We start from the raw sequence: 54,095 nt of genomic DNA on the forward strand, positions 1-54,095 counted from the left end.
CGCTGCTGGACCACGTCGAACAGGCAGCGGAGCGGTTTCAGCGGATCCGCGCGTCCGGGTCGGAGTTCGAGGGCGAGCTGCCGTTCGCGGCCCAGGCGGTCGCACCGCTCCTCAGACGCCGACTTAAAGGCGATCCCGCCCGCGACGACGAAGTCGGCGCCAAAAAACACAGCTGGTGAGCTAGTCACCCAACTCACCCCAGCGTAGCCACGAACCGACTAACAGCCTCCATAGGAAACCTCTGCAAATACTTCCCCCCAGGCGCAGCAGAAGCCAACCGATACAACGGCCTCTCCGCCACCGCGTCCCCCCGAGCCTCAGCCCGCAACTCCGCGACCAACAACTCCGAAAACACCAACCCATTAGCCTCAGTATTGTTCAACAACGCATCAGCCAACCGCCGCAACTGAAGCGCCCCCAACTCGCGCCCCCCAGTCCCGGAAAAAACGGCCAAATCAAGCTTCACAGCCCGCCGCCGCTGCCCAGCATTCACCAGCAACGCAACAGTCCGACTCCCCCGGACATCACTGATCACCACGTCCAACCGAGGCGCCTCAAGCAAATCCACCCGCCGCACCCCCCAGGTCCGGACAACGAGCGAAGTCCCCTCCAGCCAAACCCGCCGCCGAGCCGCATACAACACCACGTAAACCAACGGCAACGCCACCACAGCCGCCACGATCAGCCCGGCAACCTGCCCGCCGATCAACCCCGCGATCCCGCCGAACGCAGCAGCGAGCACCACCACGCCGAAAATCCCGGACCAAGCCCGCCGCCGCCGCAGCTTCGGCTCGTCAGCGAACAGCGGCAACCGCTCCACCGGCTTCTCAGTCACCGCGCACCTCCCGGCACGAACGGATTCCCGGCGCGCTCGCGCCCGATAGTCGTGGCCGGCCCATGCCCAGGCAACACGACGGTCTCATCAGCGAGCGTAAGCAATGTGCGCAACGAACTCTCCAGATCGGCACCGGACCCGCCGGTACGCCCGACCGACCCGGCGAAAAGCGTGTCCCCCGTGAACACCAGCCTGCCACCCTCACCCGTCTCGACCGCGAACGCCACGGACCCCGGCGTGTGCCCAGGCAACGGAATGACCCCCACAGCCAGCCCGGCCGCCTCAAGGTTCCCGGTGAGCGGTTCAAACGCCCCGTCGTACCACTCAGCGTCCCCCGGATGCATCCACAACGGCACCCCGTGCACCCGCGACACCTCAGCAGCAGCACCCACATGATCCGGATGCCCATGCGTAGCCAGCAACGCGACCGGCACCAGCCCGTGCTCCGCCAACGCCTCGGCCAGCGGTTCGGCAGCCCCCTCGCCCGGGTCGACGACGACGCACGGACCCCCGGCGGCGGGGGCCAGCAGATAGCAATTGGAGCGCAGCGGCCCCGCGGCGAACCCGGCGACGAGCACCGAACCCTCCTCCCAGGAAGCGGCCTTGATCACGACCCGGTGAAGACTAGCCGCCCCTGTACGGAGTCCTCACAGGCTGTGCCCATACACTGCCGCTACCTCAGACGTGTGACTTCGAGCGGAAACTGGAGGGCGGGTGGCGACCAACCAGCAGCGCCGAGAAGCCGCTAAGCGCAAACTCGAGCGGCAGCTCGTGCGCCGGGCGGAACAGGCGAAGCGACGCAAGATCGTGGGCGCTGGAGTGGTCGGCGGTGTGGTCCTCATCGTCGCCGGTCTGGTGGTGTGGATCGTGAACAGCGGGGGCAGCGGCGACCAGCAGGCCGCCACGCCGCCGCCGTCGAGCTCCGCGCCGCCGGTCCCGAGCGTCACGAACATCCCCACTGAGCGCACCGCGCTCCCCAAGCGCCCGAAGGCGCTGCCGAACCCGACGACGTGCTCGTACCCGGCCGACGCGAGCGGCAAGCCGCCGTCGTCGAAGAAGCCGACCGTGCCGGACGGCAAGAACGTCTCGTCGAGCGGGACCGTGAACATCACGATGAAGTCCACCCAGGGCGACATCCCGATGACGCTGGACCGGGCGCTCGCGCCGTGCACCGTGCAGGCGTTCGAGAGCCTCGCGAAGCAGGGCTTCTTCACCGACACGATCTGCCACCGCCTCGGCGTCACCGACCTGCAGATGCTGCAGTGCGGCGACCCGGACGCGAAGGGCGACGTGCTGAAGGACGGCCGCGGCGGCCCGGGCTTCACCGTGCCGGACGAGTTCATCGACACCGCGAAGTACGGCCGCGGCGTCCTCGCGATGGCCAACACCGGCCAGCCGAACAGCGGCGGCAGCCAGTTCTTCATGGTCTACGGCAACGCGCCGCTGCAGCCGCAGTACACGATCTTCGGCAGCATCTCCGACGAGGGCCTGAAGGTGCTCGACAAGATCGCCAAGAACGGCATCGGCGCGATCGGCCAGGACGGTTCGACCGGCGAGCCCAAGCAGCCGGTGAAGTTCACCGCGGTCACGGTTTCCTGAGTTGACGATGCGAATCGAGATCGGCGGCGCCACTCCCAGCGCCGCCGATCTCGCCGCTGCGGCGACCAGCTACGGCCACTTCACCGCGATGCAGGTTCGCGACGGGCGCGTGCGCGGCCTCCGCTACCACCTCGACCGGCTCGCGGCGAGCACCCGTGAGCTGTTCGGCAGCGAACTGGACACCGACCTGGTCCGCACCTACGTCCGGCGGCTCGTCGCCGGCCAGGGCGCGTTGTCGGTGCGAGTGATCATTTTCTCGCGCTCGTCGCCGCACGACGCCGCGATGACGCCCGAGATCCTCGTGCGCACCGCCCCGCCCCGCTCCCACGTCGCCACGCCGATGCGGCTGCGATCCGTTGCCTACCAACGGGATCTGCCGCACGTGAAGCACCTCGGCGGCTTCGGCCTCACGCAGCATTCCCGCGCCGCAGCTCTCGCCGGGTACGACGACGCTGTGTTCCTCGCCGCCGACGGCCGGATCAGCGAGGCGACGATCTGGAACGTCGGCTTCCTGCGCGACGGGACGATCGTGTGGCCGGAAGCGCCCGTGCTGCCGGGAATCACGTACCTGGTGCTCGAAGAACAGCTCCGCGCGGCCGGAGTGCCGCAGGAGACACGGCCGGTGTACCCGGCGGAGCTTCCGGAGTTCGACGCGATGTTCGTGACCAACTCCGCCACCATCGGCCGCCCCGTCGCCTCCGTGGACGACATGCCGCTGCGCACCTCCCCCATCGCGACGGAACTGCTGACGACGGCTTACGAAGCCGCGCCCTGGGACGAGATCTAGCAGCGCTCAGGGCCTCCGATGCTCCATCCAGACATTCGGCTCGACATACACGGCAGAATCCTGCGCCAAAGACACCAGCACCGGACTCAGCGCGCCTTCGACAACCACCGGCCCGTCGGTGTCGAACGGCAGCCCGGTCCATTCCCGCCACTGCGCGAGCGGTCCGGGGATCGTCATCGACACTGGGCAGATCTTCACGATCCGTCCACCGGCGCGCACGTGGACCCGCAGCCAAGCGTCGTAGGGCAGGCCGTCGTCGCGCACCCGGAAGGCGTACTCGCTCATCGGAGTCTCGGGTTCGTCCGCCTTCTGCGACGGCCGCACCGGCGCGTAGAGCACGTCATGCCCGAGCCGGAAAGCGTTGTCCCGCAGGGCATTCACCAGCACCGAAGCAAGCCCGGTCCCCTGCCGTTCCTTCCGGACGACGATTTCCAGCGCGGTCGCCGCGTTGCGTTCGCGGCCAGCGAGCCGGTCGCTGTGCTGCCACCGGATCACCTCGTCCCACCCGCCGTCAGGCAGTTCTTCGCGGCCGGGGCCGCCGAAGGCGAACGGCGTCGAGTAGGCCTTGGCGACCGGCTCGTCTCCGTCGGTCGCGAGCAGCACGTAGTCGGCGACGGTGTCGAGTTCGCCGTAGTACAGGTGCCCGGTCGGGTTGTGCTGCATGAAAACCGGCCACGACCGGTCGAAATCGGCGTGGTCGACCGTCCGGAAAAGCTCCGGGTCCTGGCTGCGGTGGTGAATTGTCAGAGCCACAGGCCCAGTCTCACCGGGCCGTCAATTGCTTTACCGTGCCGGTCAGCGGTAGGTGAACTTCGGCGCGCGCCGGTTCAGGAACGCGTCCACGCCCTCCGCGTAGTCCTCCCCGTGCAGCGCGGCGAGCCGGATCTCCTCGACCTCGTCGTCGGTCTTCTCCTGGCCCGCCACGATTTTCTCGATGATCCGGTTCATCCCGCGGATCGACGCTTGCGAACGCCCGCACAGCGTCTCGGTGAACCGCGCTGTCGCGGATTCCAGGTCCGCGGCCGGGAACACGTCGTTGACCAGCCCGATCTCGCGGGCCCGGGTCGCGTCGACGAGTTCGCCGGACAGCAGGAAGTACTTGGCGTTCGCCGGGCCGACCAGCGATACCAGCTGCCGCGTCGAGGCGAAGTGGTAGACGATGCCGAGTTTGGCCGGGGTGATGCCGAAGCGCGCGTCGTCCGCGGCGAAGCGGAAGTCGCAGGCGACCGAGATCTGGCAACCGCCGCCGATGCAGTTGCCCTGGACCATCGCGACCGTCGGCTTGCGCATCGCGGTCAGCGCCGCCACCGCGCTGTCCACGGCCTCGTCGTACTTCGCGGCGGCGTCCGCGGTCGAACGCAGCTCGCGGAACTCGCCGATGTCCGCGCCCGCGGAGAAATGCCGTCCGGCCCCGGTCAGCACGAGCACCTTCAGCTCGGGATCGGCCTCGACCTCGGCCGCCACGCCCGGGATCGCCGCCCACATGCCGTGGGTGATCGCGTTCATCTTCTCCGGGCGGGAGAACGTCAGCCGGGCCACGGCGCCTTCGCGGGTGAACTCGAGTCCGTCCGTCATGCCAGCACCCTAATGCGCCCCTGCGACAATCCCGCTGTGGGACAGATCACCGGCCTAACCGGACAGCCGCGCCGTCAGCTCGCCCCGGCTGCGCACGCCGACCTTGCCGAACACCGACTTCAGGTGGTCCTGCACGGTGTTCGCAGAGATCCCCAGCCGCGCCGCGATGTCCGAAGTGGACAGTCCGGACAGGACTTCCCGGCACACGTCGCGTTCGCGCGCGGTCAGCCGGTAGGCCGCGAGCAGCACGTCCAGCAGCTCCCCGCCGGAGGCTCGGCGGATCGTCACGACGATGTCGCGCGCGTCGTCGCCGGTGACCAATCTGCTGGCCTGCAACACAATCCAGCCGCCGCGTGCGTCGCGAACCCTGGCGCGGAACGTGCCGCTCGCCGCGGTCTGAGCGCCGACCGCGACCGCGCGCAGCAGCATCGCGAACCGGCCGTCGGCGATCGCGTCCAATTCGGACTCCCACGCGCCGACGCCTTCGGTCGCCCCGCGCCGGCGGCCGTCCGGTCCGACCACGACAATCGCCGGTTCCGCCGCCGAAGCCGCGCCTCGCGCCAGCGCCGCCACTCGCGTGGCGGCGGCCAGCGTCGGCCCGATCGAGGTCAGGAACTCGACCTCGCGGTCGCTGAACTCGCCCCGTCGCACCAGCCCGGCGGCGGCCCAGCAGACGCCGTCCGCGCGAAACCCGACGCGCAGCTCGCTCTCCAGCCCGAGCGGCCGCCACACCCGCGCCCACCGGCCGCTGCGCTCGCGTTCCCGGCGCGGCAGACCGGAAAGCCGCGCCACCGGGACCGGCCGCCGGGCGAGCTGCGCGAAAGCATGCGGCTCCGCGCCGTCGTACTCATACGTCGCCAGCAGCGGCTCGTACTCCCCCGGGATGCGCGCGCGGCCGCTGGTCATCGAACTGATCACGGCGGTGTCCGGATCCAGCGACGCCCAGCAGGTCAACTCCGTCGGCACGACCCGGTCGACCAGTTCGATGGCCGCCGCGTGCAGCTCGGCGACACCGCAGCCGGCCGTGGCGAGAGCCGCCAGCTCCCGCCGCACGCCCCGCGCCCGGCTTTCCCACACCCGAGGAAGTATGCGCGCGCCCTTCCCCAGCCGGTATCCCTGATTTCCGGGATGGTCGCGCCGCCTCGGCGTTTCTACCTTCGGTGGCATGACCATTCACCTCAGCACCTCGGGCGAAGGCCCTGAACTGGACACGAAAGACGCCATCGTGACGGTGAAAGCGTCCGCCGCGGACACCGGCGGCTACGAATTGTTCGAGGTCGACGCCTCGCGCGGCCCCGCCGTCCCGCCGCACGCCGACCCGTGGGCGAAAGGCTTCTACGTCCTGTGCGGCCGCATCACCGTCCGCCTCGACGGCGAACTCCACGAACTCGGCCCCGGTTCCTTCGTGCACATCCCGGCGGGCGTCCCCAACACGTTCACCGTGCGCACGCCGCACGCGAAGTTCCTCGTGCTGACCCCGGACGACGCGATGGGCGAGTTCTTCCGCGAGATCGACCGCACCGTCCCGGCCAACGCCCTGTGGCCGGCCGCCGTGCCGCTGCTCGGCGACATCGCGGCCCGGCACGGGGTCACGTTCGGGGAGCCAGTGGCGTGAACATCGTGGCGCAGGTTCTCGCCGGGATCGCCGTTCTGGTGCACCTGGCGGCCTTCGCGTGGGAAGTGCTGCTGTTCGAACGGCCGGGCGTGCACGCGGGCATCTTCCGGATCCCCGCCGAGAATCTGCCCGCCACGCGGCTCTGGTCGTTCAACGTCGGCTGGTACAACCTGTTCCTCGCCGGCGGACCGGTGACCGGCCTGGTGCTGCTGCACACCGGCGAGGCCGCGGCCGGACGCGTGCTCGTGCTCTACAGCTGCGCGTTCATGACGCTCGCCGGGATCGCGCTGGGCGTGTCCGACCTGCTCGCACTGAGCCGACCGCGCGGCGCGGGACGTGCCGGGGCGCTCGCCCAAGCACTCCCGCCGCTGGCCGCGCTGGTCGCGACGGCGTTCTGAACTACGAAGCCGAGGTCACCCGGTACACGTCGTACACGCCCTCGACGCCGCGAACGACCTTGAGCACGTGCCCGAGGTGTTTCGGGTCGCCCATCTCGAACGAGAACCGGCTCACCGCCACCCGGTCCCGCGACGTCGTCACCGAGGCCGACAGGATGTTCACCTTCTCGTCGGCCAGCACCTTCGTGACGTCCGACAGCAGCCGGTGCCGGTCGAGCGCCTCGACCTGGATCGCCACCAGGAACACCGAGGAGGACGACGGCGCCCACTCGACCTCGACCAGCCGCTCCGGCTGGGTCCGCAGGTCGTCGGCGTTCGTGCAGTCCGTCCGGTGCACGCTCACGCCGCCGCCGCGCGTCACGAAGCCGAGGATCTCGTCGCCTGGCACCGGCGTGCAGCAGCGCGCCAGCTTCGCCCAGACGTCGCTCGCGCCCTTCACGATGACGCCGACGTCGTTCGAGCCGCGGCGGCGCGTGACCGTGGACGGCGTGGCCCGTTCGGCCAGCTCCTCCTCGGCCTCCTCGACCCCGCCGATGAGCGCGACCAGCCGCTGCACCACGTGCTTCGCGCTGGTGTGGCCCTCGCCGACCGCCGCGTACAGCGACGAAATGTCGCCATGCCGCAGCTCGGTCGCTACCGAGCCCATCGACTCCGCCGAGACGAGCCGCTGGATCGGCAGCCCGACCTTGCGGATCTCCTTGGTGATCGCTTCCTTGCCCGCGTCGATCGCCTCGTCGCGGCGCTCCTTCGCGAACCACTGCCGGATCTTCGCGCGCGCCTTCGGCGAACCGGCGAACTGCAGCCAGTCGCGGCTCGGCCCGGCGCTTTCCGCCTTGGACGTGAAGATCTCGACGACCTCGCCGTTCTCGAGCTTCCGCTCGAGCGCGACCAGCCGCCCGTTCACGCGCGCGCCGATACAGCGGTGGCCGACCTCGGTGTGCACCGCGTACGCGAAGTCCACCGGCGTCGAATCCGCGGGCAGCGTGATCACGTCGCCCTTCGGCGTGAACACGAAGATCTCGCGCGCGGCCAGTTCGTAGCGCAGCGATTCGAGGAAGTCGCCCGGGTCCGCGGCCTCGCGCTGCCAGTCGAGCAGCTGCCGCATCCACGCGATCTCGTCCAGCTCCATGCCGTTGTTGCTGGCGTGCGTGCCCTTGGTTTCCTTGTACCGCCAGTGCGCGGCGATGCCGTACTCGGCGGTGCGGTGCATGTCGTAGGTGCGGATCTGCACCTCGAGCGGTTTGCCGTCCGGCCCGATCACGGTGGTGTGCAGCGACTGGTACACGCCGAACCGCGGCTGCGCGATGTAGTCCTTGAACCGCCCGGGCACCGGCTGCCACAGCGCGTGGACGACGCCCATCGCGGCGTAGCAGTCGCGCACGTCCTCGACCAGGATCCGCACGCCGACCAGGTCGTGGATGTCGTCCAGGTCCCGGCCGCGGACGATCATCTTCTGGTGGATCGAGTAGTAGTGCTTCGGCCGCCCCTCGACCTTCGCGGTGATCCGCGACGACACCAGGTTGTTCGTCAGGTCCGCGATCACCTTGCGCAGGTAGGTGTCGCGCGAGGGCGCGCGGTCGGCGACCAGCCGGACGATCTCGTCGTACTTCTTCGGCTGCAGGATCGCGAACGCGAGGTCTTCCAGCTCCCACTTCACCGTGGCCATGCCGAGCCGGTGCGCCAGCGGGGCGAGCACCTCGAGCGTCTCGCGCGCCTTGCGGGCCTGCTTCTCCGGCGGCAGGAAGCGCATCGTGCGCATGTTGTGCAGCCGGTCGGCGAGCTTGATGACCAGGACGCGCGGGTCCTTCGCCATCGCGATCACCATTTTGCGGATGGTCTCCGCCTCGGCCGAGGTGCCGAGCTTGACCTTGTCCAGCTTTGTTACGCCGTCGACTAGTTCGCCGACCTTGTCGCCGAAATCGGCCTTGAGTTGTTCCAGGGAGTAGCCGGTGTCTTCCACCGTGTCGTGCAGCAGGGCTGCTACGAGGGTGGTGGTGTCCATGCCCAGTTCGGCGAGGATGGTGGCGACCGCGAGGGGGTGGGTGATGTACGGGTCGCCGGATTTGCGGCGTTGTTCTCGGTGGAGTTCTTCGGCTACGTCGTAGGCGCGTTGGAGTTGGCCCAGGTCGGAGTTCGGGTGCAGTTCGCGGTGGATGACCGCCAGGGGTTCGAGGACCTGTTTGACCGGGGCGGCGCGTTGGGCGGTGATCCGGCGGGCCAGGCGGGCGCGGACGCGGCGGGTCGCGGACGGGTTGGGTGCGGCTCCGTTCGGCCGCCCGGGGTCTGCGGCGGTGGCGCCGGTTTTGGCACCGGTTTTGGCGGGGGTGCCGCCTTTGGAGGGGGTGGCACCGCCCTTGGCGGGGACGTTGGCGTCGAGCTCTTGGCTCACCCGCACCTCCAGCTGCTTCGTGCGGCCTCGAACCTTCAGGGTAACCGGTTGGTCTTTTGGTCGAGTTGGTGACGTGCCGTTGCGCTCTGTTGCTGTCGGCTCGTCGCCTGGCGGCGACCTTGCCGCTTTGGTTGCGTGGGGCACCCCGAAGCTTGATTGTGATGACGGTCTGTGGGTGCTTGTCAAGGCTGGAAAGATGCCTTGACAAGCACCCACAGACCGCATTTTGGCTTCGTATCGGGGTGCGGGGGTGGTGTGGGTGCAACGCCGGTTGGGTGCATCGGCTGTGGTTGTGTGGTGGGCTTGGGCTAGCGCCCCAATGTGGCGTTGGGTGCGTCTGACGCGCCGAATGCCACATCGGGTGCGTGCGACGCACCCAATGCCACGTTGGGGCACGTCCTCGCGGCAGCGAGCGGCAGGGCGGGGCGGTCCGTGAAGGGCTCCTTGAGGGAGGCTAAGTCCGTGAAGGGGCCTCTTACGGCGTGCGAAAAGTCGTGAGGGGAACCCTGAGGGAATCTGATTCCCTCAGGGTTCCCCTCACGTACAGCCTGCGCGGAGTGTCAGACGGTGCGGAGTGTGTGTACCGCGCGGCCGCCCAGGGCGGAGCGGCCCTGCAGGGCGGCCAGCTCCAGCACGACCGATACGCCGGTGACTGTCGCGCCCGCGTCTTCCAGGAGTTTCGCTGTCGCTGCCACGGTGCCGCCGGTGGCCAGGACGTCGTCCATGATCGCGATGCGCTGGCCTGGCTTCACTACGTTTGCGGGCAGTTCGACGCTCGCGGTGCCGTATTCCAGGGAGTAGTCGACCCGGCCTGCGACCGACGGGAGTTTGCCTGGTTTTCGGACCAGGACCACGCCCATGCCGCGGGAGTAGCCGACCGCGGCGGCCAGGAGGAAGCCGCGGGCCTCGACGCCGGCCACCAGATCGGCGGCCGGGTCGAGGGTGTGCGCCAAGCCGTCGGCGACCGCGGCGAAGCCTGGGCCGTCGGCGAACAGCGGGCTGAGATCGCGGAACAGGACGCCTGGTTCCGGGAAGTCCGGGACTTCGGCGATCAGGTCCAGTGCCTCGTCGAGCTTCATGGGCTCAGCGCTTCTTCTTCCCCGACGGACGCTGCTTCGGGTGCCGCGCGGGGACGCCGGCCGCTGCGGCCATTGCCTTTTCCTTGCGGAGTTCGGCGGCCAGCTGCTCTTCGTCGCCTGTGTCGAAGTCGTCGTCCGCTGCCTCGCGCTTCGCGGCCTTCGCCCGGCGGGCCGCCACCCGGTCGGCCTGCTGGCGATATTGCGGGTCGCGCATCTTGAAGTCGACCAGCAGCGGCGTCGCCAGTGCGACCGACGACAGGACGCCGACCAAGGTACCGGTCAGCTGCACCAGCGCCAGGTCCTGCAGCGTGCCCGAGCCGAGCAGGATGTAGCCGACGATGAGCAGGCCCAGGATCGGCAGCAGGGCGATGAACGCCGTGTTGAACGATCGCATCAGGGTCTGGTTCAGCGCCAGGTTCGCGGCTTCGGCGTACGTGCGCCGCGACAGGCCGAGCAGGCCCCGGGTGTTTTCCCGGACCTTGTCGAACACCACCACGGTGTCGTACAGCGAGAAGCCGAGAATCGTCAGCAGACCGATCACGGTCGCGGGCGTGACCTCGAAGCCCACGAGCGAGTACACGCCCGCGGTGACCACGATGTCGTGCAGCAGAGAGATGAGCGCCGCGAACGCCATCCTGGTGTCGAAGTAGATCGCCAGGAAGATCACGACCGCGACCAGGAACACGGCGAGCGCGATCAGGGCCTGGCGCGAGATCTCGTTGCCCCACGACGCGCTCACCGCGCTGTCGCTGATCGCCTGCTCGCTCGACTTGCCGTTGGTGCCGATCGGGCCCAGATCCTCGAAGATCTGCTTCTTGACCTTCGCCACCTGGTCGGCGGTGAGGGTCTCGGAGCGGGTCTGGATGGTCGCCGCGTTGCCGGTGCCGACGGTCTGGGTCTCCGCCGGGGCCTCGCCCAGCGCGGTGTTGAACGACTTGATCACCTGGTCCTGGGTGATCTGGCCGTGCGAACCGTGCGCGGGCAGCTGGATCTGCGTGCCGCCTTCGAACTCGATGCCCACGTTGAAGCCGCGGAAGATCATCGAGCCGATGCACACCAGGAGAAGCAGCGCGAAGAAGATGTACCAGCGCTTGCGCGAGCCGACGATGTCGACCGCGCCGGTGCCGACGTGGAGCCGGTGGAAGAAGCTTTCCTTCTTGCCCGCCTTGGCGGCGGCGGTGGCCCCGCTGTCCGGGCCGTCCGGGTTTTCCGAGGTGACGCCTGCGGTTTCGTCGCTCACGTCAGGCCTCCTTCACGTTCGCGCGGCGGCCGGGAGCGGGGCGCGTGGACTTGCGCTGCGCGCCGAGCTTCTGGACGGCGCCGAGGCCGAGATTCCGGGGGTTGGACAGGAACTTCGACTTCGAGGTCGACACCATCGCCACGAGCGGATGCGTGACCAGGTAGACGACCACCAGGTCGAGCACCGTCGACATGCCGAGGGTGAACGCGAAGCCCTGCACGTCGCCGACGGCGATGATGTACAGGATCGCGGCGGCGAGGAAGCTGACCGCGTCCGAGGCCAGGATCGTGCGCCGCGCCCGGGCCCAGCCGCGCGGCACCGCGGACCGGAAGGTCCGGCCCTCCCGGATCTCGTCTTTCAGCCGTTCGAAGTAAATGACGAACGAGTCCGCCGTGATGCCGATCGCGATGATCAGGCCGGCGACGCCCGCGAGGTCGAGCGTGTACCCGATCCACCGCCCGAGCAGCACCAGCACCGCGTACACGAGCAGGCCGGACAGCACCAGCGACCAGATCGTGAGGATGCCGAGCAGCCGGTAGTAGAACAGGCAGTAGACGAACACGACGGCGAGGCCGATCGCGCCGGCGATCAGGCCGGCCTGCAGCGAGGCGTAGCCCAGCGTCGCGGACACCGTGGTGGCGTCGGACGAGTCGAACGACAGCGGGAGCGAACCGTACTTGAGGATGTCCGCCAGGTTCTTCGCGTCGGTCTGGGTGAACTTGCCGGTGATCTGCGTGTTGCCGCCGAGGATGGCGTTCTGCACGGTCGGCGCGGAGACCACGTCCGTGTCGAGCACGAACGCCGCCTGCTTGCCGATGTTGGCCGACGTGAAGTCGCCCCAGGTCTTGCCGCCCGCGCTCTTGAAGCTCAGGTCGACGATCCACTGGCCGCGCTGCTGGTCGTAGCCGGAGTTCGCATTGGAGATCTCGGTGCCGGGGATGATCTCCGGGCCGAGCACGTACTTGGTGGCGTCCTTGTCGCCGCAGGTGACCAGCGGCTGGTTCGGCAGGTCGTTGCCCTCCAGCGGGTCCGCGGCGTTGGGCGCGCAGGTGAGGGCGGCGAGCGCCTTCTGCTGTGCGGCCTGCGCGGCGGCGGCCTCCTGCTGGTTCTTCGGGTCCTTCGGCATCAGCGCGGGAGCCTGGCGCACCGCGCGGGCCTGCTCGATCGGGTTCTTGCCCGCGTCCTGGCCGCCTGCTCCCGAGGCCGGGGCCGACGGGGTCGTGCTCGGCGGCTGCTGCGCCGGGGCGCCTTCCGCTCCCCCGCCGCCGGCCGGCTTGCTCGGCGCGGTCGCCGGGGCGCTCGGGGCGCCGGAGGCGGGAGCCGAGGGCGGCGCGGCCGGGGTGTTCGGGACCGAGGTGATCACCTCGCGGATCCCGAGCTTGGCGGTCCGGCCCAGGTTCTTCGCCTCGTCGCCCTGCTCGCCCGGCACGGTGATCACGATGTTGTTGCCGTCGAGCACCACCTCGGTGCCGCCGACGCCGATCCCGTTCACGCGGGTCTCGATGATCTGGCGCGCCTGGTTCAGCGAATCGCGGGTGGGCTGGCCGCCGTCGGGCGTGCGCGCGGTGAGCGTGACCCGGGTGCCGCCCTGGAGGTCGATGCCGAGTTTCGGCGTCGCTTTGCCGCTGCCGGTGAAGAACACCAAGGCGTACAGCACGACCACGATCAGGGCGAAGAAGGCGAGATAGCGTCCCGGGCGGAGATGCCCGGCCGATGGTGCCACTGTGCTTCGGTCTCCTCGAACTGGCACGGACTGGATGGACCCCAAGTGCTTCGGGTGCGCGAGCCGGAAGGGGGTCCTCCGGACGCGGCTGGGCGTGAACTATGACGGCGGACACGCACGCAGCACCGAGACAGTACTCGGTGCTGCGTGAGCCCGGCGTTCGCCCGTACCGACTTTCGTAGGCTGTGGGCGGATCACTGCCCGGTGAAGCGCGGAGGCTACTTCTTCCCGTGCTCCAGCGGGGGCGCCACCTGCGCACCGGAGGTCTTGCTCTCCTCGGCGGAGATCGACTCCTGGGCCGGGGCCTCCGAAGACGTCGACGACTCGATGCCCGCGACCTCGGTCTCGGCCGAGTCCTCGTTCTCCTCGGCCTCGGTGACGGGCTCGACCTTCTCGCGCACCGCGAGCCGCAGCCAGGTGGTGACGACGCCCGGCGCGATCTCGATGTCGATCGTGGTGTCGCTGCTGGTGTCGGCGACCGTGCCGTACATGCCCGACGTGGTCATCACGCGGTCGCCGGGGGCGATGCTGTTCTGCATCTCCTGCTGAGCCGCCTGCTGCTTCTTCTGCTTGCGGGTGCCCATGACGAGCGGCACGGCCACCACGAGCAGCAGCAGCAACGGCAGCAGTAACTGGTTCATGACTCTCCTCGACGGACGCCTTTCTCGGCTGCCCGCGTCCGGTTTCGACGGATGTGCTGTGTTCGAGTGTGCCAGGTACCGGCGGAAACGCCACCACCCGGGCCGCTGTCCGCCCTTGTCAGGCCTGGTCGAACAGCGTCGGACCACCCTGGTCTGGCCGTCCGGCGTCGGCGGGCGGAACCAGTCCGAGGTGCAGCCACGCGGCCGCGGTCGCGACCCGGCCGCGCGGAGTGCGGGCGAGCATACCGGCCCGGACCAGGTAGGGCTCGCACACCTCCTCGACCGTAGTGGCCTCCTCGCCGACGGCGACCGCGAGCGTCGAAATGCCCACCGGTCCCCCGCCGAACGAACGGGTCAAAGCGCCGAGGACGGCCCGGTCCAGCCGGTCCAGGCCCAGCTCGTCGACGTCGTAGACCTTCAGCGCGGCCTGCGCGACCTCCAGGGTCACCTTGCCGTCGGCGCGCACCTCGGCGTAGTCGCGGACCCGGCGCAGCAGCCGGTTGGCGATCCGGGGCGTGCCGCGCGAACGGCCGGCGATTTCGGCGCAGCCGTCGCTGTCGATCTCGATGCCGAGGATCTTCGCGGCACGGCGGACGACCAGCTCCAGCTCGGCCGCCGAGTAGAACTCCATCTGGCCGGTGAAGCCGAACCGGTCGCGCAGCGGGCCGGTCAGCGATCCGGACCGGGTGGTGGCCCCGACCAGCGTGAACGGCGCGATTTCCAGCGGGATGCTGGTCGCGCCGGGCCCCTTGCCGACGACGACGTCGACCCGGAAGTCCTCCATCGCGAGGTACAGCATTTCCTCGGCGGGCCGGGCGATGCGGTGGATCTCGTCGATGAACAGGACGTCGCCGGGCGCGAGGTTGGACAGCATCGCGGCCAGGTCGCCCGCGCGTTCCAGCGCCGGCCCGGAGGTGATCCGGATGGCCGCGCCCAGTTCGGCGGCGACGATCATCGCCATGCTCGTCTTGCCGAGGCCGGGCGGGCCGGACAGCAGCACGTGGTCCGGCGGCACGTCGCGCCGCCGGGCGCTCTCCAGCACCAGTTCCAGCTGCTCGCGGACGCGTTCCTGGCCGACGAACTCGTCCAGTTTGCGCGGCCGGAGCGAGGTCTCCAGGTCGCGTTCGCCGGTCTGCGCGAGCGCGGACAGGGTTTCGTCGTCCGCCTCGTATCCGCCGGTGTCGAACTCGGTCACTTCGTGGTTCATCGGCGGCTACCGCTTGCGGCCCAGCGCGGCCAGCGCCGCGCGCAGCACCGAGGACGTGGTGTGCCCGTCGCCCTCGGAGAGCACGCGGTCCACCGCCTGCTCGGCTTGTTTGGCCGGGAAACCCAGTCCGGCCAGCGCTTCCACCACCTCGCCGCGCAGCGCGCCGGGCGCGGTGACGACCGGGGCGTCGGCGGCGCCGCCGAGCGCGGTGACCTTGTCCCGCAGTTCGAGGCTGAGCCGCTCGGCCCCCTTGCGGCCGATGCCGGGCACCTGCGTGAGCACAGTGATGTTGCCTTCGACGAGCGCCGCGCGCAGCTTGTCCGGCTCCAGCACGGCCAGCGTCGCCAGTGCGAGCCGCGGCCCGATCCCGGACACTGTCTGAAGCAGGCCGAACAGCTCGCGCGCGTCCTCCTCGGCGAACCCGAAGAGGGTCAGCGAATCCTCGCGCACGACCAGCGCGGTGTGCAGCCGCGTCTGCTCGCCGCGGCGCAGCGTGGCCAGCGTCGCCGGGGTGGCCTGCACGGCGAGGCCGACGCCGCCGACCTCGACCACCACGTGGTCGAGCCCGACGGACAGCACTTCGCCGCGTACCGAGGAGATCATCGTCGTGCTCCTGTTTCGTTCTGCTTCGTGGTGGTTCCGGCCGCTTTGGCCGCGGCCGCCAGCCGGGCCTTGTGCGCGCGGACCAGTTCGGCCGCGCGGGCCTCGGCCTCGGCGAGCCGGACCCGCATCGGCTCGCGCCAGAGGTGGCAGATGGCGAGCGCGAGCGCGTCGGCCGCGTCCGCCGGATGCGGTTTGACCTCGAGCCCGAGCAGCCGCATCACCATAGTGGTGACCTGCGCTTTGTCCGCGCGCCCGGACCCGGTGACGGCGGCCTTGACCTCGCTGGGCGTGTGAAAAACGACCGGCAGCCCGCGCCGCGCCGCCGACAGCGCGACGACCCCGCCCGCCTGCGCGGTGCCCATCGCGGTGCGGACGTTGTGCTGCGCGAACACCCGCTCGACGGCAACGGCTTCGGGCCGGTACTTGTCGAGCCAGCGCTCCACCTCGTCGGCGACGCCGAGCAACCGCTGCGCGAGATCCTGGTCGGCGGGCGTGCGCACGACCCCGACCGCGACCGGGCGCACCGACCGGCCCTTGCCGCCGTCGACCACGCCGAGGCCGCACCTGGTCAGACCGGGGTCGACCCCGAGCACCCGCACCGTTTCTCCTTCGCCCGCGCGAACATCCGTTCGAGATGCAGGCTAACGGTCGCCGAGCGCGGCCCGGCGGACGGACACGCGAAAACGGCGGCCGAGGTGGACGCCTGATCGCCCCCGCGAGCACGATGGAGGCATGCCGGGACCGGAGGACTACGTCGCGCACCTGGGTCTGGAGCCGCTTCCGGTGGAGGGCGGCCGGTTCGCGCAGAGCTGGCGCGCGGACGAGGGTTCGGCGATTTATTACCTGCTCACCGCGCCCGAAATCTCCGCGCCGCACCGTCTCGACCGCGTCGAGGTGTTCGTGCACCACGCTGGCTCGCCTGCCCGGATGCTCTTGCTGCATCCCGGCGGCGAGGTGACGCGTCCGGTGCTGGGCAGCGATGTCGCCGCCGGAGAACGTCCGCAGGTGGTCGTGCCTGCCGGGACCTGGCAGGCGACGGTGCCGCTGGGCGCCTGGAGCCTGCTCGGCACCGTGGTGATGCCGCCTTATACCGACGACTGCGTGGAGTTCGCGGACCCGGCGACGCTGGCCGCGCGATTTCCCGACGCCGCCGACGACCTGGCCGCGCTGGGCTAGCCGCTGTGCCGGAGACTCGGTCTTCAGGTACGTGAGGGGAACCCTGAGGGAATCAGAGTCAATGAGGGTGGCCCTCACGTACCGCGAAACCGGGCCGCGGCGAGCCGGGTCAGGGACCGTCGACGCCGGGAGTCCAGCTCTCCGGGTCCCCGCTCTCGGTGAGCACCGGCTGCCATTCGGCGAAGCCCTCGGGCGCGTCGGCGTGCCACGGGAAGTAGCCCTCCGGCGTCGCGACGATCATCTGCAGCGCCGGGAAGTCGCCGTCCGGGTAGACGAGGAACGCGGACCCGAAGTACTCCGGGTAGTGGCCTTTCGCGACGCGTTCGAAGATCACCGGCGCGCCGTCGAAGAAATCGTCGTAGCGTTTGCCGACCTCGAAGATCTCGCCGTTGGCGGACCGGTCGACGTATGCGTCGAGCAGCACCGGGGCCATGTGGTCGGGCAGTCCGATCACGACGGCCTCGGGCACGTTGTGCAACGCCCACGCGCACGCGGTGAAGCAGTAGCCCGCGCCCTGCTCGTCGGCGGGCACGGCGATGACCGCGTTCCCTCGTTCCCTCGCCTGGGTTTCGATCCAGGCGATGAGGCTCTGCTCTTGCTCGGTGAGGGCGGAGGTCGTCACGGCGGACATTCTGCCCCACCCGCGCGCCCGAGCCCAGTCCCCGCGCCGGTCATTTTCCCGCCGTCCCAAGGATTTTCGCGGTTTCCCTTGCGCGCCAACGGAAATTTATCCGAAAACGGCCGCGCCCCCGGAGTGCCGGGGGCGCGGCCGTGTCGCGGGCGATTGGATCAGTCCACCGCGGCCATGACCTCATCGGACACGTCGAAGTTGGCGTACACGTTCTGCACGTCGTCGCAGTCCTCGAGCGCGTCGATCAGCTTGAAGACCTTCTTCGCGCCGTCGACGTCGAGCGGGACGCTCACCGACGGCAGGAAGGTCAGCTCGGCCGATTCGTACTCGAACCCGGCCTCCTGCAGCGCCTTGCGCACCGGCACCAGGTCGCCGCCCTCGGAGACGATCTCGAAGCTCTCGTCGAGGTCGTTGACCTCCTCGGCGCCCGCGTCGAGGACCGCCATGAGGACGTCGTCCTCGGTCGCGTCCGCCTTGGGCATGATCACGACGCCCTTGCGGTTGAACATGTAGGCGACCGAGCCCGGGTCGGCGAGCGAGCCGTTGTTGCGCGTGAGCGCGGTCCGGACCTCCATCGCGGCGCGGTTCTTGTTGTCGGTGAGGCACTCGATCAGCACCGCCACGCCGTTCGGGCCGTAGCCCTCGTACGTGATGTTCTGCCAGTCGGCGCCGCCCGCTTCCTCGCCGGCGCCGCGCTTGCGCGCGCGCTCGATGTTGTCCTGCGGGACGGAGTTCTTCTTCGCCTTCTGGATCGCGTCGTACAGCGTCGGGTTGCCGTCCGGGTCCCCTCCCCCGGTCCCGGTGCGGGCGGCGACCTCGATGTTCTTGATCAGCCGCGCGAAGAGCTTGCCCCGCTTGGCGTCGAGGTTCGCCTTCTTGTGCTTCGTCGTGGCCCACTTGGAGTGGCCGCTCATCTTTCCTCCATCTGTTCCCGCGGCCGCGTGCCTCCCGGCGCGGCCGCCGCAATCCTTTGCTCAGGCTTTCCGCACGAGCTCGACGAACAGCCGGTGCACGCGCTCGTCCCGGGTGATCTCCGGGTGGAACGCCGTGGCCACCACCGCCCCCTGCCGGACGGCGACGATCCTATCCGCCCTCGGCCCGTCCGGCGGGTCCTCCGGGTCGGGCACGGTGGCCAGCACCTCGACGCCGTCTCCCGCCTTCTCGACCCACGGGGCCCGGATGAACACCGCGTGCAGCGGCCCGCCGGGAACGCCGGCGAACGGGAGATCGGCCTCGAAGGAGTCGACCTGCCTGCCGAACGCGTTGCGCCGCACGACCACGTCGAGGCCGCCGAGCTGCTGCTGGTCCGGGCGCCCGTCGAGCACCTGGCGGGCCAGCAGGATCATCCCGGCGCACGAGCCGAAGGCGGGCAGGCCGCCCGCGATCGCCTCGCGCAGCGGTTCGAGCAGCTCGAAGGTCTCGAGCAGCCGCGACATCGTGGTGGACTCCCCGCCGGGCAGCACCAGGCCGTCTATCTCGGACAGCTCAGTGGGGCGGCGCACCGGAACCGCGCGGGCGCCCGCGCTTTCCAGCATCGCGACGTGCTCGCGCACGGCGCCTTGCAAGGCGAGCACGCCGACCGCCGGCCGTGCTCCCGTAGCTGTCGCCACCCGACCTCCCGTGAGACGTTCGCACCAGCTTAGGGGGACCGTCCGGAACGCAACCGGGCAGGTCAGGCGGGCAGCACCAGGGCCGCCGCCCACTCGCGGAGCGCGCCGTCGGCCGGTACTGAGCCGATGTGAAGTGGACTGCTGAAATCTGTCGCCAGTGGCCACCTCGAAGGTGGTCTCCACCGGCACCGGTCCATTCTGCCGTTCCCGGCCTGGACCTGTCTCCCATGGTAGGCCGATCCGGAAGGCCCAGGTCAACGCATCCTGCCGGAAACGTGACCGAGCCCAAGTGGATCTTCCGCCGAGGGAAGTGGCCTTCCGAGATACCCGTGCAATGGCCTGCCTCAGCGGTCCACCGGCGACCTACGCTGGAGGAGAAGAAAGCTTCCGCTCCCCCCGAGAAAGGCCCGAAGGTGTCACAGCAGCAGAACGCCGAACCCCAGACCGTCACCGGCACCGCGAAGGTGAAGCGCGGCATGGCGGAGATGCTCAAGGGCGGCGTGATCATGGACGTCGTGACCGCCGACCAGGCCAAGATCGCCGAGGACGCGGGCGCGGTCGCCGTCATGGCGCTGGAGCGCGTCCCCGCGGACATCCGCGCGCAGGGCGGCGTCGCCCGGATGAGCGACCCGGACCTGATCGACGGCATCATCGAGGCGGTGTCGATCCCGGTGATGGCGAAGGCCCGGATCGGCCACTTCGTCGAGGCACAGGTGCTGCAGTCGCTCGGCGTCGACTACATCGACGAGTCCGAGGTGCTCACCCCCGCCGACTACGCGAACCACATCGACAAGTGGGCGTTCACCGTGCCGTTCGTGTGCGGCGCGACCAACCTGGGCGAGGCGCTGCGCCGCATCACCGAGGGCGCGGCGATGATCCGCTCGAAGGGCGAGGCCGGCACCGGCGACGTCTCCAACGCGACCACGCACATGCGCAAGATCCGCGGCGAGATCCGCCGCCTGCAGAACCTGCCGGAGGACGAGCTGTTCGTCGCGGCCAAGGAGCTGCAGGCGCCGTACGAGCTGGTTCGCGAAGTGGCCGAGGCGGGCAAGCTGCCGGTGGTGCTGTTCACCGCGGGCGGCATCGCGACCCCGGCCGACGCGGCGATGATGATGCAACTGGGCGCGGAGGGCGTGTTCGTCGGCTCGGGCATCTTCAAGTCCGGCAACCCGGCGCAGCGCGCCGAGGCGATCGTGAAGGCTACGACGTTCTACGACGACCCTGATGTGCTGGCGAAGGTGTCGCGCGGGTTGGGCGAGGCGATGGTGGGGATCAACGTCGAGGACGTGCCGGAGCCGCACCGGCTCGCTGAGCGCGGCTGGTGATCGTTCTGCTCTGATTCAGCTTTCAAGGCGAACGGCGAGGGCACTGTGCCCTCGCCGTTCGTTCATTGCGAAAGAGCGCGCTCGACTCGATCCCGCAGATCCGTGTCCGCGATCTCCGAGCTTGCCATCCGGCCGAGCAGCTCCGAGACGAATTCGCGGTCGAAATTCGGCAGTCGCGCCATCTCGACGGCCCAGGGAACGGCCAGCCGCATCCAGTAGGGACGTCCGGAGTTCCAGGCCGACTCGACGGTAAGCTCGATCAGCATCTCCGGGGTGGACACGCCTCCCCCGTCGAGAGATTCCCACGCGCGGGAAAACTCGCCGAGGCAGGCGGACAGGTCACGCTCCAGGAAGGGCCACATCGGCACGAACCCGGATGCTTCAAGGGTCGCCCGGCCCTCCAGTTCAACGCCTGCGCCGATCAGGCCGCCGGGCATGATGCCGATCCATGCCCCGTCTCCGCGGTACACCGCTGGAGTCCACCCGGTCACGGGAACGATTTTACCCTCGCACGCGGCTGGTCGAGCCGTCCGCCATCAACCCCGAGCGCTCAGTCGCTGTGCCGCCCCCGGGCATAGCTGTACGACTCCAGCACCACCCGCCACACGATCTCTGTCTCTTCCCGGTCCCGAGGCCCATACACGAGCTGCGTGTTCTGGATCGGGTGCGGCACGCCCCACCCCGCCTCGGTGACCAGTTTCTTCGCGATCGGCGGGAGCGTCATGTGCAGGCTCCCGTCCTGTTGCGGGTGCAGGTGGGCGAATTCGCGGCTGTGCTTGATGAACGCGTCATCGGGACCGGTGCCGAACTCCGGGGCCAGGTGGATCGCCCTTGCTTCCGGGTAGGGCACGTGCGTCGGCGCGAGGTAGACGCCTGCCAGGGAGCGCATCCGTTGCCACAGTTCTTCCTGCAGCGTCGTCGGGGCGATCTGGTTGAGCTGGCCGTGCGGGATCGGGCCGCGGGTGCGCGGGGCCGGGCCGGCGCGGTCGGGGATGTCGAACATGAGTCCTCCAAAGTGGGTCAGACCGGTCGGGTGCGTTGGTAGCGCCTGCCGTGGTAGACGAGGGGGTCGCCGGGGCGGGTGGTGGCTGCGCGGACCTCGCCTAGCAGGAGGCCGTGGTCTCCGGCGTCTACGGTTTCCCGGCGGTGGCATTCGATGGCAGCCAGTGCGTCCGGGTGCAGGAGGGTGCCCTGCTCGCCCGGTTGGAAGCCGGTGTTGCCGAAGCGGTCGGCGCCGGGCGTTGCGAACAGTGCGGCCAGTTCGGTTTGTTCCGCGGCCAGGACGTTGACGCCGAAGCGTGAACAGCGGGAGAAAACGTCGTAGGAGCTGGACGTTTTCGCCTGGCAGACGAGCAGCAGCGGCGGGTGCATCGACACCGACGTCACTGAGGTCGCGGCGTATCCGCGCGGGGTGCCGTCGTCGTCGAGGGCGGTCACCACGCAGACGCCGCCGGCCAGTGCGGACATGGCGTCCTTGAATTCGTCCAGTAGTGCGGCGGTCATCGGGCATCACCCGCCGGAGCGGGAACGTCAGCAGGCTTGAGCCATTCGCCGTCGGGGGTGCCGAAGCCGTGTTCCCGGCGGAAAACCGTGCGGCCCCTGCGGATGGTGCGGGCGACTCGGCCGGTGAACATCCAGCCCGCGTACGCGGTCCAGCCGCATTTCGCCTGGACGTCGCCGGGGCCGAAGGACCAGTTTTCCGCTGGGTCGAACAGCACCAGGTCGGCGTCCAGGCCGGGGGCGATCGCGCCCTTGCGGTCGGCGATGCCGAACAGCCGGGCGGGTTCTGCGGCCAGAACACGGGTGACGATGGGCAGCAGGTCGTCCGGCGTGGCGTCGGGAGCCCGGCGGCACAGGCCGGTGTACAGGGCGGGGAAAAGTTCCTGCACTCCTGGCAGCCCGGGCGGGGCGTCGGGAGCGGAGACGGTCTTGTCCGCGAACGCGTGCGGCGCGTGGTCACTGCCCACAGTGGACACTTCGCCGCGGAAGACCGCGTCCCACAAGCGGTCCTGGTCGGCCTGTTCCCGGATGGCGGGGCTGAGCCGGATCCGCGAACCGAAGCGGGCGGTGTCGGCCGCTGTGAAGGACAGGTGGTGCCCGGTCGCCTCCCAGGTGACCGGCAGTCCGGCCGCGCCCGCCGCGGTGAGCAGGTCGGCCTCCTCCCGGCTCGACACGTGCAGCACGTGCGCCGCGGTGCCGTGCTGCCGCGCCAGTTCGATCAGCTTGGCCACGGCGACGATTCCGCCGGAACGCGGCCGGAACCGTTCGTAGTCGCGGTAGGTCGCCGGGGCGCCCTGCCACTGGTCGAGCAGCGCGAAGACGTCGTCGTCCTCGGCGTGGAAAAGCAGTCGCAGGCCTTGGCGTTTCGCGACGGCGAACAGTTCGTCGAGCCGACCGGGGTCCCGGAGCACGTGTGGTGCGGTGTGGTGCCCGGTGAGGAACGCCTTCGCGGTCATCGCCTCGGCGGGTTCGAACGTTTCCAACGATTCCACGGCCTCTGGGTTGACGCCCGCGTGGAAGCGGTAGTCGACCAGGCTGGTGCCGCGGATTTCCGCGTCCTTGGCGCGGGCGTCGGCAGGAGTGAAGGTCGCCGGGCGGGTGTTGGGCATGTCGAACACAGTGGTGACGCCGCCCGCCACGGCGGCGCGCGACGCGTGCGCCCAGTCTTCCTTTTCGGTCAGGCCCGGCGTGCGGAAGTGCACGTGGGAATCGATCAGGCCGGGCAGGACGTGCCGCCCGGCGGCGTCGATCTCCTCGGTGCCGGACACCGTGCTCCCGGCGGGGAGCACGTCGGCGATCTTCCCGTCCGTGACAGCCACATCGGCGAGGCGGACGCCGCCGGGGCCGGTCACCCGGCCGCCCCGGACGACGAGGTCGTAGGTCTTCACGCGGCCCATGGCAGGCTCACCAGCTCTCGGCTCAGGTCGTTGGTCGGGCCCATCAGCGCGACGGCGCGGGCGTCGCGGGCCATCCGGTTGATCGGGTTCGTCACCACGTATCCGGCGCTGCCGAGCAGCCGCGCGATCGCGGCGACGACTTCCTCGGCCGTCTGCGAGGCGTGGATTTTGCTGTGCAGCGTCACCTCGCCCGGGTCGGCCCCGTCACGGCGGCCAGCCCGTTCGACCAGCGCGCGAGCGGACTCCACCTGCCCGCGCAGGTCCACCAGCCGGTGCCGGACGGCCTGCAGGTCGAGCAGCGATTTCCGTTGCGCGGCTTGGAAACCGAGGTCCCACGCGGCTTCGGCGATTCCGGCCGACACCGCGCCGAGGGTGGCCCCGGACTGGCGGACGCCCGCGATGATCGTGCTCGCGGTGTCGCGCGGCCCGAGCAGCGCTTCCGGCCCGAGACAGCAGTCCTTGAGCTCCACGAACCCGGTCGCCGACGCGCGCATGCCGACCAGGTCCAGGCTCAGATCCGGCTCGATGCCCGGATTGGTCGCGGGCACGAGGAAGAAGCTCTGTCCACCGGATCCGTACGCGGCATCGTCGGACTCCCCCACCGGCGTGCTCTGCGCGAGCACCAGGTAGACGTCGGCAACCCCGGCACCGGTGGTGAAAGCCTTGCCGCCGCTGACTGTCCAGCCGCCGTCGGGCAGTTCGTCGGCGACGGTCGAGAGGTTCTTCTTCGCCGCGCCAGCACCGGATTCGCTCCACGCGGACGCGGCCAGCCACTCGCCGGACGCGAGTTTCGGCAGCAGTTCTTCGCGCTGGGCGTCGCTGCCCCATTCGGCGATCCGGCTGCACACTGCCATGTGCTGGAAGGCGATGATCGCGGTGGACGGATCCTGCCGCGCGATCCGCGCGATCATCCGGTTCCCCTCCAGGGCGTCCGCCCCGGCTCCGCCGTACCGGCGCGGGACGACGAGGCCGGGCAACGGCGAGTTCCGCAGCGCGGCCAGCACCTCGGGAGCCGGGCGGCCCGCTTCGTCGGCCGCCGCGGCGTGCTCGGCGAGAACGTCGACCAGCTCGTCGACGCCGAGGCGCACGGGCGTGGTCAGGTCGACAGCAGACACGAATCCTCCTTCAGGGCATGGGGATCGAACGAATCGATGGTCACCGCGCCGGTGAACGACACCGCCTTCTCCGGGACGCTGACCCAGGACAGTTCGCTGTCCTGTTCGTGGCCGGACACCGCGGCGTCCGAAATGGTGCAGCCGCCCGCGGTGCGGATGCGCAGCGACGCGGTGCGCCGGGTTTCGCCGCCGGCCAGCTGGAACGGAATGGTGCCGCGGATCCGGCGGGCCGCGCCGAGGCAAACAGCGCCGGTGAGCGCGAGCGTCGGATGCCACGACGGCACGGAGACCGCGCGCGCGGCCAGGCCGTTCTCGCCGTCCGGCAGGACCGCGGCCACCTTCGGGAACGCGCCGTCGACGGGATAGCCGTACTGCCGCGCGGCCGAGCGGCGGATCGCGCTCATCGTGCGGAAAAGCGGCTGCCCGGCGGCGAAAAGCTCCTCCGGGGTGTCGACGCCGAGGTCGTGTCCGGACAGGAACAGGTACGGGTTCCCGACCGAGACCGCGGAGACCCGGATCGCGCCGTCGTCGAAGGGCAGGTCCGTGGTGGTCTCGCCGAACGGCAGCAGTTCGCCGAGCGGCACCGCGGGGTGGTTGAGGAAGTGCGCGGTGAACGTCGTCCGGTCGCGGACGCATTCGTCGACCTCGCACACCACGTGGTCGTTGTTGTTGAGCACGCGCACCCGGACGCGGTGTTCGGGCGCGAGCCGGCCGATCCAGCCGAGCCTGCTCGCCACGACCACCGACGAGAGCACCGAATGCCCGCAGCTGCCGCGGAAGTCGAACCGCGCCGGGTCGCCGGGAATGACCTGCACGAACCGGTAGTCGAGGTCGAACAGCGGATGCTCGGAGACCGACACGAGCGCGATCTTCGTGACCGCGGCGAGGCCGTGCTCGGCAAGCCAGGCAACGCCGTCGGACAGCGCTTCGGTGAGCGCTTCCTCGGAAGCCGGCAGCCGTTCGGCGGGCAGCACCAGCGTGGAACTCGGGCTGCCGTGGGCATGCGCTATGTGAGCGAGCATCAGGCCGCGCTCCTTTCCCCGGCGCCGCCGCTCACGAGCTGCTCGCTCCAGATCCGGTGGATGAGCAGCGACCAGATGGCCAGCGCCGATTCGTCGTTCGGCCGGGCGGCCTGCGCGTCGAACAACCCGGCCACGGCCTTCGGATCGAGCTGCCCGCGGTCGGCGAGCGACGGTCCGGAAAGCAGGTCGCGGGCGTAGCTGTGCAACGGCTGCCCGGCCGCGAGCATCGAGGTGATCGGCAGCGTGAACGGCTGTTTCGGCCGCTCCAGCACCGAATCCGGCACGAGACCACGGGCGGCCGAGTAGAGCGCGCGTTTCACCTCACCGCCGCGTACGCGGTGTTCGGCGGGCAGCCGCCGCGCCAACCGGGTAACAGAGCGCTGGCAGAACGGCAGCCGCACCTCGACCGAATGCGCCATGCTCAGGTGATCGACGCGGCGCAAATGATAGGCAGGCAGCCGTTCGTCCACTTCGAACTCGGTGATCGCGGACAGCCGGTCCGGCCCGGCTCCGCGCAGCCGCCGCGTGATCCGGTCGGCCTCGGTTCCGTTGCGCCGCAACAGGTCCCGGTATTCGTCGGTGTACAGCTGGTCCCGCAGCGCGGCGGGCACGGCCGCGAGGGCTTCGACGTATCCGTTCGGCCAGTCCTCGGCGCCGCCGACCGCGTCGCTGATCCGGCGGTAGCCGCCGAAGATCTCGTCCGCGGCGTCGCCGGAAAGCGTCACCTTGAACCCGGCGTCGTGCACGCCCTGGAACAGCAGGTACGTGCTCAGCGTGATCGGGTCGGCGTTGGGCTGGCCTAGGTGCCACACGACTTCGCCGAGCAGGTCCGGGAACGTCGCCGGGTCCGCTTCGATCTGGTGATAGGTCGCGCCGCTGCGGGCGGCGACCTCGCGGGCGTAGGCCTTCTCGTCGAACGGCCAGTCCCCGGTGTAGGCGATGTTGAACGCGTGCACGTGCGGGACCTTCTCCGCCAGCAACGCCGTCACCAGGCTGGAATCCAGCCCGCCGCTGGTGATGGTCGAGATCGGGACGTCGGCCAGCGCGAGCCTGCGGGTTTCGGCGCGCAGCGTGTCGCGCACGCGGACGCCCGCCTCGGCGAGGTCGCCGCCCTCGACCGGGAACGCGCCTTCCGCGCGCCGCGAGATCTTCAGCCCGCCCGAGCGCGTGTAGACGGCGGTGGCCGCCCGCGGCAGCACCCGGACGCGGTCGAACATCGTCCGCTCCCCGAAGGGCGTTTTGGTGGTGAGGTAGCTGTCGAGCCCCTCGTCCCGCTGCTCCCAGTCCACGCCCGGAATGCTCAGCAGCGCCGGCAGCTCCGAGGAGAAGTACAGCTCCCGGCGTTCCGGGTTTTCGTGGTGGTACAGCGGTTTCATGCCCGCGTCGTCGGTGACGAGCACGAGCTTCGGCTCCGCCCGCAGGTCCAGCACCGCGATGGCGTACATCCCGTCGAGGTGGTCGACGAAGTCCAGGCCGTACTTGTGGTACAGAGCCGGAAGCACGTTGCCGTCGCAGTGGTCGTGGAAGACGTAGCCCGCCGCGTGCAGATCGCGGCGCAGCACGTCGTGGTTGTAGATCTCGCCGTTGAAGACGACCTGGATCTCGCGGCCGAGCCGGTACGGCTGCTCGCCGCCGTCGAGGTCCACAATGGCCAGCCGGTTGTTGCCCAGCGCCCAGCCGTCGCCCGCCGCGCTGAACCGGGCATCCGGGCCGCCGTGCCGCTGCAGCGCCGAAACCGCGCGCAGATGGTGGTGCGCGAGGCTCCCGCCCAAGTGTCCGTAAATCCGGCACATGACTACTACTTCACCTCCGCGGATACGCCCGCACGGGCGTAGAGGACAGGGTCGAACGGCGTCGGGCCGCCGCACGTGGCGAACCGCCCCGCGGCCGATTCCGGATTGCGCGTGCCGTGCGGCACGCCGGGGGCGGCGAACAGCACGTCGCCGGGAGAGACGTCGTGCCAGCGGTCGATCAGGTACATCTGGCCGTCGCCCTCGAAAGCGATGAACGCCTCTTCGCTCTCCGGGTGCTGGTGGACGTTGAAAGTCTGGCCGGGGTCTTGGATCCCGCAGTGCAGGCACAGCCGCGCGCTGCCGGTTCCGGGCCAGAAAAGGAAATTCATGACGGCGGTCTTCTCGTCGGCGGCGATCTCGCCGGTGCCGCTGAAGCCGTGCAACTGCGTTTCGGTGTTCCACAGGTCGTTCTCGAGCCGCGGCGCGGAACCGGTGGGTTCGTTGCCCGCCAAGCGGGTTCGCCACACGTACGCGGTCAAACCGTCGTCGCCTGCTTCTAGTTCCAACGTCCGCCCGGTCGGCGAGTGCAGAGCGGAGCCGCGGGCGACCTCCGTGCGGTGGCCGGTGACGTCGCCGTGGCCGGAGCCCGCGAAGACCACCGCGACGTTCTCCTCCTCCAGCGCCCAGCCGAGGCGCCACGCCTTCCCCGGCGCGACCTCCACGACGAGCAGGGTCACCTGGTGCGCCCCCATGGCCGGGCCGACCGGCTCGGCGACGCGTCCCCAGTCGAACGGCGAGAAGACGAAGTCCGCGGCGCGGACGATCGTTCCCTGAATCTGGTCGACAAGCATCCCATGTCCCATCAGGTTGCCGATAATTGCCCAGTGCCGGAAGCGGAATTGATCAACGGGATTCGATTCCTCGTTTCGCTTCCGGTGGCGACCGTACTAGCCGACCGCAGTGCACTGCAAAGCAGTCAGCGGGCCGGTCGAATCGGTGCAAATTACGCGGCGGTCATTGACTGTATCGATCCAGTAAATTTCCCGCTACGCCGAATGCCGGAACCGGGGCGTCCACCAGTGCCCAGCGGGCACCCGAAACCGCAGCACAGAAATTTCCTGTGAGCGTGGCCACAGTTTGAAGCGGCGAAACAATGACACTGCAGGAAACGGTTCGCGAAATCCGTTGCAACACAAGCAAGGCAGATACCCCGGGACCACATTAGACAGTCCGGGCGGACCCTGAAACCGGCGTGCCAGCGAGCCCGGAGCCAGAACTTTCCGACATGCCCGCGCATGATCGACAAAAGAACTGGCAGCGTGCCAACGATCTTCTTTCCGGCACGAAAAAGAGACGACCATCTTTCCGATGATCGTCTCCCGGTGCGGAATTGGAGTTATTCCGGAATAGCGTTCAGCGCGGTGTCGACGACTTGGCCCAGCAATGTCTTGTCCCGGCAGACCGCGCTCATCACCCGCAGCCCTTGAATCATCGTCACCAGGAAATTCGACAACGCCGGGATATCCGCCCCGGGCGGCAGTTCGCCCATGCTGCGGGCCAGGTGCAGCGTTCCGTAGAAGGAATCCTGCAGCGCGGCGATCGCGTCGCACACGATCCGGTTGGCCGCCTCGTCGTGCGGCACCCGCTCGGTGATCGCCATGACGAGCAGGCAGCCCGGCCGGCCCGGCTCCTCCAGCGCGTCGTCGATCCGGCCGAGCAGCAGGTCGCGCATCACCTGGCGGATCGGCACCCGCTGCATCAGCGATTCGCGGGTGGCGTCGGTGGTCTGCCGGACGTACCGCTGCAGCGCGCGCTCGTAAAGGCCGTGCTTGCTGTCGAACGCGGCATACAGCGAGCCGCGGCCGAGCCCGGTCGCCTCGGCGAGGTCCTGGATCGAGGTGGCTTCGTAGCCCTTGCGCCAGAAGACCTCCATGGCCTTCTGGATCACCTCGTCGGTGTCGAACTCGCGAACTCGGGGCATGCCGCCAGCGTAAGGAAGCTGGAACGACAGGTCAACAATAGAGCGCTTCATCTGGACCGAACGTTCAACAATAAGAATCGATGATTCTCGTATTTTGTTTCTATACAAGGGCTTTGCCAACACAGGCTTGCTTCGCTACCCGTAGATAGTTTGCCGACCGTTCCAGATTTGGTACCGTCGGAAGCGACCGCCGGATGCGGTCCGTGTGCGACCGGTCCCGGTGCGCACCCTCCTGGGACCGGCGGCGCCGAAGCGAAAACCGCACTCGCCAGACAAGGAGAGATCTCATGCCTCACGTGCAGCGCCGGTCGTCCGTCAGCGACGAACTGGCCTGGCAGATCGTCCGCGCCGCCGACGAGGCCGCGAAGGCGACCGACAAGCGGTTCGCCCTCGCGGTGGTGGACGAAGGCGGCAACCTGAAGGCGTTCCTGCGCCAGGACGGCGCGAAGCTCAACGCGGTGCAGGTCGCGCAGGACAAGGCTTACACGGCGGCGTCCTCGGCGATGCCGACGGAGAAGTGGTCCGAGGTGCTCGACGCCGACCCGGTGCTGCGCACGGCCGCGCCCACCGCGATCGACCGCCTGGTCGGCATGGGCGGCGGCCTGCCGATCGTGGTCGACGGCGAACTGGCCGGCGCGATCGGCGTCTCCGGCGCGCATTGGACCGACGACGTCAAGATCGCCGAGGCCGGACTGGCGGCGCTCGAGTCCTGACCATCGCCCGAACCCTCCGGGAGTCACGATGCCCATCGCCCTGTTCGTGCTCGGGCTGACGGTGTTCAGCCTGGGCACGACCGAGTTCATGATCGCCGGCCTGCTGCCGGAACTGTCCGGCGCGTTCGGCGTTTCCCTGCCGCAGGCCGGGCTGCTCATCTCGCTCTTCGCGGTCGGCGTCGTCATCGGCGCGCCGCTGATCACCGCCGCGACCACCAAGGTGCCGCGCAAGACGGCGCTGGTCGCGCTGCTCGTCGTGTTCATCGCCGGCGAGGTGCTCGCCGCCGCCGCGCCGTCGTTCGGCGTGCTGATGGCCGCCCGCGTGGTCACCGCCGTCGCGCACGGTTCGTTCTTCGGCATCGGTGCGGTGGTGGCGTCGAACCTGGTCGAACCGGGCAAGCGCGCCCGGGCCATCGCGATCATGTTCGGCGGACTGACCATCGCCACCATCGCCGGGGTTCCGCTCGGCACGTTCGTCGGCCAGCATTTCGGCTGGCGCGCGACGTTCCTCGCGGTCGCGATCCTCGGCGTGATCGACCTGATCGGCGTGCTGGCGCTGGTGCCGCACCAGCCGCGGGCGGGCCACCTCGGCCTGCGCCACGAGCTGGCCGCGTTCCGCAACCCCAAGGTGTGGCTGGCACTGGGCACGACCACGCTCAGCCAGGCCGCGCTCTACACCGCCTACACCTACATCGCGCCGTTGCTGACCGACTTCACCGGGTTCTCCGCCGGGATGGTGCCTCCGCTGCTGGCGCTGTTCGGCTTCGGCACGTTCCTCGGCAGCGTGCTCGGCGGCAAGCTCGCCGACCGTTCGCTGATGGGCACGCTGTGCGCGGGACTGCTGCTGCTCGCGGTGATGCTCGGTGCGTTTTCCCTTGCCGCGCATAACAAACCGGCCATGATCGGGACGCTGTTCCTGTTCGGGATCGGCAGCTTCCTGATCAACCCGGCGCTGCAGACGCGCGTGATGAACGAGACCGAGGGCGCGCCGACGCTGGCGAGCACGAGCAACATCTCGGCGTTCAACGTCGGCAACGCGCTCGGCCCGTGGCTCGGCGGCGTCGGCCTCAGTGCCGGGGCCGGGCTGCTTTCGCCGAGCTGGATCGGAGCCGGGCTGGCCGTCGCCTCGCTGCTCGTCGCGCTCGGTGCGGTGGGGCTGGACCGCCGGACGGGAAAGGAGGTGAACAGCGATGCCGGTCGTGCACGTGAACTGGTGGAAGGGAGCCGGTGAGGCCGAACGCCGTCAGCTCGTCGAGGAAGTGACGGGCACCGTTTCGCGGCTCGCGAAGTGCCCCGAAACCGCGGTCACGGTCATCGTCACCGACGTCGAAAAGGACCACTGGGGCCTCGGCGGGAAGCTCGCCGGAGACCTCTGAGCGGAGGCCGGGGCGGGCTGCCCGTCCCGGCCTCCCCTTCCGGGAGGAGCCATGAGCGGACGCGTGATCCGGCCGGAAGACCCGCGCTACGCGGACTTCACGACCGGGGTCAACCAGCGCTACCTCGCTAAGCCGGCGTCAGTGCACCTGCCGCGGACCACCGGCGAGGTCGCTTCGGCGGTCTCCTCCGCGAGCGGGCGGCTCGCGATCCGCAGCGGCGGCCACTGCTTCGAGGATTTCGTCCACCACGAGGGGGTCGACGAAATCCTCGACCTCAGCGGACTGTCCGAAGTGGACTACGCGGACGGCCGCTACTCCGTCGGAGCCGGGGCGCGGCTGCAGGACGTCTACGAACGGCTGTACCGCGGCTGGGGCGTGACGATCCCGGGCGGGATCTGCTACTCCGTGGGCGCGGGAGGACACCTCACCGGCGGCGGCTACGGCCTGCTGTCGCGGCGGGACGGCCTCACCGTCGACCACCTGCACGGCGTCGAGGTCGTGCTGGCCGACGGCCGGACGATCGTGGCCACCAGCGATTCGACTGGTCCGGAGGCCGATCTTTTCTGGGCGCACACTGGGGGTGGCGGCGGCTCGTTCGGCGTGGTGACGCGGTTCCTGTTCCGCGCGCCGCTCGTCCGACCGCCGTCCGAAGTGCTCGTCGCGGCCATGTCGGTGCCGTGGGCCGACCTCGACGAGCGGCGGTTCGCCCGGCTGCTCGGCGGCTACGCACGCTGGCACCACGAGCACCGCGCGCCGGACTCGCCGGGCGCGGCGCTGTCGAGCCTGCTGATGCTGAACCACCGCTGCAACGGAACGGTCGGCTTGGTGGCACAGATCGACGCCGCTGCGCCGGATGCGGACCGGGTGCTGAACGAGTTTCTTTCGCACGTCCTAGGCGATCTCGCGACGACCGGGTTCGCCCGGGCGGGCGAGTTCGGCCCGATGCCCGGGCTCGCCCCTCCGCGGCGGCTCCCCTGGCTGCAGGCGACGCGGCTCCTCGGCACGAACACACCGGTGCTCACCGATCCGACGCTGCGCGCCGAGCACAAGTCGGCTTATGTCCGGAGCACTCTGCCGGAGTCGCACCTGCGCACCGCCTACGAGTACCTGACCCGGGCAGACGTGACGAACCCGGACACGATGCTGGTCGCTTTTTCTTACGGCGGCGCGATTTCCGCGGTTGATCCGGCCGCTACCGCGGTGGCTCAGCGGGACAGCACGTTCAAGCTGCTGTATCAGGCGTTTTGGTCCACAGTGGACGCGGACGCGGCGAATATCGGGTGGGTGCGGGATTTCTACCGCGCGACGTACGCGGAGACCGGCGGGGTGCCGGTGCCCGGCGAGGTGACTGACGGGTGCTACGTCAATTATCCGGACGCTGATCTGTCCGATCCGGAGTGGAACGCCTCCGGAGTTCCTTGGCACGACTTGTATTTCAAGGGCAACTACGCGCGGTTGCAGCGGGCGAAGACGCAGTGGGACCCGGAAGATGTGTTCCGGCACCGCCAGTCGGTCCGGCCTGCCTAGCGCGGGCCGAACCACCCGGCGAGGGCTGCGGCGAGGCCTGAGTCCCGTCCAGCCCACGCGACATACCCGTCCGGGCGCAGGAGGATCGCCGGTTCGCCGAGGTCCTCGCCGTGGGCTACCACGTCGACGCCGTCTTTCCATTTCGCCGCCGTGTCCGCGGCCCCGGCGGCATCCGGGCCGAGCAGCAGCACCGGGCGTCCCGGATGCAGCAACTCGGCGATCGTCCCCTCGCCGAGCGGGAAGTTCGGCAGGAACTCCCCCGCCATGCCGCGGCCGTCGCCGTAGCGCACGCCCTGTGCGCTGATCCGGTCGCTCAACAGCCGGTTGCCGTCCGAAGTGGACAGCAGGTCGGCGACCAGTGCGCGCAGCGGTTCGAACTCCGGCCCTGGCCGCATCAGCGCGGCTTGCGCGCGGGTGTTCTCGATGACGGCTTCGGCGACCGGATGCCGCTCCGCGTGGTAGGTGTCGAGCAGCGCGTCCGGTGCCGTGCCCGCGACGACCATCGCGAGCTTCCAGCCGAGGTTGAACGCGTCTTGCAGGCCGAGGTTGAGCCCCTGCCCGCCGAGCGGGGCGTGCACGTGGGCGGCGTCGCCTGCGAGCAGAAGACGACCGCGGCGGTAAGAGTCGGCGAGCCGCGTGAAATCGCTGAAGCGGCCGACGAACGTCGCGTCGGACATCGGCACGTCGTGGCCGAGGATGCGCGAAGCCGCGGCCTGCAGATCCTCGAGACCGGCCGGGGCACCGCGTTCCGGGAGCGGCTCGGTGAACTCGTGGGTGAGGATCCGGCTGTGCCCGGCCGGGTTGACGTTGATCAGCGTCCAGCCGGTCGGACCCTGCGTCCAGCCGCCGGGCACTCGCGCGGGGTCGCCCAGCCTGGCCAGGCCGAGAAGTCCGGCGAACGTAGCCGGGTTTGTGGTCCCGGTGAACCGTGCTGCTTCGCGGACGATGCTGCGGGCGCCGTCGCAGCCCACGACGTAGTCGGCGGCGAGTTCGCCGTGGTCGGTGGAGACGTGCACCTGCTCCCCGTCGTCCCGGACCCCGGTCACGCGGTGGCCGCGCAGGATGGTGACGCCGAGCGAACGGGCCTGCGCCTCGAAAAAGCGCTCGATGTCGGACTGCGCCTGCCCGACCATCGGCGCGCCTTCGAGAGCGGGCGATTCCAGCGTCAGCACCGGACGTCCGCCGAAGTGGAACGGGGTCTCGACGACGGCGCGCGGGTCCCGCGGCGGCGGAACGGGCAGATAACCGCGCCGCAGCAACGATTGTGCGGTACGCGCGTGCAGCGTCCCCGCGCATGGTTCGTCGTGCGTGGCAGTGAGTTTCTCGACAACTGTGACGGGTACGCCGTGCCTGCCGAGTTCGGTGGCCAGCAGCATGCCGACCGGCCCGCCGCCGACGACGATCGCTCCGGGCATCTTCCCTCTCCTTCGCTGCGGAGCCGAAAGGTACGAGGTCGTAATATCCGTCATTGTATAGTACGAGGATGGAGCGTGACTTCGTCGACGACGTCCTGGACCAATGGCGCACGCAGCGCCCGGACCTCGACCCGGCCCCGTTGTCGGTGCTGGCCCGCATGACGCGGATCGCGCGCCGGGTGACCCGCCGCCTCGACGAAGCCCTGAAGGACTACGGCGTTCTCCACGCGGACCTGGACATCCTCGCCACCCTGCGGCGCGCGGGAGCGCCGTACGAGCTGACCCTGTCCGAGATCGCGCGCTGGATGCTCGCCGGCAACAGCACCATGACCAGCAGGCTGGACCGGCTGGTCGCTGCGGGCCTCGTCGACCGGAAGCAGAACCCGGCGAACCGCCGCACCGCGCTGATCCGCCTCACCCCGGCCGGGCTGGCCCTCGTCGACGAGGCGGTCGCTGTGGAACTGGCCGAGCAGGAGAAGCTGGTGAGCGGGTTGAGCGGCGAGGACCAGCGCGAGTTGGCCGATTTGCTGCGCCGGTTGTGCCGTTCGATGGGCGAGATTCCGGACTGAGCGCTCAGGACTGTCGCTGGGCGAGGTTGACCATCCACGTGATCCCGAACTTGTCGACGAGCGAACCGGCCTCGTCGCCCCAGGACTGCTTCTCCAACGGCAACGTCACAGTGCCGCCAGCGGAGAGCTTCTCGAAGCAGTCCCGGAGTTTGCCGTCGTCACCCCCGAGGAAGAGCGCGACGTTGTTGCCCCGCTGGAAAGACACCCGCTCCGGGACGTCCCACGCCATCACCGTGTAGCCGTCCGGCGTGCTGAGCACCGAGTGCATGATCTGGTCCGGATCGGCGCCGGGAGCCTCCGGCGAGCCGAAATCGCCGTACGTGCCCAGATTCAGCTCGCCGCCGAGTACTTCGCGGTAGAACTCCATCGCCTGGCGGGCGTTCCCGGTGAAGGCGAGGCACGGGTTGAGCTGGGATCCCATCTGACACTCCTTTTGTGCGAACGGAAGCCGAGCCTCTCAGGCGAATCACGACACCTTGTGTCGCGTATCCCGGAAAGTCCACTGTGGACCGAGGGCAACCCCTATCGCGCCCCCTGAACCCCGGGAACCACCGGTGTCCTTTCGGTTACCAGCAGTAACGTCGGCCGCATGAAAATAGGACTCAACATCGGTTATTGGGGCGCGGGAAACGATTCGACCAATCTCCAGCTCGCCCAGGAGGCCGACCGGCTCGGGTTTTCCGTCGTGTGGGTGGCCGAGGCCTACGGTTCGGACGCCGCGACCGTGCTGGGCTGGCTCGCCGCGCGCACCGAACGCGTCGACCTCGGCAGCGCCGTCCTGCAGATCCCGGCCCGCCGCCCGACCATGACCGCGATGACCGCCGCGACCCTGGACAACCTCTCCGGCGGCAGATTCCGGCTCGGGCTCGGCGTTTCCGGCCCGCAGGTGTCCGAGGGCTGGTACGGCGTCCCGTTCGGGAAACCGGTCGAGCGGACCCGCGAATACGTCGACATCGTCGGGAAAGCCCTGCGCTACGAACGAGTCCGGCACAACGGCACGCACTTCCGGCTCCCCTTGCCCGGCGGGCCCGGCAAAGCGCTGCCGCTGGCCGTGCCGCCCGCCCGCGAGCACATCCCCCTCTATCTCGCCGCCCTCGGCCCGCGGAATCTCGAACTCACCGGCGAAATCGCCGACGGCTGGCTCGGTCTGTTCTTCTCCCTCGAACACGGCCGGGAATCCCTGGACCGGATCCGCGCCGGACGCGAGAAAACCGGCGCTACGCTCGACGGATTCGACGTCGCGGCCACCGCCCCGCTCGCCGTCGGCGACGATTGGCGCCACGCCGCCGACCACGCCCGCCCCTACGTCGCCGGATTCGTCGGCGGCGCGGGCAGCCGCGAGAACAACTTCTACCGCGACCTCATGGCCCGGATGGGCTACGAGGCCGCCGCCGACGAGATCCGCGACCGGTACCTGACCATGGACTACGCCGGAGCCATGGCCGCCATCCCGGCGGAATTCCTCGACGAGACCTCGCTCCTCGGCCCGAAGGAACGCATCGCCGACCGGATGAAGGCTCTCGCCGAGAGCGGCGTCACCACGCTCGCGCTCTCCCCCACGCATCCCGATCCGGAGGCCAGCAAGAACGCGCTGCGCGTCGCCGCAGAAGCTCTCGACGCGTCCGGTGTCGGCGATTGATCCACAGTGGACACAACGCTGGGTGCGGGCCGGGCCGGGGAAGCCGTTGACCGCAGTGCTGTGGCGCGGCTGAACCGTCCCGCTGCGGACCTCAAACGCCCTTCAGCGCCCGGTCCAGCGCCGCCCGGCCAGCGGGCCCCCAGTGCGGTTTGCCGCCGGGAAGGCCGCGATCGCCGTTCTGTCCCATGAGGATCAGGAAAAGGCTCTTCATCGCGGCCAGCCCGCGCGCACGCCGGATCGCCGACTCGTCCGCCTGTGCGTAACTGTCGAAGAACCGCGAAGCCGTGCCCTCAGGCAGCAGCACCCAGGCAGCGGCGAGATCCCACGCCGGATCGCCCGCGAACAGGTCGCCGAAATCGACGATGCCCGAGAGCGTTCCGTCCGAGACCACGACATTCGCGGGATGGAGATCGCCGTGCACCCACACCGGCGGGCCCTCCCACGCACCTGCCGCCGCGGCGTCCTCCCAGACAGCCCGGACGTCGGCAGCCAGGTCGTCCAGGGCAACGGCCTGGAGGAACTTTTCGAAACCAGCCGTGCAGTCCCGGGGATGGCCACCGCGATCCGTGGCGACCGGGGCCGCGGCGGGCGCGGGCGCATGGAGCGCCCGGAGGAAATCCGCCAGCGTGTCGGCCGCGTGGGTGCCGCGGGTGATCGCGCCGTGGTCGAGCGGTTCGCCGGGAACCCACGTCATCACGGTCCAGTGCTTGGGGAACCGCGCGGACGGTTCGCCGGACCGCACCGGCGCCGGCACCGGGAGCGGCAGCCGCGGGGCCAGCACGGGCAGCCACCGCCGCTCCTTCAGCTGGAATTCCGGGGTGGGGTCCATGCGCTGCATCCGCACGGCCAAATCGTCCCCGAGCCGCCACATCTGGTTGCCCCAGCCGCCCGGCGCCTCGCGGATCGCCAGCCCGGCGAGGTCGGGATGCTGGTCTCGCAGCAGGTCGCGGACCAGGTCGGCGGTGATCGCGATCTCGGAGCCGGTCATGCGAACGACAGTACCGAGGCGACAGCGTCCGCCTCCGCTTTTTCGAGGAATCCCCGCCGTCGTCAGCGCTCGCCGAGCCGGGCGCGGAGGCCGGTGATGATGTCGTGGGCGTCGGCGAGTTCGTCTTGCAGGCCGATGATCCGCGCGGCCGAGGCGAGGGAATGTCCCTCGTCCACTTGTTCGCGCAGCCGCACCACCAGGGTCAGCTGACGGCGGGAGTAACGGCGGTGCCCGCCGCCGGAGCGTTCGGGCCGCACCACGGCCGCGGTGTCCAGGCTGCGCAGGAAGGCCTGCTGCACGCCCAGCATTTCGGCGGCCTGCCCGGTCGTGTACGCCGGATAGTCCTGATCGTCGAGCCGGTCGAGTCCGGGCACGCGCACCTCCTCTCCGGGATCGGCCCTCCGCGTCCAGCTCAAGATTATCTCGATTCACTGCTTGACACAATCTACAGTCCGCGCTATAGAAATTGTGAGACGCGAGAGCTGACCTGGGTGCTGGGACGACGTAACCGGGGAGTGATCGACGATGCCGGACACCATCAGCCGCCGGGACGCGGCCGCCAGCGAATTCGCCGAGCTGATCTGCGCCGATCCGGCCTGGCTGCGCGCCGAGTTCGAGGCGATCGTGGCCACCTGCTTCGACGACGCCCCGCTGCACGGCGATGCCCCCGGTCCGCGGAGCACCGGACGCGAGCAGCGGCGGATCGCGACGAGCGTGTGGCGAGCCTGGCCCCCGGAGCGCCGGGAGCGATCCCCTCCGGCGCGAAGCGGGAGCACGGCAACGGCGGCATCTCGCGGGAGGTGATAGCGCACGCACAGATCATCGAGGTTGCTTTCACTCGAACTGGTTCCGGTCCCGCCGCTCTGTCCGGCGGCGGGACCGGCTCTCCGCGGCGGCCGCCGGTCCGAGGTCAAGAACATCCGCGGGCATGGGAACAAGAAACCGAGCAAACACGCGACCGCCCGTCTCCGGCCGAGCGCGCCGGGCGGCGGGCAGCAGGGAAGGAGAATGGAGGCGCATGGTCATGTTGATGCGAACTGACCCGTTCCGGGAGCTCGATCGGCTGACCCAGCAGTTCTTCGGCGGCAACGGCACCACGACCCGCCCGGCGGTGATGCCGATGGACGCCTACCGGTCCGGCAACGACTACGTGGTGCAGTTCGACCTGCCGGGCGTCGCACCGGAGTCGATCGATCTGGACGTCGAGCGCAACGTGCTGACCGTGAAGGCCGAACGCAGGCCCGAGTACGGCGAGGACGCGGAGGTCCAGGTCTCCGAACGGCCGCGCGGGGTGTTCTCCCGGCAGCTGTTCCTGGGCGACACGCTGGACGCGGACCGCATCAAGGCCGACTACGACGCGGGCGTGCTCACCCTGCGGGTGCCGATCGCCGAGCAGGCCAAGCCCCGCAAGATCGCCATCGGCGGCGACGGCGGAACCAAGCAGATCAACGCCTGACCGTCCTGAGACCGGCCCCGCTCGCGGCGGGCGGGGCCACGGCGACCCGGCGCGCCGTTCGTTTCCGGAGGGTTTCGCGGGCTTGGCTCAGCGCGGGCCGCCGCCGCGAACTCCGCGCGCCCGGTCGGCGGGAAGCCGGGCCGCCCGCTCTTTCCGCACCATCCGTTCACCACGCCGATATCCGGTCCGTGCCGGGGCGAGGCCGGGCCGGTCCCGAAGGCTTCGGGACCGGCCCGCGGGGATGTTCCCAGGCGGTCAGCAGGAGATCGCTGCCGCCGCCCAGTCGGCGTGGTCGCTGTCAACTCCGTCGCCGCCGTCGGTGACTCGCAAATCCAGCACCGAGACGCCGGAGACGTCGACGTTCACCGGCGCCGCCGCGTCGCCATGGCGCAGCACATTGGTGGCCTCGAGCCGCTTGCCGTCGCCCCAGACCTCGAACGCGATTTGTTGGATTCTGTTCGATGCCGTCGACCTGCGGGCTCCAGTGCTCCCGTGCCCTCGCCGCGGCGGGGATCGTTCTCCGGCGTCCGGAAATCGCCTCTCCCCGTTGAGGTTTCCGGTTTTCGTCTGCCGTGGCCGTTTTCCGGCCCGAGAGGTCTGGACAATCTCCTCAAGGCGAACGCAGTGGGCCTGGCAGCCGGAACCGCGGTTGTCCCTTCGGCGGTAGCGCCCCGGGCCGATCTCCGCCACCCTGAGTCGGTCGACGACAGGGAGGTTCGCGGTGAAGGTCGTGATCGTCGGAGCGGGGATCGGCGGGTTGACCGCGGCCTTGCGGCTGCACCGCGAAGGCGTCGAATGCGCGGTCTACGAACAAAGCGCCCGCATCGGCGAACTCGGCGTCGGCATCAACGCCCTGCCCCACGCGGTCAAGGAACTGGCCGCGCTCGGGCTGCTCGACCAACTGGACGAGATCGGGATCCGCACCCGCGAGCTGTCCTACACCCACCGCCTCGGCCAAGTGATCCTTCGCAAACCCTGCGGTCTCGACGCCGGGTTCACCCTCCCCCAGTACTGCCTGCACCGAGGCAGGCTGCGCGACCTGCTGCTGCGCGCGGTCCAAACGCGGCTCGGTCCCGACGCGGTGCGGACCGGCTGCCGCCTGACCGGGTTCGATCAGGACGCGCAAGGCGTCCGGGCGCACTTCGCCGAGCGGGACAGCGGCACCCCGGTCACCGTGACCGGCGACGTCCTCGTCGCGGCTGACGGGATCCACTCGGCCGCGCGGTCCCTGTTGTTCCCCGAGGAAGGACCGCCCCGGTGGAACGGCGTCCTGATGTGGCGCGGGGCCGCCGACTGGCCGGAATTCGGCGGCGGCGCTTCGATGATCGTCTCCGGCGGCACCGCGGCCAAACTGGTGATCTACCCGATCGGGCCGGGCAAGTCCGCGGGCAGCAGGCTCACGAACTGGGCCGTCTGCATCCGCACCGGACAACCCGGCTCCCCGCCTCCGGACCGACAGGACTGGGCCAAACCCGGCGACCGGGCGGAGCTGGCCCGGCACCTCGGGTGGTTCCACTGCCCGGCGGTCGACCACGCGGCGCTGGCCGAGGCCACCGAGGAGATCTTCGAATTCCCGATGTGCGACCGGGATCCGCTGCCCGCGTGGTCGCATGGCCGCGTGACGCTCCTGGGCGACGCCGCCCATCCGATGTACCCGATGGGTTCCAACGGCGCCGGCCAGGCGATCCTCGACGCGTCCAGCCTCGCCTGGCACCTCACGCGACGCTCCGACCCCGTCGAGGCGCTTCGCGCATACGAAGCCGACCGCCTTCCGGCCACCAGCGACATCGTGCTGCGCAACCGCCGGGGCGGGCCGGAGAACGTCATCGACGAGGTCGAACGCCGTGCCCCGGAAGGCTTTACCCGCCTCGAAGACGTGATCGACACGGCCACGCTCGAGGCCATCGTCTCCGGTTACGCGCAGGCTTCCGGGGCATCCCAGCAGCAGGTGAACCGCGCCTGAGCCGTCGTCAGGCGCCCTCCACCGAACCGGGCGGCAGGAAATCGACGTCGTGCAGCGCCGACACCCGGACCACCTCTTCCGGGTCCGTCAGGTTGTGCAGCTTGTCGAACAGCGTCGCGAGCTTCCCGGCCGGGCTCACCCAGAACAGCCCGCGGGTCATGCCCTCGCTGCGGTTGTAGTACGCGTGCGGAAGCCCCTTCGGCATCCGCACGGTGTCGCCGGGGCCCGCGGTTTCCCACTTGCCGTCGAGGTAAAGCGTGAACACGCCTTCCAGGATGTAGATGTGCTCGTCCTGGGTCGGATGAACGTGCGGCGGCACGCCGGTGCCGGGCGGATCGAGGGTCTCGAACGCGAAGCTCGACTCGCTGGCCGCCTTCATCGAGTAGGTGTGGCCGAGCACGTTCCACACCTTGTTCCGCATGCCCTCGCGGGCGGGCGTGATCCCCTTGGGCAGGGGACCGAGCACGATTTCCTCGCCGGTCATCACACCTCCTGGCCGATGTTCGTCCGGTAGGGACTCTGCGCTATCCGGTCGCGTGTGTACAGCCGCCAGTCCGACGCGTTTTTCCGATGGCTGGGTCGATGGCCTGAATGGCAACGGCAAGAGGCTGGTGTTTCCACCCGCCCACATTGCTGGCCAGGCAAGACCGCTGCCCATCCGTGCGCGTGACTTGGTCAAAGCCGGACGCGATGCTCTGGCGCGGACCTGCTCGCCAAGCACGGCTGACGCCGACCAGACGCCCGGTTCTCAATCGGGTCCTGGTGAAGCTCGAGCCAAGCCTGCTCAGTTGTACTCGGAAATCTCCACCCCGAACGTCCCGGGCTCCAGCGCCTCGAAGATGTGCGGCACATCCCCGGGATAGCAGATGTAGTCCCCCGGCAGCATCTCCACCGGATCGTCCATGATCCCGATGCGCGCCCGCCCCGCGCACAGCACCGTGTGCTCGACTACGCCGCTCATGTGCGGATCCGACCGCCGCGGGATGCCCGGCTCCGCGCTCACCAAGTAGATGTCCCGCCTCGCCGCGGACGGACACGCGGACAGCAGAGTGCACGCGTAGTCGGCGTGTTCGGCGAACACTGTCGGTCCCTTGCCCGCCCGGATCACCTTCACCTCCTGCCGCTCCGGCTCGACCAGTCGCGAGAACGGCACGTCCAGCGCGACGCCGAGTGCCCACAGCGTCTCCACGCTCGGGTTGCCCGATCCCGATTCCAGCTGGGACAACGTGGATTTCGCCAGGCCGGCCCGGCGCGCGACCTCGGTCAGCGAGAGGCCGGCGCGGGCCCGCTCGCGGCGCAGGGACGCCGCGATGATGTCCAGCGGCGCGCCCGTGCTCTCGTTCGGCATGTGTGTTCGCTCCATCAGTCTTCTCGTTCGCCTTGACGAACAGGCCCCGACGTGTTCAGCATAGGACACTATGCGTTCGATTTGGCGAACACTCGATCGCGGCCTCGCCCGCGACATCGGTCTCGTGTGCCTGGCCGACACCCTCGTCGGCGTCTCCTACGGCGCCATCGCGGTGGGCTCCGGCTTCCCGCTGTGGGCGCCGATGCTGCTGTCCCTGCTGGTCTTCGCCGGTGCCTCGCAGTTCATGTTCGTCGGCATCGTCGCCTCGGGCGGCAATCCGCTCGCCGCGGTCGCCGCCGGGCTGCTGGTGAACACGCGGCACGTGCCGTTCGGGTTCGCGGTCGGCGACGCGCTCGGCCGCGGCCTGCTCGGGCGGCTGGCCGGGAGCCACTTGATGATCGACGAATCGGTGGCGTTCGCGCTGGCCCAGCGCGAGGCGGACCGGCGACGGGCGGCGTACTGGGCGTGCGGCATCGGGCTGTTCGTGTGCTGGAACCTCGGGGTCGTGGTCGGCGCGTTCGCGGGGTCCGCGATCAGCGACACCGACGCGTTCGGTCTGGACGCCGCCTTCCCGGCGGTGCTGCTGGCGCTGGTGCTGCCGTCGCTGAAGGACCGGGCCGCGCGGCTTCCGGTGCTGATCGGCGTGGTGGTCGCGCTCGTGGCCACTCCCCTGCTCCCGGCGGGTCTGCCGGTGCTGCTGGCGCTGGTCGGGGTGGTCGCCGGAGCCGCGGCGAAGGAGCCGAAGCCGCTGGAAGGAGCGCACTGATGGACGGCGCGGAACTGATCGTCGCGACGCTCGTGCTGGCGGCGGGAACGTTCGCGTTCCGCCTCGCCGGGCCGCTGCTGCGCACCAAAGTGCGGTTGTCGCCGCGGGCCGAGCGGCTGATGACGCTGTCGGCGGTCGTGCTGCTCGCCGCGCTGGTCGCGACCAGCGCGTTGACCCAGGGACACGAATTCGCCGGGATCGCGCGACCGGCCGGGGTGCTGGTGGGCGGGGTGCTCGCGTGGCGGAAGGCGCCGTTCGTGCTCGTGGTGATCGCCGCCGCGGCGACCGCCGCCTTGCTCAGGCTCGCCGGAGTGCCGTGACCGTTCCACGGGAAAATTGCGCGACGCCTTTCGAGGCAGAATTCCCGGCTGGCGAACAAATGAATTTCCGCCCGGCGGGCAATAACGATCGGGAGGGGGAGACGAGTGCTCGTCTCCCCCTCCCGCCGGCGGGGAAATCAGTTTCGGTTCATCGAGCGGCAATCGCCCGCGAACCGGTCGCGCCGACTGCGCCGCACGACGGTTCGTCCGGCTGCGCGGACACGCTCACCGCGTCCCAAGCAGCCTTCACCGAGTTGAATTCGGTGCAGCCGTTCGGGAACAGGCTCTTCGCCGCGGTCAGCGTCCAGGTGCGGTAGCTCTGGTAGGAGCTGCCGCTGGTCTTGAGCAGCATCGCGTTGTAGAAGATCTTCACCGCGGTCTGCACGCCGACCCCGGCGACCGTCGAGTTGTTGCACGTCGGGCTGGTCGGCTGGCCGTTGGTCGGGTTCGAACCCTCGGCGAGGAGGTAGAACCAGTGGTTGCCGGGACCGGCCGCGGCGTGCACCTCGGTGCCCGGGATCGAGTCGTCGTAGCAGTTCGCGTGGCCGAGCTGGGACGGGTCGTACATGTTGCGGATCGGGCCGCTGCCGACGAGGTTCACCTGGTTGCCGACGAGGAAGTCCGGGACCGCGTACGGCGCGGGCTCGTTGGCGAACCATTCGGACGAGGCCCCGAAGACGTCCGCGACGAATTCCTGGGTGCCGCTGCCGGACATGCTGCCGGGCGTGTGGTCGTCGATGCCGTGGCCGAACTCGTGCCCGATCACGTCGAGCGAGCCGATCCACTGGCCCGCGGTGTTGTTGCCGACCTGGACCTGGGTGCCGTCGTAGTAGGCGTTCTGCTCGTTGAGGCCGACGCGGATCGGCCAGGCACCGCCGTTGCCGTCGAAGCTGTTGCGGCCCAGCCATTGCGTCAGCATCTTGTTCTCTTGCTGGATGCCGTACAGGGCGTCGGCGCAGCCGGTTTCCTTGTCGGTCTCGTCGCCGTTGCCCCAGCTGTCCGTCGACTTCGTGAAGGTCTGCTGGGTGGAAGCGTCCTGGCAGCTGAGGTTCGCGATGGTCGGGTCGGTCATCGAGAAGCCGCCGGCGCCGTCCGAGGTCGTGTCGAGGTGCAGCGGCTCCGGGCCGTTCCACACGCCCTGCGCGTCGCCGTAGGCCACGTGCTCCTGCGTGTGCAGGACCTTGCCGGTCGTCGCGTCGACGACGACGTCCAGCTTGCTCGGTCCTTCGGCGTTCCGGCCGGTCACGCGGGTCGTCCAGGCGAGTTTCGGGCTGCCGAGCGCGTATGCGGCGAGCGTCGCGGGCCGCACACTGTCCACAGTGGGCACCTGGGTGCGGGCGATCGCTTCGGCTTGTTTCGCGGTCAGCTTCGGCGACGTGCTGGGCAGGTTGATCGCGGCGGTCTGCGCGACCGAGGTGGCGAGGACCTGGCCCGCGGAGTTCGTGGACACGACGAAGTCGCCGCCGATGACCGGAATGCCTTTGTAGGTGCGGTCGTAGGGCACGTACTTCAGCCCGTTGGTCGACGAGATCACCTTGTGCTGCTGGAAAACGTCGTCCTTGCTGGCGTGCAGCGCGGCGGGCCGGGAGGCGACCAGCGCCTGCGCGGCATTCGCGGCCATCGCCTCGGCGGCCTGCGGACTCTGCGGTTCGAGCGGCTGTGCGTGAGCGGCGGTGGCCGTGGTGACGGCCCCGGCCAAGACCCCGGCTGCGAGCAGCACGAGCGGTCGGCGCGATTTCATCGGCGGTGTTCTCCTCCGGACAGGCCGGATCAGGCCCGGGGGTGGGGGCCGGATTCGGAAGTGGAATGGGATCGAACCCCGACAAGAGTCGGGTTTTTCCCAACTCCGGACAACCGACGAAGGTCGTTAAGTTATCAACTTCGCGGCATCGGCTCTGATTTCCGGTCCGTGTTTTCCGGAAATTCCTCTTTCCGCCCAAGAAACGCCAGCCGCCCACCATGGCAGCAGACCGGCGTTAAGGATGAATCCGGCATCAATTCGCCGGTTAATCCTTTGTAGACAGTCGTTCCGGTGCCGTCCACAGTGGAATCGGGTGCCCCTCGGCACTGGAGCCGGGGGTAAGCGAACGGCTGGTCCCGGGCCGCCCGCCTTGCTTCCCGCGGGGTCGCGGGTGTGTGATCGGGGACACAGTTGCACCATCCGCCGTCGCTGAGGAGGCCGTCATGGCCGACAAGCAGAACAGGAGTACCGACCCCGGGGCCGCCGTCGCTGTGGACGACCCCGCCAAGGTGCGCAACGTCGTCCTCGTCGGGCCTTCCGGTTCCGGGAAGACCACGCTCACCGAGGCACTGCTCGCCGCGTCCGGCACCGTGCCGCGCGCCGGTTCGGTCGTCGAGGGCACCACCGTGTGCGACCACGACCCGGCAGCCGTGCGCCAGCAGCGCTCAGTCGGGCTTTCCGTCGCCCCGGTGCTGCACGCCGGGCACAAAATCAACCTCATCGACACCCCGGGATACGCCGATTTCGTCGGCGAGCTGCGCGCCGGCCTGCGCGCCGCGGACGCCGCGCTGTTCGTCGTGTGCGCCGCCGAGGGCGTGGACGCCGCCACCATCGCCGTGTGGGAGGAATGCGCGTCGGTGGGCATGCCGCGCGCCGTCGTCGTCTCGCGGCTCGACCACCACCGCGCCGACGCGCTCGCCGAGATCGCCGCCTGCCAAGCCGCCTTCGGCGCGGGCGTGCTGCCGCTGTACCTCCCCGGGCCGGACGGCCTGGTCGGGCTCGTCACCCAGCGCCGGTACGACTACTCCGCCGGCTACCCGCCGCGCGTGAGCGACCCGGACCCGGCCGTCGCGCGCGAGTTCGCCGACGCCCGCAACGAGCTGATCGAGGGCATCATCGCCGAGAGCGAGGACGAGACCCTCATGGACCGCTACCTCGGCGGCGAGGAGATCGCCGAGGACGTGCTGATCGCCGACCTCGAAACGGCCGTCGCGCGCGGTTCGTTCCACCCGGTCATCCCCGTGTGCGCGACCAGCGGGATCGGGCTGTCCGAGGTGCTCGACGGCATCGTGCGGGCCTTCCCCTCGCCGCTGGAACACCAGCCGCCCGGCGTGACCAGCCCCGACGGCGCCGAGCACGACGCACTGACCGCCGACCCGGCCGGCCCGCTCGCCGCCGAGGTCGTGCGCACCGCGGTTGACTCATACGTGGGACGAGTTTCGCTCGTCCGGGTGTTTTCCGGGACGCTGCGCCCGGAGAACGCCGTGCACGTCTCGGGCCACGGCCTCACCGAACGAGGCCACGAAGACCACGACGCCGACGAACGCGTCGCCCACCTCTATTCACCGCTCGGCGCGAACCTGCGCGAGGTGCCGTACTGCGTCGCGGGCGATCTGTGCGCGCTCACCAAAGTGGGTTCCGCCGAAACCGGCGACACTGTGTCGTCGCCGGAGGATCCGCTGCTGATGAAGCCGTGGCGGATGCCCGAACCGCTGCTTCCGGTCGCTGTCGTCGCCAAGTCCCGCAGCGACGAGGACACGTTGTCCCGCAACCTTTCCCGCCTCGTCGCGGGCGATCCGACCCTGCGTTTGGAACGCAACGCGGAGACCGGCCAGCTCGTGCTGTGGTGCATGGGCGAGGCACACGCGGACGTCGTCCTGTCGCGCTTGCGCGCGGGCGGGGCGGACGTCGGCACCGAGCCGGTGCGGATCAGCCTGCGTTCCACCTTCGCGAAACCTGCCCGCGGACACGGACGGCATGTGAAGCAGTCCGGCGGGCACGGGCAGTTCGCGGTGTGCGACATCGAAGTCGAGCCGCTGCCCCGTGGCGGCGGATTCGAGTTCGTGGACAAGGTGGTCGGCGGTGCCGTGCCGCATCAGTTCATCCCGAGCGTCGAGAAGGGCGTCCGGGCGCAACTGCAGCGCGGCGTCCAAGACGGCTATCCGGTGGTGGATGTGCGGGTGACGCTTACGGACGGGAAGGCGCACAGCGTCGACTCTTCGGACGCCGCGTTTCAGACCGCAGGCGCGCTGGCCCTGCGGGAAGCCGCTGCGGCAAGCCGGATCTCGCTGCTGGAGCCGCTGGACAGCGTCGAGGTGAGCCTGCCGGACGAGCATCTGGGCACGGTGCTGGGCGATCTGTCGTCCCGCCGCGGCCGGGTGCTGGGCACGGAATCCGGGGAGGGCGGGCACACCGTGGTGCACGCGGAGGTGCCTGCCGCGGAACTGCTGCGGTATGCGGTGGATCTGCGGTCTCTTACCTCGGGGACGGCTACTTTTACGCGTCGGCATGCCCGGTTCGAACCGATGCCGGAAGGGGCGGTTGTTCCCACCTGACTCAGGCGGGGAGGCGGGCTGCGGTCCGCCTCCCCTGGGTTCCGGGTCACGACCCGGCGGCGGATCGGATTTCTGTCAGTCACAGAGAGCAACACTCGCCGGATGGTCCGCGACCTTCTCGATGAAAGCTCGACGGCAATGTCGAGCCGCGAAGAGGGGCGGATCCCAATGTCTTACGAACTGACCGGTCGGCTTGTCCTGGGTGTTGCGTCCAGCGCCCTGTTCGATCTTCGGGAATCGCACGCGGTCTTCGAGACTCAGGGCGAAGACGGGTACCGGACATACCAAGAGGGCAAACTCGGCGACCCTCTGGACCCAGGCAACGCTTTTCCCTTCATCCGACGCCTGTTGTCACTGAACGACCTCGCGGACGAAAACGACCCTCCGGTCGAGGTCATCGTCCTCTCCCGCAACGACCCGGACACCGGGCTTCGGGTGATGCGGTCGATCCAGCACCACGGGTTGCCGATCACCCGCGCGATTTTCACTCAGGGCCGGTCTCCATACATCTACATGCAGGCGCTCAACATGTCGCTTTTCCTCTCAGCCAACGAAAAAGACGTCCGAGAGGCCCTCAGCCAAAATCTCCCCGCAGGGCGGGTGCTGGAATCCTCGTTCGTGGACGACCAGGACGACGAACTGCGGGTCGCGTTCGACTTCGACGGCGTGCTGGCCGACGACAAGGCGGAGCAGGTCATGCAGAACGGCACTCTCCAGGAGTTCCACAGCTACGAAACCGCCAATGCCGTGACACCGCATTCGCCCGGACCACTCAAGGATTTCCTCGCTGGCCTAAACCGGCTCCAAGAACTCGAACGGAAGCGCCTCAAGGACGACCCCGATTACCAGAGACGCCTTCGCATTTCCCTCGTCACGGCACGAAACGCACCGTCCCATGAGCGGGCAGTCACCAGTATCAAGGAGTGGGGCGCCACGGTGAACGAAGCGTTCTTCCTCGGCGGAATCGAGAAGCGCACGGTCATCGATGTGCTGAAGCCGCACGTGTTCTTCGACGATCAGATCAAACACCTGAGCACGACCACCCGGGTACCGAGCGTGCACATCCCCTTCGGCGTCGTGAACGAGCAGCCCTGACCCGACCGGATCAGAATTCGAACCCGCCCGGCCGCCCGTTCCGGTCCGCCACCAACCCCGCCAGCGTCGCCACCGCGATCTCCGCCGGAGTCCGCGAACCGATGTTCAGCCCCACCGGCCGGTGCACCCGCGCGATGTCCGGCTCCGCCACGCCCAGCGCGCGCAGCGCCTCGAGATGCGGGCCCGGATGCCGAGGATTGCCCAGCACGCCCACCCACCGAGTCGGCACCGCCAGTGCGGCCTGCAGGACCGCCCCAAGCTCCGGCCGGTGATGATCAGTCACCACGACGTCGGCGTCCGGCCCCGGGGAGGGCGCGGTCGTGCGGACCTCGACGCCCTCGGGAGCATCGCTCGCCCGCGCCTCGTCCGGCTCGAAAAGCACGGCGTGGTAACCCAAATCGGCCGCATAGCGGAGCAGGTACCGGGCCACCGGCGAGGCGAACACCGCCACCAAAGTCCGTTCGGCGGGGGCCTCTTCGACCTCGCCGTGTGCGACGGCGCAGGCATCGGGTTCGGTCGTCATGCGCCTCAGTCTGCCTCAGAGGTCCGGTTCGGCGAATTCGAAGTACTCCGGCAGCGGCGCGGTCCCGGCCAGCTTGAAGTACCGCACCTTCCGGCGGCGCCGCAGCGCCAGCGTGTCCCGCACCGCGTCGTTGTGCACTCGGCGGGCGATGACGACCCGGTGTTCGGCGTCCGTTAACTCCTCGGCGAGCACCACCGGCAGCCGGGACCGGTCGATCGGGGCCAGGACCAGCGTCAACTCGTTCTCGGCGGCCTCGCGGTCCGGCCGCGTGGCGCCCTCCGCTCGCGCGGCTGCGGCGTGCAGGTCGGCACCGTCGTGCAGTACGGCAGCGACCGCTCGCGCTACCACGGCCCGCCGCGCGAGAGCAGCCTCCAAGGCAGCCCAGCCGGCGTCGGTCCGGACGTGCAAGCGGTCGAGGCGGTTCGCGGTCGCCACCAGGAACAGCCCGCCGAGCACCACGACCGCGGCCGCCGCCACGAGCAGCCACACCAGCACCGTCACGCGAGCTCCCGCTCCCCCGCCGCGACCAGCCGGGGATCCGCCGCGATGGCCGTTTCGTACACCCGCAGCACCTGAGTGACCACGACCGCCCAGTCGTACGCCGTCACCCGTTCGCCCGCCGCGGCCGCGAGCGACGCCCGGCGCGCCGGGTCGCCCAGCAGTTCGCGCAGGCCGTCCGCCAGAGACGCCGGGTCGCCGGTCGTGGTGAGCATTCCGGCGTGGCCGTCGTCGAGCACGCGGCGGAACGAGTCGAGACCGCTGGCCAGCACCGGAGTGCCCGCGGCCATCGCCTCGGTCAGGATCATCCCGAAGCTCTCGCCGCCGGTATTCGGCGCGCAGTAGACGTCCACGCTGCGCAGCGCCCGCGCCTTCGTCTCGTCGTCGACCTGGCCCAGCAGCTCGATGTGCGGCCACAGCTGCGGCCCCGCCATCCGCCGCAGCTGCTCCGGCTCGCCGCGGCCGACCACGAGCAGCCGCAGGTCTTCGAACTCCGGCAGCAGCCGACGCGCGGCCTCCAGTAGCACGTCCATGCCTTTGCGCGGTTCGGTGAACCGCCCGACGAACCCGATCGTCCCGCCCGCGCGCGGGTAGCCGTCCAGCGGCAACGCCCGGGAAAAGAACTCGACATCGACGCCGTTCGGGATCTCGACCGCGTCGCCGCCCGCGTGCTCCACCTGCACCCGCCTGGCCAGCGCGGACACCGCGATCCGCGCGGTGATCTTCTCCAGCAGCGGACGCAGCACCGGCTGGAACGCCGCCAGCGTCCGCGAGCGCGTCGTCGCGGTGTGGAAGGTGGCCACGATCGGCCCGTCCGCGACCTTCAGCGCCAGCAGCGACAGGCTCGGCGCGGCCGGTTCGTGCAGGTGCAGCACGTCGAAGCCGTTGTCCCGGATCCACCGTCGCACCCGGGCGTAGGAAACCGGCCCGAACTGCAGCCGCGCGACCGAGCCGTTGTACGGGATCCCCAGCGCTTTGCCCGCCGGGTGCACGAAATCCGGCAGCTGCGCGTCCTCGTCCGCCGGGGCCAGCACCGACACCTGGTGCCCGCGTTCGAGCAGCGCCCGCGCCAAGTCGATCACGTGCCCCTGGACCCCGCCGGGAACGTCGAACGAATACGGGCACACGATCCCGATCTTCAACCCGCGCGCCACCCGGGTCAGCTCGCTTCTTCCAGCGCCGTCGCGGCCGCGTCGGCGGGCCAGAACGGCTGCAGCATGTGCCAGTCGGCCGGATGCGCGGCGATGTCGCCGGCGAACACGTCGGCCAGGGCCTGGGTCGCGGCGGGCACCTCGGCCCGCGCGGTGACGCGGATGCGCGGGTGGATCCGGATCTCCCAGCCGTCCTCGGTGAACCAGCAGCCGGTCGGCAGCAGCGCGGCGCCGGTGGTCGCGGCGAGCCGCGCCGGGCCGGGCGGCAGGTGCGTCTGCTCGCCGAAGAACCGCACCGGGATCCCGGACGACGTCAGGTCCCGGTCCCCCAGCAGGACCACCACCTTGTTCTCGCGCAGCCGCCGCAGCAGCAGCCGCATGGCCGCGCTGTCGCCGGTCAGCGGCACGATCTCGAAGCCGAGCGATTCCCGGAACTCCACGAACCGGCGGTACAGCGATTCGGGCTTGAGCCGCTCCGCGACGGTGGTGAAGGTGCCCGCGTAGCTGGCGAGCCAGACGCCCGCGATGTCCCAGTTCCCGCTGTGCGGCAGCGTCATCACCGCGCCGTTGCCCTCGGCGAGCGCCGCGTCGATGTTCTCCGCGCCAGTCACCGTCACCTGCTTCGCGACCGCCGCGTGGTCCATCGCCGGGAGCCGGAACGTCTCGAACCAGTACCGCGCGTACGACCGCATCGCGCGCCGGACCAGCTCGTCCAGCTCCGCTTCCCCAGCCTGCGGCACGACACGGGCGAGGTTCGCGCGCAGCTGCCGCACTCCCCCGCCGCCGCGCCGGGCCGCCATGTCGGCGCCGAAGGCGAACGTCGCCGACCCGAACGACTCCGGCAGCCGCCGCGTGAGCCGCCAGCCCGTCGCGTAGCCGAACTCGCTGAGTCGCTGGGACAGTGTGCTCACGGTTGCGCCCCGCCCGCCGATGAGTCGGCCTGTTTCGCCGCGGCCGCCCGCGCGGCGCTAGCCACCGCCGCGGCCCGCTGCAGCAGCGTGATCACCGACAGCACGGCGAGCAGCCACAGTGTGATCTCGACGGTGTAAGGCACGCCCAAGCCGTGCAGCCCGGTGCCGACCAGGGCGATGATGAGCCGCTCCGCGCGTTCCACCAGCCCGCCGTCGGCTTCGAGACCGGACGCTTCGGCGCGCGCCTTCACGTAGGAAATGACCTGGGCCAGCACGAGACAGATCAGCGCGGCGGCCGCGGCCCGGTTGTTGTGGTCCTGCACGAAGCACCACCACGCGATCGCGGCGAACAGCGCGCCGTCGACCAGCCGGTCGCAGGTCGCGTCGAGCACCGCGCCGAACGGCGTGCCGTACCCGCGGGCGCGGGCCATCGCGCCGTCGAGCAGGTCGAGCATCGCGAAGCCCCACACGGTGAACGTGCCCCACAGCAGCATGCCCTGCGGGAAGAAAACCAGTGCGCACGCGACGGCGCCCGCGGTGCCGAGCACGGTCATCGCGTTCGGGGTCAGTCCGGCGCGGACCAGGGTGGCGCCGATCGGGTCCGTCACGCGGGAGACCGAGGCACGGGCGAAAATGTTGAGCATCTTCCTCGTCTGTGCACCTGATTCGGGGGCGGGTGGGCGACGAAAGCCTATCGACCCCGCTCACCGGACCGGACGTGCCCGCCCGCGACCCGCCGGAACGTCAGCCGGATTTCGGCAGTTCGACGACCGGCGCGGCGAATTCCGCGGCCTCTTCGGCTTCCCGGACCGCCTGGCACTTGGGCCGCAGCCCGGCCAGGATCGCCTCGGAAATCTCGCCGAGCTGGCGCACCTGCTCGGCGCTCAACTGGTCGAACAGCGTCTCCCGGACCGCCTCGACGTGCCCGGGCGCGGCCTCCTTCAAAGCGGCGAACCCAGCCTCGGTGAGCACCGCCCACGACCCGCGCTTGTCCGTGGGGCACGACTCGCGCTGGACCCAGCCCTTGGCCTCCAGCCGCGCCACCGCGTGCGAGAGCCGGCTGCGCGACGAACCGCGCACCGACGCGAGTTCGCTCATCCGCAGCCGCCGTCCGTCCGCTTCGGACAGCGCGACGAGCACCTCGTAGTACGTGTGCGGCATGCCCGACTCGTGCTGCAGCTGTCCTTCGAGGTGGGCGTGCAGCAGCGAGCTGGCCTGGGCGTAGGAGCGCCAGACCCGCTGCTCTTCGTCGTTCAGCCAGCGTGGTTCGGACATATCGTCATCATACGCTGGTTGAGCACTCAATTACCGCCGCGCGACGGGCCTCACCACGCGCCCGCGAGCAGGTCGCGGGTTTCGCCGAGCAGCTGCGGCAGCACCTTGGTGTGCCCGATCACCGGCATGAAGTTCGCGTCGCCGCCCCAGCGCGGCACCAGGTGCTGGTGCAGGTGCGCGGCGATGCCCGCCCCGGCGATCACGCCCTGGTTCATCCCGATGTTGAACCCGTGCGCCGCCGACACCGCCCGGATCACGCCCATCGCGTGCTGCGTGAACTCCGCCAGCTCGCGCGTCTCCTCGGGCGTGAGGTCCGGGTAGTCCGCGACGTGCCGGTACGGGACCACCATCAGGTGGCCCGGGTTGTACGGGTACAGGTTCAGCACCGCGAACACGGTCTCGCCGCGGGCCACGATCAGCGCGCGCTTGTCGTCGCCGAGCCCGGGCAGGCGGCAGAACGGGCAGCCGTCGGACTCGTCGCCGTCCGGCTTGTCCTGGCCGCGGATGTAGGCCATCCGGTGCGGGGTCCACAGCCGCTGCAGCGCGTCCGGGACCCCGACCCCGTCCTGTTCGACGAGTTCCGGCTCGGTCACTTCAGGATCTTCTCCACGGCCTCGGCCGACGGCGACGCGTTCTCCCGGCGGGCGACCCATTCGGCGATCGCCTCGACGGCCTGCTCCACCGGGACGCCGTTGATCTGGCCGCCGTCGCGGAACCGGAACGACACCGCGCCCGCCTCCGCGTCCTTCGCGCCGGCCAGCAGCAGGAACGGCACCTTCTGCGTGGTGTGCGTGCGGATCTTCTTCTGCATCCGGTCGTCGCTCGCGTCGACCTCGACGCGGATCCCCTTGGCGCGCAACGCCTTCTCCACGCCGCGCAGGTACTCGACCTGGTCGGCGGTGATCGGGATGGCGACCGTCTGCACCGGCGACAGCCACGCCGGGAACGCGCCCGCGTAGTGCTCGGTCAGCACGCCGAAGAACCGCTCAATCGACCCGAACAGCGCGCGGTGGATCATGATCGGCCGCTGGCGGCTGCCGTCGGACGCGGTGTACTCCAGGCCGAAGCGCTTGTTCTGGTTGAAG

Annotated in this window: 60 protein-coding genes (1 of these 60 running past the window's edge); 19 read left to right on the top strand and 41 right to left on the bottom strand. The window is 69.9% G+C overall.

The window, feature by feature from the left end:
• Positions 1–193: 193 nt before the first annotated feature.
• Positions 194–835 carry a hypothetical protein gene (locus tag ACWDNU_RS25620; RefSeq protein ID WP_449670757.1) on the bottom strand — a complete coding sequence of 214 codons (642 nt, stop codon included), beginning with the start codon at positions 833–835 and terminating at the stop codon, positions 194–196.
• A complete protein-coding gene (locus ACWDNU_RS25625) occupies positions 832–1,413 on the bottom strand; it encodes an MBL fold metallo-hydrolase (RefSeq protein WP_449670797.1) in 582 nt (193 codons plus the stop codon). The genes ACWDNU_RS25620 and ACWDNU_RS25625 overlap by 4 nt, the downstream gene beginning before the upstream one ends.
• A gap of 136 nt (positions 1,414–1,549) precedes the next feature.
• Here ACWDNU_RS25625 and ACWDNU_RS25630 point away from each other — a divergent pair, with 136 nt between their 5' ends.
• Both ACWDNU_RS25630 and ACWDNU_RS25635 read left to right on the top strand, forming a co-directional pair.
• Complete coding sequence (locus ACWDNU_RS25630; RefSeq protein ID WP_370936519.1) at positions 1,550–2,434, top strand: peptidylprolyl isomerase; 885 nt, start codon at positions 1,550–1,552, stop codon at positions 2,432–2,434.
• Between the two features lie 7 nt (positions 2,435–2,441).
• Positions 2,442–3,221 carry an aminotransferase class IV gene (locus ACWDNU_RS25635; protein ID WP_449670798.1) on the top strand — a complete coding sequence of 260 codons (780 nt, stop codon included), beginning with the start codon at positions 2,442–2,444 and terminating at the stop codon, positions 3,219–3,221.
• A gap of 6 nt (positions 3,222–3,227) precedes the next feature.
• Here the strand turns inward: ACWDNU_RS25635 and ACWDNU_RS25640 are convergent, their stop codons facing one another.
• Genes ACWDNU_RS25640 through ACWDNU_RS25650 form a run of 3 tightly spaced genes read right to left on the bottom strand, consistent with a single transcriptional unit; the run spans position 3,228 to position 5,963 of the window.
• A complete protein-coding gene (locus ACWDNU_RS25640; RefSeq protein ID WP_449670758.1) occupies positions 3,228–3,974 on the bottom strand; it encodes an N-acetyltransferase in 747 nt (248 codons plus the stop codon).
• Between the two features lie 42 nt (positions 3,975–4,016).
• Positions 4,017–4,796: an enoyl-CoA hydratase/isomerase family protein gene (locus ACWDNU_RS25645; protein WP_370936517.1), complete on the bottom strand. Its 780-nt coding sequence runs from the start codon at positions 4,794–4,796 to the stop codon at positions 4,017–4,019.
• A 54-nt stretch (positions 4,797–4,850) separates the two neighbouring features.
• Complete coding sequence (locus tag ACWDNU_RS25650) at positions 4,851–5,963, bottom strand: helix-turn-helix transcriptional regulator (protein WP_449670759.1); 1,113 nt, start codon at positions 5,961–5,963, stop codon at positions 4,851–4,853.
• On the opposite strand from ACWDNU_RS25650, the gene ACWDNU_RS25655 reads away from it, so the two are divergent.
• Positions 5,962–6,411 carry a cupin domain-containing protein gene (locus ACWDNU_RS25655; protein ID WP_449670760.1) on the top strand — a complete coding sequence of 150 codons (450 nt, stop codon included), beginning with the start codon at positions 5,962–5,964 and terminating at the stop codon, positions 6,409–6,411. The genes ACWDNU_RS25650 and ACWDNU_RS25655 overlap by 2 nt on opposite strands.
• Positions 6,408–6,809: a DUF1304 domain-containing protein gene (locus tag ACWDNU_RS25660; protein ID WP_449670761.1), complete on the top strand. Its 402-nt coding sequence runs from the start codon at positions 6,408–6,410 to the stop codon at positions 6,807–6,809. The genes ACWDNU_RS25655 and ACWDNU_RS25660 overlap by 4 nt, the downstream gene beginning before the upstream one ends.
• Position 6,810: 1 nt before the next feature.
• On the opposite strand, the gene ACWDNU_RS25665 is transcribed toward ACWDNU_RS25660, so the two are convergent.
• From ACWDNU_RS25665 to ruvC, 8 genes are all read right to left on the bottom strand, one after another.
• The gene (locus ACWDNU_RS25665) at positions 6,811–9,198 is read right to left on the bottom strand and encodes a RelA/SpoT family protein (protein ID WP_449670762.1); all 2,388 of its coding nucleotides are present in this window, start codon (positions 9,196–9,198) and stop codon (positions 6,811–6,813) included.
• Positions 9,199–9,758: 560 nt separating this feature from the next.
• Entirely contained in the window at positions 9,759–10,277 is a 519-nt protein-coding gene (locus ACWDNU_RS25670) for an adenine phosphoribosyltransferase (protein ID WP_370936512.1), read from the bottom strand.
• Positions 10,278–10,281: 4 nt separating this feature from the next.
• Positions 10,282–11,517: a protein translocase subunit SecF gene (gene secF, locus ACWDNU_RS25675; protein WP_449670763.1), complete on the bottom strand. Its 1,236-nt coding sequence runs from the start codon at positions 11,515–11,517 to the stop codon at positions 10,282–10,284.
• 1 nt (position 11,518) lies between these two features.
• Positions 11,519–13,240 (bottom strand): protein translocase subunit SecD, encoded by a 1,722-nt coding sequence (gene secD, locus ACWDNU_RS25680; RefSeq protein WP_449670764.1) that lies wholly within the window; start codon positions 13,238–13,240, stop codon positions 11,519–11,521.
• 218 nt (positions 13,241–13,458) lie between these two features.
• Positions 13,459–13,881 (bottom strand): preprotein translocase subunit YajC, encoded by a 423-nt coding sequence (yajC, locus tag ACWDNU_RS25685; protein ID WP_370936509.1) that lies wholly within the window; start codon positions 13,879–13,881, stop codon positions 13,459–13,461.
• Positions 13,882–13,999: 118 nt separating this feature from the next.
• The gene (gene ruvB, locus ACWDNU_RS25690) at positions 14,000–15,088 is read right to left on the bottom strand and encodes a Holliday junction branch migration DNA helicase RuvB (protein ID WP_370936508.1); all 1,089 of its coding nucleotides are present in this window, start codon (positions 15,086–15,088) and stop codon (positions 14,000–14,002) included.
• Positions 15,089–15,094: 6 nt separating this feature from the next.
• Positions 15,095–15,691 (bottom strand): Holliday junction branch migration protein RuvA, encoded by a 597-nt coding sequence (gene ruvA, locus ACWDNU_RS25695; protein ID WP_344276934.1) that lies wholly within the window; start codon positions 15,689–15,691, stop codon positions 15,095–15,097.
• Complete coding sequence (ruvC, locus tag ACWDNU_RS25700; protein ID WP_037811289.1) at positions 15,688–16,290, bottom strand: crossover junction endodeoxyribonuclease RuvC; 603 nt, start codon at positions 16,288–16,290, stop codon at positions 15,688–15,690. The genes ruvA and ruvC overlap by 4 nt, the downstream gene beginning before the upstream one ends.
• A 133-nt stretch (positions 16,291–16,423) precedes the next feature.
• Between ruvC and ACWDNU_RS25705 the strand changes: the two genes are divergently transcribed.
• Complete coding sequence (locus ACWDNU_RS25705) at positions 16,424–16,867, top strand: cupin domain-containing protein (RefSeq protein ID WP_449670765.1); 444 nt, start codon at positions 16,424–16,426, stop codon at positions 16,865–16,867.
• 109 nt (positions 16,868–16,976) lie between these two features.
• On the opposite strand, the gene ACWDNU_RS25710 is transcribed toward ACWDNU_RS25705, so the two are convergent.
• The 3 genes from ACWDNU_RS25710 to pdxT all read right to left on the bottom strand — a co-directional run bounded on the left by ACWDNU_RS25710 (position 16,977) and on the right by pdxT (position 19,108).
• Positions 16,977–17,498, bottom strand: a complete 522-nt coding sequence (locus ACWDNU_RS25710) for a DUF4262 domain-containing protein (protein ID WP_370936506.1) — start codon at positions 17,496–17,498, stop codon at positions 16,977–16,979.
• 158 nt (positions 17,499–17,656) lie between these two features.
• Entirely contained in the window at positions 17,657–18,412 is a 756-nt protein-coding gene (locus ACWDNU_RS25715; RefSeq protein WP_116204315.1) for a YebC/PmpR family DNA-binding transcriptional regulator, read from the bottom strand.
• 60 nt (positions 18,413–18,472) lie between these two features.
• On the bottom strand, positions 18,473–19,108 hold the full coding sequence (gene pdxT / locus ACWDNU_RS25720; protein WP_449670766.1) for a pyridoxal 5'-phosphate synthase glutaminase subunit PdxT: 636 nt from the start codon (positions 19,106–19,108) through the stop codon (positions 18,473–18,475).
• Positions 19,109–19,521: 413 nt separating this feature from the next.
• Here pdxT and pdxS point away from each other — a divergent pair, with 413 nt between their 5' ends.
• Positions 19,522–20,433 (top strand): pyridoxal 5'-phosphate synthase lyase subunit PdxS, encoded by a 912-nt coding sequence (gene pdxS / locus ACWDNU_RS25725; RefSeq protein WP_370936504.1) that lies wholly within the window; start codon positions 19,522–19,524, stop codon positions 20,431–20,433.
• Positions 20,434–20,495: 62 nt separating this feature from the next.
• Here pdxS and ACWDNU_RS25730 read toward each other — a convergent pair whose 3' ends face one another.
• From ACWDNU_RS25730 to ACWDNU_RS25770, 9 genes are all read right to left on the bottom strand, one after another.
• A complete protein-coding gene (locus ACWDNU_RS25730; RefSeq protein ID WP_449670767.1) occupies positions 20,496–20,924 on the bottom strand; it encodes a hypothetical protein in 429 nt (142 codons plus the stop codon).
• Between the two features lie 59 nt (positions 20,925–20,983).
• Complete coding sequence (locus ACWDNU_RS25735; protein ID WP_449670768.1) at positions 20,984–21,436, bottom strand: luciferase domain-containing protein; 453 nt, start codon at positions 21,434–21,436, stop codon at positions 20,984–20,986.
• A 17-nt stretch (positions 21,437–21,453) separates the two neighbouring features.
• On the bottom strand, positions 21,454–21,936 hold the full coding sequence (locus ACWDNU_RS25740) for a flavin reductase family protein (RefSeq protein ID WP_449670769.1): 483 nt from the start codon (positions 21,934–21,936) through the stop codon (positions 21,454–21,456).
• Positions 21,933–23,321 carry a dihydroorotase gene (locus ACWDNU_RS25745; RefSeq protein WP_449670770.1) on the bottom strand — a complete coding sequence of 463 codons (1,389 nt, stop codon included), beginning with the start codon at positions 23,319–23,321 and terminating at the stop codon, positions 21,933–21,935. The genes ACWDNU_RS25740 and ACWDNU_RS25745 overlap by 4 nt, the downstream gene beginning before the upstream one ends.
• Positions 23,318–24,445 (bottom strand): acyl-CoA dehydrogenase family protein, encoded by a 1,128-nt coding sequence (locus ACWDNU_RS25750; RefSeq protein WP_449670771.1) that lies wholly within the window; start codon positions 24,443–24,445, stop codon positions 23,318–23,320. Before ACWDNU_RS25750 ends, ACWDNU_RS25745 begins: the two co-directional genes overlap by 4 nt.
• On the bottom strand, positions 24,427–25,467 hold the full coding sequence (locus ACWDNU_RS25755; RefSeq protein ID WP_449670772.1) for a PrpF domain-containing protein: 1,041 nt from the start codon (positions 25,465–25,467) through the stop codon (positions 24,427–24,429). The genes ACWDNU_RS25750 and ACWDNU_RS25755 overlap by 19 nt, the downstream gene beginning before the upstream one ends.
• Positions 25,467–27,260: an asparagine synthase (glutamine-hydrolyzing) gene (gene asnB / locus ACWDNU_RS25760; RefSeq protein ID WP_449670773.1), complete on the bottom strand. Its 1,794-nt coding sequence runs from the start codon at positions 27,258–27,260 to the stop codon at positions 25,467–25,469. The genes ACWDNU_RS25755 and asnB overlap by 1 nt, the downstream gene beginning before the upstream one ends.
• Before the next feature lie 5 nt (positions 27,261–27,265).
• Positions 27,266–28,063 carry a cupin domain-containing protein gene (locus ACWDNU_RS25765; protein WP_370936496.1) on the bottom strand — a complete coding sequence of 266 codons (798 nt, stop codon included), beginning with the start codon at positions 28,061–28,063 and terminating at the stop codon, positions 27,266–27,268.
• Between the two features lie 533 nt (positions 28,064–28,596).
• Complete coding sequence (locus tag ACWDNU_RS25770) at positions 28,597–29,181, bottom strand: TetR/AcrR family transcriptional regulator (protein WP_449670774.1); 585 nt, start codon at positions 29,179–29,181, stop codon at positions 28,597–28,599.
• Positions 29,182–29,468: 287 nt separating this feature from the next.
• Between ACWDNU_RS25770 and ACWDNU_RS25775 the strand changes: the two genes are divergently transcribed.
• Genes ACWDNU_RS25775 through ACWDNU_RS25790 form a run of 4 tightly spaced genes read left to right on the top strand, consistent with a single transcriptional unit; the run spans position 29,469 to position 32,797 of the window.
• Complete coding sequence (locus ACWDNU_RS25775) at positions 29,469–29,894, top strand: GlcG/HbpS family heme-binding protein (protein WP_370936494.1); 426 nt, start codon at positions 29,469–29,471, stop codon at positions 29,892–29,894.
• A 28-nt stretch (positions 29,895–29,922) separates the two neighbouring features.
• A complete protein-coding gene (locus tag ACWDNU_RS25780) occupies positions 29,923–31,125 on the top strand; it encodes a Cmx/CmrA family chloramphenicol efflux MFS transporter (RefSeq protein ID WP_449670776.1) in 1,203 nt (400 codons plus the stop codon).
• Positions 31,085–31,270, top strand: coding sequence for a tautomerase family protein (locus ACWDNU_RS25785; RefSeq protein ID WP_370936492.1), 186 nt, complete (start codon positions 31,085–31,087; stop codon positions 31,268–31,270). Before ACWDNU_RS25780 ends, ACWDNU_RS25785 begins: the two co-directional genes overlap by 41 nt.
• Before the next feature lie 51 nt (positions 31,271–31,321).
• The gene (locus tag ACWDNU_RS25790) at positions 31,322–32,797 is read left to right on the top strand and encodes an FAD-binding oxidoreductase (RefSeq protein ID WP_449670777.1); all 1,476 of its coding nucleotides are present in this window, start codon (positions 31,322–31,324) and stop codon (positions 32,795–32,797) included.
• On the opposite strand, the gene ACWDNU_RS25795 is transcribed toward ACWDNU_RS25790, so the two are convergent.
• The gene (locus ACWDNU_RS25795) at positions 32,794–34,212 is read right to left on the bottom strand and encodes an FAD-dependent monooxygenase (RefSeq protein ID WP_449670778.1); all 1,419 of its coding nucleotides are present in this window, start codon (positions 34,210–34,212) and stop codon (positions 32,794–32,796) included. The two genes, ACWDNU_RS25790 and ACWDNU_RS25795, sit on opposite strands and share 4 nt — an antisense overlap.
• 68 nt (positions 34,213–34,280) lie before the next feature.
• On the opposite strand from ACWDNU_RS25795, the gene ACWDNU_RS25800 reads away from it, so the two are divergent.
• On the top strand, positions 34,281–34,781 hold the full coding sequence (locus tag ACWDNU_RS25800; RefSeq protein WP_449670779.1) for a MarR family winged helix-turn-helix transcriptional regulator: 501 nt from the start codon (positions 34,281–34,283) through the stop codon (positions 34,779–34,781).
• Positions 34,782–34,785: 4 nt separating this feature from the next.
• Here ACWDNU_RS25800 and ACWDNU_RS25805 read toward each other — a convergent pair whose 3' ends face one another.
• Positions 34,786–35,202 (bottom strand): VOC family protein, encoded by a 417-nt coding sequence (locus ACWDNU_RS25805; RefSeq protein WP_449670780.1) that lies wholly within the window; start codon positions 35,200–35,202, stop codon positions 34,786–34,788.
• 168 nt (positions 35,203–35,370) lie between these two features.
• Here ACWDNU_RS25805 and ACWDNU_RS25810 point away from each other — a divergent pair, with 168 nt between their 5' ends.
• The gene (locus tag ACWDNU_RS25810) at positions 35,371–36,420 is read left to right on the top strand and encodes an LLM class F420-dependent oxidoreductase (RefSeq protein ID WP_449670781.1); all 1,050 of its coding nucleotides are present in this window, start codon (positions 35,371–35,373) and stop codon (positions 36,418–36,420) included.
• 91 nt (positions 36,421–36,511) lie between these two features.
• On the opposite strand, the gene ACWDNU_RS25815 is transcribed toward ACWDNU_RS25810, so the two are convergent.
• Complete coding sequence (locus tag ACWDNU_RS25815) at positions 36,512–37,408, bottom strand: aminoglycoside phosphotransferase family protein (protein WP_449670782.1); 897 nt, start codon at positions 37,406–37,408, stop codon at positions 36,512–36,514.
• 62 nt (positions 37,409–37,470) lie between these two features.
• Positions 37,471–37,782: a helix-turn-helix domain-containing protein gene (locus ACWDNU_RS25820; RefSeq protein WP_449670783.1), complete on the bottom strand. Its 312-nt coding sequence runs from the start codon at positions 37,780–37,782 to the stop codon at positions 37,471–37,473.
• 151 nt (positions 37,783–37,933) lie between these two features.
• Between ACWDNU_RS25820 and ACWDNU_RS25825 the strand changes: the two genes are divergently transcribed.
• Together ACWDNU_RS25825 and ACWDNU_RS25830 are read left to right on the top strand one after the other, a co-directional pair.
• A complete protein-coding gene (locus ACWDNU_RS25825; protein ID WP_449670784.1) occupies positions 37,934–38,212 on the top strand; it encodes a hypothetical protein in 279 nt (92 codons plus the stop codon).
• Between the two features lie 220 nt (positions 38,213–38,432).
• Complete coding sequence (locus tag ACWDNU_RS25830; RefSeq protein ID WP_370936483.1) at positions 38,433–38,864, top strand: Hsp20/alpha crystallin family protein; 432 nt, start codon at positions 38,433–38,435, stop codon at positions 38,862–38,864.
• A 255-nt stretch (positions 38,865–39,119) separates the two neighbouring features.
• Here the strand turns inward: ACWDNU_RS25830 and ACWDNU_RS25835 are convergent, their stop codons facing one another.
• Positions 39,120–39,554 (bottom strand): NPCBM/NEW2 domain-containing protein, encoded by a 435-nt coding sequence (locus ACWDNU_RS25835; RefSeq protein ID WP_449670785.1) that lies wholly within the window; start codon positions 39,552–39,554, stop codon positions 39,120–39,122.
• Positions 39,555–39,585: 31 nt separating this feature from the next.
• Between ACWDNU_RS25835 and ACWDNU_RS25840 the strand changes: the two genes are divergently transcribed.
• Complete coding sequence (locus tag ACWDNU_RS25840) at positions 39,586–40,827, top strand: flavin-dependent oxidoreductase (RefSeq protein WP_449670786.1); 1,242 nt, start codon at positions 39,586–39,588, stop codon at positions 40,825–40,827.
• Positions 40,828–40,834: 7 nt separating this feature from the next.
• Here the strand turns inward: ACWDNU_RS25840 and ACWDNU_RS25845 are convergent, their stop codons facing one another.
• Positions 40,835–41,311: a cupin domain-containing protein gene (locus ACWDNU_RS25845; protein WP_370936480.1), complete on the bottom strand. Its 477-nt coding sequence runs from the start codon at positions 41,309–41,311 to the stop codon at positions 40,835–40,837.
• Positions 41,312–41,611: 300 nt separating this feature from the next.
• The gene (locus ACWDNU_RS25850; RefSeq protein WP_354745274.1) at positions 41,612–42,175 is read right to left on the bottom strand and encodes a helix-turn-helix domain-containing protein; all 564 of its coding nucleotides are present in this window, start codon (positions 42,173–42,175) and stop codon (positions 41,612–41,614) included.
• 70 nt (positions 42,176–42,245) lie between these two features.
• Here ACWDNU_RS25850 and ACWDNU_RS25855 point away from each other — a divergent pair, with 70 nt between their 5' ends.
• The gene (locus ACWDNU_RS25855; protein ID WP_449670787.1) at positions 42,246–42,941 is read left to right on the top strand and encodes an AzlC family ABC transporter permease; all 696 of its coding nucleotides are present in this window, start codon (positions 42,246–42,248) and stop codon (positions 42,939–42,941) included.
• Positions 42,941–43,261 carry an AzlD domain-containing protein gene (locus ACWDNU_RS25860; protein ID WP_344277045.1) on the top strand — a complete coding sequence of 107 codons (321 nt, stop codon included), beginning with the start codon at positions 42,941–42,943 and terminating at the stop codon, positions 43,259–43,261. Before ACWDNU_RS25855 ends, ACWDNU_RS25860 begins: the two co-directional genes overlap by 1 nt.
• 148 nt (positions 43,262–43,409) lie before the next feature.
• Here the strand turns inward: ACWDNU_RS25860 and ACWDNU_RS25865 are convergent, their stop codons facing one another.
• Entirely contained in the window at positions 43,410–45,002 is a 1,593-nt protein-coding gene (locus ACWDNU_RS25865; RefSeq protein ID WP_449670788.1) for a M4 family metallopeptidase, read from the bottom strand.
• Positions 45,003–45,445: 443 nt separating this feature from the next.
• Between ACWDNU_RS25865 and ACWDNU_RS25870 the strand changes: the two genes are divergently transcribed.
• Together ACWDNU_RS25870 and ACWDNU_RS25875 are read left to right on the top strand one after the other, a co-directional pair.
• Entirely contained in the window at positions 45,446–47,557 is a 2,112-nt protein-coding gene (locus ACWDNU_RS25870) for an elongation factor G-like protein EF-G2 (protein ID WP_449670789.1), read from the top strand.
• A 102-nt stretch (positions 47,558–47,659) separates the two neighbouring features.
• Entirely contained in the window at positions 47,660–48,652 is a 993-nt protein-coding gene (locus tag ACWDNU_RS25875) for a 5'-nucleotidase (protein ID WP_449670790.1), read from the top strand.
• Positions 48,653–48,662: 10 nt separating this feature from the next.
• Here the strand turns inward: ACWDNU_RS25875 and ACWDNU_RS25880 are convergent, their stop codons facing one another.
• The 8 genes from ACWDNU_RS25880 to thrS form a co-directional block, all read right to left on the bottom strand.
• Positions 48,663–49,175, bottom strand: a complete 513-nt coding sequence (locus ACWDNU_RS25880) for an XdhC family protein (RefSeq protein WP_370936476.1) — start codon at positions 49,173–49,175, stop codon at positions 48,663–48,665.
• Positions 49,176–49,190: 15 nt separating this feature from the next.
• A complete protein-coding gene (locus ACWDNU_RS25885) occupies positions 49,191–49,676 on the bottom strand; it encodes a LemA family protein (protein WP_370936475.1) in 486 nt (161 codons plus the stop codon).
• Positions 49,673–50,815: a glycosyltransferase family 4 protein gene (locus ACWDNU_RS25890; RefSeq protein WP_449670799.1), complete on the bottom strand. Its 1,143-nt coding sequence runs from the start codon at positions 50,813–50,815 to the stop codon at positions 49,673–49,675. The genes ACWDNU_RS25885 and ACWDNU_RS25890 overlap by 4 nt, the downstream gene beginning before the upstream one ends.
• 17 nt (positions 50,816–50,832) lie before the next feature.
• Entirely contained in the window at positions 50,833–51,735 is a 903-nt protein-coding gene (locus tag ACWDNU_RS25895) for a phosphatidylinositol mannoside acyltransferase (RefSeq protein WP_370936474.1), read from the bottom strand.
• The gene (pgsA, locus tag ACWDNU_RS25900) at positions 51,732–52,379 is read right to left on the bottom strand and encodes a phosphatidylinositol phosphate synthase (RefSeq protein ID WP_370936473.1); all 648 of its coding nucleotides are present in this window, start codon (positions 52,377–52,379) and stop codon (positions 51,732–51,734) included. Before pgsA ends, ACWDNU_RS25895 begins: the two co-directional genes overlap by 4 nt.
• Positions 52,380–52,479: 100 nt before the next feature.
• Entirely contained in the window at positions 52,480–53,010 is a 531-nt protein-coding gene (locus ACWDNU_RS25905) for a MarR family winged helix-turn-helix transcriptional regulator (RefSeq protein WP_449670791.1), read from the bottom strand.
• A gap of 50 nt (positions 53,011–53,060) precedes the next feature.
• Entirely contained in the window at positions 53,061–53,603 is a 543-nt protein-coding gene (locus ACWDNU_RS25910) for an HIT family protein (protein ID WP_344277069.1), read from the bottom strand.
• Positions 53,600–54,095: the final stretch of a threonine--tRNA ligase gene (thrS, locus tag ACWDNU_RS25915; protein WP_449670792.1), read on the bottom strand. It continues 1,532 nt past the right edge of the window; the window shows 496 of its 2,028 coding nt (coding positions 1,533–2,028); its start codon lies off the right edge, out of view; it ends in the stop codon at positions 53,600–53,602. Before thrS ends, ACWDNU_RS25910 begins: the two co-directional genes overlap by 4 nt.

The organism is Amycolatopsis sp. NPDC003676, from assembly GCF_053587275.1.

What these genes read in the sequence shown, in the direction of transcription:
- ruvA (WP_344276934.1), bottom strand. Translation starts at nt 15,691, where the DNA reads ATGATCTCCTCGGTACGCGGCGAAGTGCTGTCCGTCGGGCTCGACCAC.
- ACWDNU_RS25740 (WP_449670769.1), bottom strand. Translation starts at nt 21,936, where the DNA reads ATGACCGCCGCACTACTGGACGAATTCAAGGACGCCATGTCCGCACTG.
- ACWDNU_RS25635 (WP_449670798.1), top strand. Translation starts at nt 2,442, where the DNA reads ATGCGAATCGAGATCGGCGGCGCCACTCCCAGCGCCGCCGATCTCGCC.
- ACWDNU_RS25865 (WP_449670788.1), bottom strand. Translation starts at nt 45,002, where the DNA reads ATGAAATCGCGCCGACCGCTCGTGCTGCTCGCAGCCGGGGTCTTGGCC.
- ACWDNU_RS25715 (WP_116204315.1), bottom strand. Translation starts at nt 18,412, where the DNA reads ATGAGCGGCCACTCCAAGTGGGCCACGACGAAGCACAAGAAGGCGAAC.
- ACWDNU_RS25800 (WP_449670779.1), top strand. Translation starts at nt 34,281, where the DNA reads ATGGAGCGTGACTTCGTCGACGACGTCCTGGACCAATGGCGCACGCAG.
- ACWDNU_RS25875 (WP_449670790.1), top strand. Translation starts at nt 47,660, where the DNA reads ATGGTCCGCGACCTTCTCGATGAAAGCTCGACGGCAATGTCGAGCCGC.
- ACWDNU_RS25645 (WP_370936517.1), bottom strand. Translation starts at nt 4,796, where the DNA reads ATGACGGACGGACTCGAGTTCACCCGCGAAGGCGCCGTGGCCCGGCTG.
- ACWDNU_RS25810 (WP_449670781.1), top strand. Translation starts at nt 35,371, where the DNA reads ATGAAAATAGGACTCAACATCGGTTATTGGGGCGCGGGAAACGATTCG.
- ACWDNU_RS25855 (WP_449670787.1), top strand. Translation starts at nt 42,246, where the DNA reads ATGCGTTCGATTTGGCGAACACTCGATCGCGGCCTCGCCCGCGACATC.
- ACWDNU_RS25790 (WP_449670777.1), top strand. Translation starts at nt 31,322, where the DNA reads ATGAGCGGACGCGTGATCCGGCCGGAAGACCCGCGCTACGCGGACTTC.
- ACWDNU_RS25650 (WP_449670759.1), bottom strand. Translation starts at nt 5,963, where the DNA reads ATGCCACCGAAGGTAGAAACGCCGAGGCGGCGCGACCATCCCGGAAAT.
- ACWDNU_RS25905 (WP_449670791.1), bottom strand. Translation starts at nt 53,010, where the DNA reads ATGTCCGAACCACGCTGGCTGAACGACGAAGAGCAGCGGGTCTGGCGC.
- ACWDNU_RS25765 (WP_370936496.1), bottom strand. Translation starts at nt 28,063, where the DNA reads ATGGGACATGGGATGCTTGTCGACCAGATTCAGGGAACGATCGTCCGC.
- ACWDNU_RS25825 (WP_449670784.1), top strand. Translation starts at nt 37,934, where the DNA reads ATGCCGGACACCATCAGCCGCCGGGACGCGGCCGCCAGCGAATTCGCC.
- ACWDNU_RS25775 (WP_370936494.1), top strand. Translation starts at nt 29,469, where the DNA reads ATGCCTCACGTGCAGCGCCGGTCGTCCGTCAGCGACGAACTGGCCTGG.
- ACWDNU_RS25670 (WP_370936512.1), bottom strand. Translation starts at nt 10,277, where the DNA reads ATGAAGCTCGACGAGGCACTGGACCTGATCGCCGAAGTCCCGGACTTC.
- ACWDNU_RS25755 (WP_449670772.1), bottom strand. Translation starts at nt 25,467, where the DNA reads ATGCTCGCTCACATAGCGCATGCCCACGGCAGCCCGAGTTCCACGCTG.
- asnB (WP_449670773.1), bottom strand. Translation starts at nt 27,260, where the DNA reads ATGTGCCGGATTTACGGACACTTGGGCGGGAGCCTCGCGCACCACCAT.
- ACWDNU_RS25880 (WP_370936476.1), bottom strand. Translation starts at nt 49,175, where the DNA reads ATGACGACCGAACCCGATGCCTGCGCCGTCGCACACGGCGAGGTCGAA.
- ACWDNU_RS25735 (WP_449670768.1), bottom strand. Translation starts at nt 21,436, where the DNA reads ATGTTCGACATCCCCGACCGCGCCGGCCCGGCCCCGCGCACCCGCGGC.
- pgsA (WP_370936473.1), bottom strand. Translation starts at nt 52,379, where the DNA reads ATGCTCAACATTTTCGCCCGTGCCTCGGTCTCCCGCGTGACGGACCCG.
- ACWDNU_RS25845 (WP_370936480.1), bottom strand. Translation starts at nt 41,311, where the DNA reads ATGACCGGCGAGGAAATCGTGCTCGGTCCCCTGCCCAAGGGGATCACG.
- ACWDNU_RS25770 (WP_449670774.1), bottom strand. Translation starts at nt 29,181, where the DNA reads ATGCCCCGAGTTCGCGAGTTCGACACCGACGAGGTGATCCAGAAGGCC.
- ACWDNU_RS25780 (WP_449670776.1), top strand. Translation starts at nt 29,923, where the DNA reads ATGCCCATCGCCCTGTTCGTGCTCGGGCTGACGGTGTTCAGCCTGGGC.
- ACWDNU_RS25710 (WP_370936506.1), bottom strand. Translation starts at nt 17,498, where the DNA reads ATGTCCGCCGTGACGACCTCCGCCCTCACCGAGCAAGAGCAGAGCCTC.
- ACWDNU_RS25785 (WP_370936492.1), top strand. Translation starts at nt 31,085, where the DNA reads ATGCCGGTCGTGCACGTGAACTGGTGGAAGGGAGCCGGTGAGGCCGAA.
- ACWDNU_RS25795 (WP_449670778.1), bottom strand. Translation starts at nt 34,212, where the DNA reads ATGCCCGGAGCGATCGTCGTCGGCGGCGGGCCGGTCGGCATGCTGCTG.
- ACWDNU_RS25805 (WP_449670780.1), bottom strand. Translation starts at nt 35,202, where the DNA reads ATGGGATCCCAGCTCAACCCGTGCCTCGCCTTCACCGGGAACGCCCGC.
- ACWDNU_RS25705 (WP_449670765.1), top strand. Translation starts at nt 16,424, where the DNA reads ATGCCGGGACCGGAGGACTACGTCGCGCACCTGGGTCTGGAGCCGCTT.
- ACWDNU_RS25860 (WP_344277045.1), top strand. Translation starts at nt 42,941, where the DNA reads ATGGACGGCGCGGAACTGATCGTCGCGACGCTCGTGCTGGCGGCGGGA.
- ACWDNU_RS25815 (WP_449670782.1), bottom strand. Translation starts at nt 37,408, where the DNA reads ATGACCGGCTCCGAGATCGCGATCACCGCCGACCTGGTCCGCGACCTG.
- yajC (WP_370936509.1), bottom strand. Translation starts at nt 13,881, where the DNA reads ATGAACCAGTTACTGCTGCCGTTGCTGCTGCTGCTCGTGGTGGCCGTG.
- ACWDNU_RS25655 (WP_449670760.1), top strand. Translation starts at nt 5,962, where the DNA reads ATGACCATTCACCTCAGCACCTCGGGCGAAGGCCCTGAACTGGACACG.
- ruvB (WP_370936508.1), bottom strand. Translation starts at nt 15,088, where the DNA reads ATGAACCACGAAGTGACCGAGTTCGACACCGGCGGATACGAGGCGGAC.
- ACWDNU_RS25850 (WP_354745274.1), bottom strand. Translation starts at nt 42,175, where the DNA reads ATGCCGAACGAGAGCACGGGCGCGCCGCTGGACATCATCGCGGCGTCC.
- ACWDNU_RS25830 (WP_370936483.1), top strand. Translation starts at nt 38,433, where the DNA reads ATGTTGATGCGAACTGACCCGTTCCGGGAGCTCGATCGGCTGACCCAG.
- ACWDNU_RS25870 (WP_449670789.1), top strand. Translation starts at nt 45,446, where the DNA reads ATGGCCGACAAGCAGAACAGGAGTACCGACCCCGGGGCCGCCGTCGCT.